At 62.1% G+C, this 41,300-nt stretch carries 44 protein-coding genes and 2 pseudogenes; 18 read left to right on the plus strand and 28 right to left on the minus strand.

Annotation, left to right across the window (positions count from 1 at the left end; all coding sequences use genetic code 11):
* Positions 1-329: 329 nt before the first annotated feature.
* Positions 330-1,526, minus strand: coding sequence for a serine hydrolase (locus K0F85_RS21105; RefSeq protein WP_219117901.1), 1,197 nt, complete (start codon positions 1,524-1,526; stop codon positions 330-332).
* Between the two features lie 101 nt (positions 1,527-1,627).
* Positions 1,628-2,808 (minus strand): annotated as a pseudogene (locus K0F85_RS21110) (IS3 family transposase).
* 223 nt (positions 2,809-3,031) lie between these two features.
* Here K0F85_RS21110 and K0F85_RS21115 point away from each other — a divergent pair.
* On the plus strand, positions 3,032-4,186 hold the full coding sequence (locus K0F85_RS21115; protein WP_219117902.1) for a sensor histidine kinase KdpD: 1,155 nt from the start codon (positions 3,032-3,034) through the stop codon (positions 4,184-4,186).
* 48 nt (positions 4,187-4,234) lie between these two features.
* Here K0F85_RS21115 and K0F85_RS21120 read toward each other — a convergent pair whose 3' ends face one another.
* The 5 genes from K0F85_RS21120 to K0F85_RS21140 form a co-directional block, all read right to left on the minus strand.
* Positions 4,235-4,480, minus strand: a complete 246-nt coding sequence (locus K0F85_RS21120; RefSeq protein ID WP_219117903.1) for a hypothetical protein — start codon at positions 4,478-4,480, stop codon at positions 4,235-4,237.
* Positions 4,481-4,607: 127 nt separating this feature from the next.
* Complete coding sequence (locus K0F85_RS21125) at positions 4,608-6,053, minus strand: ATPase domain-containing protein (protein ID WP_219117904.1); 1,446 nt, start codon at positions 6,051-6,053, stop codon at positions 4,608-4,610.
* A complete protein-coding gene (locus K0F85_RS21130) occupies positions 6,050-6,466 on the minus strand; it encodes a hypothetical protein (protein ID WP_219117905.1) in 417 nt (138 codons plus the stop codon). The genes K0F85_RS21125 and K0F85_RS21130 overlap by 4 nt, the downstream gene beginning before the upstream one ends.
* A gap of 72 nt (positions 6,467-6,538) precedes the next feature.
* A complete protein-coding gene (locus tag K0F85_RS21135) occupies positions 6,539-7,909 on the minus strand; it encodes a hybrid sensor histidine kinase/response regulator (protein ID WP_257572944.1) in 1,371 nt (456 codons plus the stop codon).
* 163 nt (positions 7,910-8,072) lie between these two features.
* The gene (locus tag K0F85_RS21140) at positions 8,073-8,309 is read right to left on the minus strand and encodes a hypothetical protein (protein ID WP_219117906.1); all 237 of its coding nucleotides are present in this window, start codon (positions 8,307-8,309) and stop codon (positions 8,073-8,075) included.
* Positions 8,310-8,524: 215 nt separating this feature from the next.
* On the opposite strand from K0F85_RS21140, the gene K0F85_RS21145 reads away from it, so the two are divergent.
* Both K0F85_RS21145 and K0F85_RS21150 read left to right on the plus strand, forming a co-directional pair.
* Complete coding sequence (locus K0F85_RS21145) at positions 8,525-8,767, plus strand: hypothetical protein (RefSeq protein ID WP_219117907.1); 243 nt, start codon at positions 8,525-8,527, stop codon at positions 8,765-8,767.
* Positions 8,768-8,856: 89 nt separating this feature from the next.
* A complete protein-coding gene (locus K0F85_RS21150; RefSeq protein WP_219117908.1) occupies positions 8,857-9,822 on the plus strand; it encodes an SMP-30/gluconolactonase/LRE family protein in 966 nt (321 codons plus the stop codon).
* Here the strand turns inward: K0F85_RS21150 and K0F85_RS21155 are convergent.
* Positions 9,809-10,876 carry an SDR family oxidoreductase gene (locus K0F85_RS21155; protein ID WP_219117909.1) on the minus strand — a complete coding sequence of 356 codons (1,068 nt, stop codon included), beginning with the start codon at positions 10,874-10,876 and terminating at the stop codon, positions 9,809-9,811. The genes K0F85_RS21150 and K0F85_RS21155 overlap by 14 nt on opposite strands.
* 98 nt (positions 10,877-10,974) lie before the next feature.
* Here K0F85_RS21155 and K0F85_RS21160 point away from each other — a divergent pair, with 98 nt between their 5' ends.
* From K0F85_RS21160 to K0F85_RS21170, 3 genes are all read left to right on the plus strand, one after another.
* Entirely contained in the window at positions 10,975-11,892 is a 918-nt protein-coding gene (locus tag K0F85_RS21160; RefSeq protein ID WP_219117910.1) for a LysR family transcriptional regulator, read from the plus strand.
* A gap of 71 nt (positions 11,893-11,963) precedes the next feature.
* Complete coding sequence (locus K0F85_RS21165) at positions 11,964-12,995, plus strand: MerR family transcriptional regulator (RefSeq protein ID WP_219118033.1); 1,032 nt, start codon at positions 11,964-11,966, stop codon at positions 12,993-12,995.
* Positions 12,996-13,064: 69 nt separating this feature from the next.
* On the plus strand, positions 13,065-14,144 hold the full coding sequence (locus K0F85_RS21170; RefSeq protein WP_219117911.1) for a hypothetical protein: 1,080 nt from the start codon (positions 13,065-13,067) through the stop codon (positions 14,142-14,144).
* On the opposite strand, the gene K0F85_RS21175 is transcribed toward K0F85_RS21170, so the two are convergent.
* Entirely contained in the window at positions 14,119-15,351 is a 1,233-nt protein-coding gene (locus tag K0F85_RS21175; protein WP_219117912.1) for a D-amino acid dehydrogenase, read from the minus strand. The genes K0F85_RS21170 and K0F85_RS21175 overlap by 26 nt on opposite strands.
* Complete coding sequence (locus K0F85_RS21180) at positions 15,348-15,800, minus strand: helix-turn-helix domain-containing protein (protein WP_219117913.1); 453 nt, start codon at positions 15,798-15,800, stop codon at positions 15,348-15,350. The genes K0F85_RS21175 and K0F85_RS21180 overlap by 4 nt, the downstream gene beginning before the upstream one ends.
* A 91-nt stretch (positions 15,801-15,891) precedes the next feature.
* On the opposite strand from K0F85_RS21180, the gene K0F85_RS21185 reads away from it, so the two are divergent.
* The gene (locus K0F85_RS21185) at positions 15,892-17,082 is read left to right on the plus strand and encodes an MFS transporter (RefSeq protein WP_219117914.1); all 1,191 of its coding nucleotides are present in this window, start codon (positions 15,892-15,894) and stop codon (positions 17,080-17,082) included.
* On the opposite strand, the gene K0F85_RS21190 is transcribed toward K0F85_RS21185, so the two are convergent.
* The 4 genes from K0F85_RS21190 to K0F85_RS21205 all read right to left on the minus strand — a co-directional run bounded on the left by K0F85_RS21190 (position 17,079) and on the right by K0F85_RS21205 (position 20,522).
* Positions 17,079-17,774: a Crp/Fnr family transcriptional regulator gene (locus K0F85_RS21190; protein ID WP_034759676.1), complete on the minus strand. Its 696-nt coding sequence runs from the start codon at positions 17,772-17,774 to the stop codon at positions 17,079-17,081. The two genes, K0F85_RS21185 and K0F85_RS21190, sit on opposite strands and share 4 nt — an antisense overlap.
* Positions 17,775-17,929: 155 nt before the next feature.
* Positions 17,930-18,619 carry a response regulator gene (locus tag K0F85_RS21195; protein ID WP_219117915.1) on the minus strand — a complete coding sequence of 230 codons (690 nt, stop codon included), beginning with the start codon at positions 18,617-18,619 and terminating at the stop codon, positions 17,930-17,932.
* A 24-nt stretch (positions 18,620-18,643) separates the two neighbouring features.
* Positions 18,644-19,876 (minus strand): GAF domain-containing protein, encoded by a 1,233-nt coding sequence (locus K0F85_RS21200; protein ID WP_219117916.1) that lies wholly within the window; start codon positions 19,874-19,876, stop codon positions 18,644-18,646.
* A gap of 64 nt (positions 19,877-19,940) precedes the next feature.
* Positions 19,941-20,522 (minus strand): DJ-1/PfpI family protein, encoded by a 582-nt coding sequence (locus tag K0F85_RS21205; RefSeq protein WP_219117917.1) that lies wholly within the window; start codon positions 20,520-20,522, stop codon positions 19,941-19,943.
* A gap of 413 nt (positions 20,523-20,935) precedes the next feature.
* On the opposite strand from K0F85_RS21205, the gene K0F85_RS21210 reads away from it, so the two are divergent.
* On the plus strand, positions 20,936-21,235 hold the full coding sequence (locus K0F85_RS21210; protein ID WP_219117918.1) for an antibiotic biosynthesis monooxygenase: 300 nt from the start codon (positions 20,936-20,938) through the stop codon (positions 21,233-21,235).
* Here K0F85_RS21210 and pncB read toward each other — a convergent pair.
* Both pncB and K0F85_RS21220 read right to left on the minus strand, forming a co-directional pair.
* On the minus strand, positions 21,232-22,434 hold the full coding sequence (gene pncB / locus K0F85_RS21215) for a nicotinate phosphoribosyltransferase (RefSeq protein WP_219117919.1): 1,203 nt from the start codon (positions 22,432-22,434) through the stop codon (positions 21,232-21,234). The genes K0F85_RS21210 and pncB overlap by 4 nt on opposite strands.
* Before the next feature lie 79 nt (positions 22,435-22,513).
* Entirely contained in the window at positions 22,514-23,377 is an 864-nt protein-coding gene (locus K0F85_RS21220) for a cysteine hydrolase (RefSeq protein ID WP_219117920.1), read from the minus strand.
* A gap of 70 nt (positions 23,378-23,447) precedes the next feature.
* Between K0F85_RS21220 and K0F85_RS21225 the strand changes: the two genes are divergently transcribed.
* Complete coding sequence (locus tag K0F85_RS21225) at positions 23,448-23,687, plus strand: TIGR02450 family Trp-rich protein (RefSeq protein ID WP_219117921.1); 240 nt, start codon at positions 23,448-23,450, stop codon at positions 23,685-23,687.
* Here K0F85_RS21225 and K0F85_RS21230 read toward each other — a convergent pair.
* Entirely contained in the window at positions 23,669-23,923 is a 255-nt protein-coding gene (locus K0F85_RS21230; RefSeq protein ID WP_034781908.1) for a hypothetical protein, read from the minus strand. The genes K0F85_RS21225 and K0F85_RS21230 overlap by 19 nt on opposite strands.
* A 138-nt stretch (positions 23,924-24,061) precedes the next feature.
* Between K0F85_RS21230 and K0F85_RS21235 the strand changes: the two genes are divergently transcribed.
* Entirely contained in the window at positions 24,062-24,361 is a 300-nt protein-coding gene (locus tag K0F85_RS21235) for a hypothetical protein (protein ID WP_219117922.1), read from the plus strand.
* Positions 24,362-24,378: 17 nt separating this feature from the next.
* Here the strand turns inward: K0F85_RS21235 and K0F85_RS21240 are convergent, their stop codons facing one another.
* Complete coding sequence (locus K0F85_RS21240; protein ID WP_219117923.1) at positions 24,379-24,924, minus strand: nuclear transport factor 2 family protein; 546 nt, start codon at positions 24,922-24,924, stop codon at positions 24,379-24,381.
* A 126-nt stretch (positions 24,925-25,050) separates the two neighbouring features.
* Positions 25,051-25,656 carry an FMN-dependent NADH-azoreductase gene (locus K0F85_RS21245; protein ID WP_219117924.1) on the minus strand — a complete coding sequence of 202 codons (606 nt, stop codon included), beginning with the start codon at positions 25,654-25,656 and terminating at the stop codon, positions 25,051-25,053.
* 132 nt (positions 25,657-25,788) lie between these two features.
* On the opposite strand from K0F85_RS21245, the gene K0F85_RS21250 reads away from it, so the two are divergent.
* Entirely contained in the window at positions 25,789-26,703 is a 915-nt protein-coding gene (locus K0F85_RS21250; protein WP_219117925.1) for a LysR family transcriptional regulator, read from the plus strand.
* 50 nt (positions 26,704-26,753) lie between these two features.
* Positions 26,754-26,981: a hypothetical protein gene (locus K0F85_RS21255; RefSeq protein ID WP_219117926.1), complete on the plus strand. Its 228-nt coding sequence runs from the start codon at positions 26,754-26,756 to the stop codon at positions 26,979-26,981.
* Between the two features lie 3 nt (positions 26,982-26,984).
* Here K0F85_RS21255 and K0F85_RS21260 read toward each other — a convergent pair whose 3' ends face one another.
* From K0F85_RS21260 to K0F85_RS21280, 5 genes are all read right to left on the minus strand, one after another.
* A complete protein-coding gene (locus tag K0F85_RS21260) occupies positions 26,985-27,296 on the minus strand; it encodes a MerR family transcriptional regulator (protein ID WP_034759737.1) in 312 nt (103 codons plus the stop codon).
* Positions 27,297-27,299: 3 nt separating this feature from the next.
* The gene (locus K0F85_RS21265) at positions 27,300-28,220 is read right to left on the minus strand and encodes a DnaJ C-terminal domain-containing protein (protein WP_219117927.1); all 921 of its coding nucleotides are present in this window, start codon (positions 28,218-28,220) and stop codon (positions 27,300-27,302) included.
* 114 nt (positions 28,221-28,334) lie between these two features.
* Complete coding sequence (locus K0F85_RS21270; protein ID WP_219117928.1) at positions 28,335-29,015, minus strand: beta/gamma crystallin-related protein; 681 nt, start codon at positions 29,013-29,015, stop codon at positions 28,335-28,337.
* Positions 29,016-29,175: 160 nt separating this feature from the next.
* Positions 29,176-30,147, minus strand: a complete 972-nt coding sequence (locus K0F85_RS21275) for a beta/gamma crystallin-related protein (protein WP_219117929.1) — start codon at positions 30,145-30,147, stop codon at positions 29,176-29,178.
* A 102-nt stretch (positions 30,148-30,249) separates the two neighbouring features.
* Positions 30,250-30,567 carry a beta/gamma crystallin-related protein gene (locus K0F85_RS21280; RefSeq protein WP_219117930.1) on the minus strand — a complete coding sequence of 106 codons (318 nt, stop codon included), beginning with the start codon at positions 30,565-30,567 and terminating at the stop codon, positions 30,250-30,252.
* 427 nt (positions 30,568-30,994) lie between these two features.
* Here K0F85_RS21280 and K0F85_RS21285 point away from each other — a divergent pair, with 427 nt between their 5' ends.
* The 3 genes from K0F85_RS21285 to K0F85_RS21295 all read left to right on the plus strand — a co-directional run bounded on the left by K0F85_RS21285 (position 30,995) and on the right by K0F85_RS21295 (position 35,614).
* Positions 30,995-32,386 carry an MATE family efflux transporter gene (locus K0F85_RS21285; RefSeq protein ID WP_219117931.1) on the plus strand — a complete coding sequence of 464 codons (1,392 nt, stop codon included), beginning with the start codon at positions 30,995-30,997 and terminating at the stop codon, positions 32,384-32,386.
* 21 nt (positions 32,387-32,407) lie between these two features.
* Positions 32,408-33,247: a PhzF family phenazine biosynthesis protein gene (locus K0F85_RS21290; RefSeq protein WP_219117932.1), complete on the plus strand. Its 840-nt coding sequence runs from the start codon at positions 32,408-32,410 to the stop codon at positions 33,245-33,247.
* A 156-nt stretch (positions 33,248-33,403) separates the two neighbouring features.
* On the plus strand, positions 33,404-35,614 hold the full coding sequence (locus K0F85_RS21295; protein ID WP_219117933.1) for a S9 family peptidase: 2,211 nt from the start codon (positions 33,404-33,406) through the stop codon (positions 35,612-35,614).
* A gap of 75 nt (positions 35,615-35,689) precedes the next feature.
* Here K0F85_RS21295 and K0F85_RS21300 read toward each other — a convergent pair whose 3' ends face one another.
* The 3 genes from K0F85_RS21300 to K0F85_RS21310 all read right to left on the minus strand — a co-directional run bounded on the left by K0F85_RS21300 (position 35,690) and on the right by K0F85_RS21310 (position 38,828).
* Positions 35,690-35,875, minus strand: coding sequence for a CsbD family protein (locus K0F85_RS21300; protein WP_102122110.1), 186 nt, complete (start codon positions 35,873-35,875; stop codon positions 35,690-35,692).
* A 165-nt stretch (positions 35,876-36,040) separates the two neighbouring features.
* Positions 36,041-36,682 (minus strand): bifunctional 2-polyprenyl-6-hydroxyphenol methylase/3-demethylubiquinol 3-O-methyltransferase UbiG, encoded by a 642-nt coding sequence (locus K0F85_RS21305; protein ID WP_219117934.1) that lies wholly within the window; start codon positions 36,680-36,682, stop codon positions 36,041-36,043.
* Between the two features lie 70 nt (positions 36,683-36,752).
* The gene (locus K0F85_RS21310; RefSeq protein ID WP_219117935.1) at positions 36,753-38,828 is read right to left on the minus strand and encodes a M13 family metallopeptidase; all 2,076 of its coding nucleotides are present in this window, start codon (positions 38,826-38,828) and stop codon (positions 36,753-36,755) included.
* Positions 38,829-38,985: 157 nt separating this feature from the next.
* Between K0F85_RS21310 and K0F85_RS21315 the strand changes: the two genes are divergently transcribed.
* The 3 genes from K0F85_RS21315 (at position 38,986) to K0F85_RS21325 (ending at position 40,723) form a co-directional block, all read left to right on the plus strand.
* Positions 38,986-39,813, plus strand: coding sequence for an HDOD domain-containing protein (locus K0F85_RS21315; protein ID WP_219117936.1), 828 nt, complete (start codon positions 38,986-38,988; stop codon positions 39,811-39,813).
* A gap of 233 nt (positions 39,814-40,046) precedes the next feature.
* Positions 40,047-40,298 (plus strand): flagellar protein FliT, encoded by a 252-nt coding sequence (locus tag K0F85_RS21320; RefSeq protein ID WP_257572946.1) that lies wholly within the window; start codon positions 40,047-40,049, stop codon positions 40,296-40,298.
* Between the two features lie 113 nt (positions 40,299-40,411).
* On the plus strand, positions 40,412-40,723 hold the full coding sequence (locus tag K0F85_RS21325) for a hypothetical protein (protein WP_219117938.1): 312 nt from the start codon (positions 40,412-40,414) through the stop codon (positions 40,721-40,723).
* On the opposite strand, the pseudogene K0F85_RS21330 reads toward K0F85_RS21325, so the two are convergent.
* Positions 40,720-41,300, minus strand: a pseudogene (locus tag K0F85_RS21330) (hypothetical protein); the annotation flags it as partial. The gene K0F85_RS21325 and the pseudogene K0F85_RS21330 overlap by 4 nt on opposite strands.

The following is a 41,300-nucleotide window of genomic DNA, read 5'->3' on the forward strand; positions in this document are numbered from 1 at the left end:
TAAGACAGCCAAGAAACCAAGCTTTACGGTAGGTTCGATTCCCGCCGTCTCCACCACTGAATAAAAAATAGAGGCCCCCGAGCGCAAGCGACGGGGCCTTTATTTTTTATTCGATGCTGCCGATAGCGGGGAATCAAATCCGCGTCCGGCACGGGCGCGGGGGTTTTGCGGGACTTCGGCGAGCGCAGCTCGGCGCCGCAAAACCGGGTTGCGCTTGCAAGCGCAACCCTCTCCGATTCTCCTGACTCGCTTTTGCGCCGTAGGCTACTTTCCCAACGACAACATCAGCCGCTCATGCCGTGTCCGAATAGCGGACCTGCCCCTTCTTGTTACGTAGGCGGCGGCGTATTTGCTACCAGATAATTGGTCCAACCATATTCGCGTGCAATGGCGCGTAGAACTTCTTCGATCAACTCTTGACCATTGTCACCATTGGTCATCACGATTGCGCCTTGGCCAGTGGACGTATAAGCAAACATCATGTTGCGAAAGCCTGCGTTACCGCCACCATGATAAAAACTTCTACGTGCATCAGATTTTTCACCGAGGAATAGGCCAAGTCCAAAATCTTCAATTCCTGGCGTCAGCATTTCATTCGTCATTTTTTGTGACAACACCTTGTTGGATTGACCTGAGGCGCTCTTCTGGATCTCGATGACGAAGCGGGCCAGATCCGAGGGCGTCGTCCACAAGGATGCTGCTGCCATCTCTGGATAACGATGCCATTTCCCGGGAACGTCACGGCCATCAACAAGGTAGGCGCTCGATGCCATAGCCTCCCATCCGGCAGGAAGGACGAAGGAACTTTCTTTCATTCCAATCTTGTCGAGCACGGCATGTTGCATGAACCGGTCAAACGGCTCGCGTGTCGTTTCGGTAATCATGAGCTGAACAATTTCATAACCACCACCAGAATATTTCCATGCGCTACCAGGTACCACCTCCGCTCGCACAGGATCTGAATTGGCTGGAGCTTTTCCATCGAGCACTTCAAGAAGAGTGGGCATTGCTTGATCGACAGCATAGCCCTGGAAACCATGCCCTCCGATGCCAGCGGTATGGCTGAGCAGGCCACGCAGTGTAACCTTGCGTTGAGCGGTAAACTCATTCGTCGGGAGCTTCCATGCTGCCAGACGCAGGTTGACGTCCTCATCAAGCGAAAGCATACCTGCCTGCACAAGGGACATAGCCGCCATTGCTGTCACTGACTTACTGATGGAGGCAGCCTGGAATCTGGTGTGTTCGTTGACATGGCGAGCGCTGGCAACATCAGCTAAACCGAATCCGCGCGCCCATTCAATCGCACCGTTATTGATGACGGCGATACTGATGCCCGGCACCTTCAGTGCAGTCATGCGTTCGGCAAGACGAGCGCCTTGAATTGGTACTCCACCCGCGCTGCTGGTAGGCAATAAGCCGTTCTCTACTTGCTCAATGCGAGCTTCAATTGCGCTGTCCCGTCGCTGGGCGTAGACGCTGTCAGAAAATGAGATAGCCAGTGTCGCGATAACGAGCAGTTTTTTCATTGGGTCTGATCCTAGCAAAAGCAAAAGAATGCGCCGAGTGTAAAGTCAAATTAATTGTTTGGCAATTGACCAAGTCTGTCACTATAGGCTGTGTGTGGTGGTCAAGTAATTTCGGACTCAACGATAGGTTCACGTGCTGCCATTTGCCGTTCGTAGACGGTGGGAGGCAGATTGCCCAATGCTGAATTGATACGCTTGCAGTTATAGAAACCGACGATGTAGTCGGTGATATCGGCTTTTGCCTCGGCATGGTTGGCATACTGTCGTTGCCAGACACGTTCCATTTTTAAGTTCAGGAAGAATCGTTCTGCGACGGCGTTATCCCAACAATTTCCCTTACGGCTCATACTGCAGACGAAGCCGTGCCGCTCAAGCATAGTCTGGTACAGCGCGCTGGCATATTGACTGCCGCGATCCGAATGGACGATCAATCCTGGGGCCGGCTGCCGCTGTCCGATCGCCATGCTCAAGGCATCGCAGACCAGCTCGGCGGGCATGCTCGGCGCCATGGCCCAGCCGACCACTTTGCGTGCATACAGATCGAGGGCTGTGGCCAGGTACAGCCATCCAGCGCCGGTCCGAATGTAAGTGATGTCGCTGACGTAAGCGAGATTCGGCGCGGCCGGATTGAACTGTCGGTTCAACACATTGGCGGCCACCGGCAAGCCGTGCTTGCTGTCTGTCGTGTGCACGAATTTACGCTTCCAGACCGGCTTCAAGGCTGCCTGGCGCATCAGTCGGCGCACTTTGAAGCGCCCAATACGTACGCCCGCGTTGGCCATGGCGGTGACCAGTCGGCGGCTTCCGTAGCTCTGATGGCTGGCCATGAACGCCACTTTCAGATGGATGCTTGCTTTACAGGCCGCCGGCTTGGCGGCACGGTGCTGTGCCGTGTAAAAGCCCTACCTGCTGACGGCCAGCAGATCGCAGCTCTGCTGCACAGGAAAGGCCTCCTTTTGCAGCTGACGAATGACCGTGTAAATCATTTCATTTCGCGGGCAAAGAAGGCCGATGCCTTTTTTAAGATGGTGACGTCCTGGCGCAGTTGCTGATTTTCCTGCTCCAATTGCCGGATCCTTTGTTGCTCGGCGGTGAGCGGTTTGCCGATGCCCGGCAGGCCGTTCTGTTCAGCACTGTATTGCGTCAACCAGCGCCGGATCGCCGTCTGGCCGATGCTCATGGTCTCGCTGACGTTTTGTACGCTCTGACCCTGCTCCTTGATCATGCGCACTACTTCCAGCTTCAAGCTGGCATCGAATACTCTTCGTTTTCTTGTTGTCATGTCTAACTCCTCAGGTGGTGTATTTTCCACCTATCGAGGTGTCCGAGCAAATTAGACCACAGCAGTGTGTGAATGCCGGACCTGCCCCTCCCCCTCACATCCTGCCCCAGGCACCGGAAGATGTCGGGTATGAGATACATGACACCCGGAGCAGGCACGCGAACTCCACTCATCGCCTCAACGGCGTACACTGGCTCCTCGTCCATCAACGCATTGGTCCACCGTGAAACTATCGCGCTTTATTACCGGCCATCTGGAGCCGATCCTGGAAGAGTGGGAACTCTTCGCCAGGTCGCTCCCCATTCCCGGAGCCGCCATCTCGAAAGCAGAATTGCGCGATCATGCAAAGCAGATGCTGCAAACCATCGTGCGCGACATGGACGTCATCGAAAACGCGGCGCAGCGAAAAAAGAAATCGACGACGGGCGTCTCGGAGATAGCGGGCAAAGAAACCGCAGCCGCGACGCATGGCTCTCTGCGCCAGCAGATTGGATTCACGCTGCCTCAGCTGACGGCGGAATTCCGCGCGATGCGGGCCAGCGTTCTGCGACTGTGGATGGCACAGGTGTCGGTGGCGTCGAAAACGGCAACGGACGACATCTTGCGCTTTAACGAAGCGATAGACCAGGCACTGCAGGAATCGGCCATACGCTATTCGCAGCAGAGCGACCGCACCCGCAATACCTTTCTCGCCATCCTCAGCCACGATCTGCGCAGTCCGCTGAGTACGATGACGATGGCAGGCGCACTGCTGAGCAGGCCGAGCGCGAGCCCTTCTTCCACGCTGCAGATCGGTGCACGGGTTGCCCGTAGCGCAGCTGCCATGACAACCATGGTGAACGATCTGCTGGAATTCGCCAGGACGCAGCTGGGGGGACGCATGCCCATGTCGCCCGCCTTGGGCGATCTGGGGGAAATCTGCAAGACGGCCGTCGAGGATGCTTCGGCCGCTCACCCGCAATGCAAGTTTGAACTGAGTACCACGGGCGAAATGATCGGCGACTTCGATGCGGCCCGCCTGGCCCAGCTGTTTTCCAATTTGCTCAACAATGCTGCACAATATCGCACCGACGACCAGCCAGTGACCATCACGGCCTGCGGCGATGCCGATACGGTGGTGGTGCAAGTGAAGAATTTCGGCCGCCAGATCCCGGATGCCTCGCTGAAGAGTATTTTCGATCCCCTGGTACAGCTGGCCGTTTCCGACGAACACAAAGCGCCCAATGCAACCAGTATCGGATTGGGTCTGTTTATTGCGCGGGAAATCGCCAGCGCGCACGGCGGCACCATCGGCGCCGAGTCGAGCCTGGAATGCGGCACGGTGTTTACCGTGCGCCTGCCCAGGCTGTCGCTGAACGAGGGAGCGACAGGCTGCTAAACGCGCCCCCTCGGAGAAGACGATTGCCCCTGCCGGGACATGCCCGCCCTACCTGCGGCTGAGCGGCACATACTCGCCCGGCAAGCTGGCCGCTTCCAGCGCATCGGCAAAGGCCAGCAAGAACTTCGCCGGACCATGCTCCGATACCAGCAGGGAGGCGCCCTTGTGGCGCAGCAGTTTCAATACTTCCTGCTGGTGCGCCTGGTATTCCTGCGCGTGGCCATAGAAGGTCTGATACATCTCCAGCGTTTCCATGGCCTTTGCGGCCAGGATGAATTCGGGTTTGTCCATCATATCTCCTCTTGATCAGCTCGGAAATCCAGAAGACGCATCAGCCGTCTCCTCCGCGTACAGCCATCCTCTTCGGCATGGCCGCACTTCCATCATACGCCTCTACTCAGCTGTCACCAACAGCGCACGCCTAGGCCCGGTAAGGCTCGCCCGACAGGATGCCCTGATACTGGCTCAGGGTGCTGCCGATCTTAAACCCATCGGCATCGATATCGTAAAAGCGGATGTCCTTGCTGTGGCCGCTGCCGCGCACCTTCACCACCGAGACCACGCGCTTGAACTGGCCTTCGAGCTCGATGTAGCGCTGCATGATAATGGCGTCGGCCAGGAAGGCGTTGCCGTAGGAACTGAAGCGCAGCATGGTGTACTGGTCTTCCAGTTCGGCCGTCATCAGCACCGACACGCCCATGTCCGTCAAGGCCGCCACCAGGCGGTACAGCGATTCGCGGAAATCCTCGCGGAACATGGAAGCGAGCGCCATTTCAAAGCCGGACAGGGAATCGATCACCACGCGCTTGGCCTTCATGCGCGTGATCATGCTCACCAGGTCATGCAGGACTTCATCGAGCGACAGGTCGAGCGTGCGCGTGTTGATCACGCCGACCTGGCCGGAACTGACGAGTGCATTCAATTGATAGCTGAGTAGCTGGTTTGGGCTTTTCTCGAAGGCGGCGATCACGCCAGGCTCGCCGCAACGCACGCCTTCCTTGAGAAATTGCGTGGCCAGCACGGTCTTGCCGGAACCGGACGGGCCCACCAGCAGCAGCGAATAGCCGGCCGGCAAGCCGCCGCCCATCATGGTATCGAGTTCCGGTACGCCCATCGACAGGCGCTCATTGCCGGAAATGCTGATCTTTCCTATGCTGCTGGCCTTGAGCACGGCGCGGGAAAAGATTTCCAGCCCATCATCATTGATACGGAAGGTGTGCACGCCCAGGCTCTGTGACTGGCCGCGCATCTTGACCACCTGGATCTTGCGCACCATGGCATCGCGGTGCACGAGCTGGGACAGCCACAGGATGCCGTCGGCCACCGTGAACACGGCGCTCGACTCGGCCTCGGGCGCCAGGTATTCGCCGATCAGGAAGGTCGTGGCCAGCCAGCTGGTCATTTGCGCACCCAGTTGCTGCACGAAATTCTGCAGGCCTGCAGCGCCCGTTTCCATGGCCTTGGCCGACTGCACCACGGAGCGGAAGGAGTCGACAAAAACGAGGCTGGGCGAGAATGCCTCCACCTCTTCGGCGATGCGCGCCAGCACGCGGTCGAAATCGCCTTCCAGCAAGTCAGCCGACAGATTGACAAATTTGATCGACTTGTTGATCTTTTCCACATCGAAAAAGGGGAACTGCTGCTGATAGCGCAGCATCTTCAGCGGTGGCTCGCCCAGGACCGTAAAAAACAGCGCCTTACGCTCCGGCGTGGCGAGGGAAAACATGATCTGGTGCGCCAGCGTCGTCTTGCCGCTGCCTGGCGTGCCCGCCACCAGGTTGAAGGAAAATTCAGGTATTCCGCCGCCCAGCAGTTCGTCCAGCCCCGGCACGCCAGTGGCCAGGCGGTGGATGGTGACTTTGTTCATTCGTTCGGCTCCGTTCCAGCATTATTCACAACGTCATCACCCCAGGCTCTGAGGAGGATGCTATTCGTTAAGAGTTCGCCAATTAATAAAATAAGGGTATTGATGAAGTGCATCAACATCGCCGTGCTTGCCGCGCAGGCGGCGGTGTCCGCCTGGCCCTGCAGGCTGGCGCGCAAGGCGGTCATGGCGGCTTCCAGCGCTTGCTGCGGATGGGGCGTCAGCCAGCTGAACTGTTTCTGACTCTGGTGCAGGCTACGGGCATACATCGACTCCACGCCCCGCTCACCAATGATCTGATTCAATTCAGTGGCCAGCTGCTCCCAAAGGCGAATACTGACGTTTACCACCGCTCCTGGTTCGCGTAACAGCGCATGCTCTATCCTTCGCTGCCGCTGTTCATGGACTGTGGCCATAATCGGATCTTTTCTCTGCGGTTTTCGGTGCATGGACCATGTTAAAAAAAAGCATCAGGGCTACTTTGCCCATCAGCGCGGAACCGTTGCCGTGATTATCTTCGACAAAGCGTCGATATTGATGGGTTTTACCAGGTAATGGTCAAACCCAGCCTCGCCAGCGCGGTCGAACTCGCCAAGCTGGCTGTAGCCGGACGTGGCGACAAAGCATGGCAGCGGCGCCGCCAGGGCCGCGCGTGCCGCACTGATGACCTGAAAGCCATCCATGCCCGGCAAGCCGATATCGCAAACGATGACATCATAGGGCGCATCGAGCGCAGCACGCAAGCCGCTGGGGCCATCGTTGCGCACGTCGACATGGTGGCCGTCCTGCGTCAGCAGCAGCGCCAGCATTTCCGCCGCATCGGCATTATCTTCGATCAGCAATATGCGGCGTGGCAAAAGCTGCGCTTCCCGTTGCAAATCCATGTCCGGAGCAGGCGGCGCCAGCGACGACAAGGGCAGTTGCAAGACAAACTGGCTGCCAAAGCCGACCCCGGCGCTGAAGACATCCACGGTTCCGCCATGCAACTGGGTAATGATGCGCACCAGCGACAGGCCGATGCCCAGGCCGCCCTGCGCCCGTTCCAGCGAACGGAAACCCTGGGTAAACAGGTCGAAGATGAAAGGCTGAATATCGAGGGCGATGCCGGCGCCATCGTCGCTGACGGCAATTTCCACCATAGTATCGTGGCGCCGGACAACGATATCGATGTGGCCAAACTCGTGCGTGAATTTGCTGGCATTGATGAGCAAGTTGGCAAACACTTGTGTCAGGCGCACCAGGTCCCCTTCGATGACCAGGGCTTCCTTCGGCAGGTTCACGCTCAGTACTTGCTGGCGCTGACTGATGCTGGCCTGGCCCACTTCCACAGCAGCGGCGACGATGTCGCTCAACAGGATGGGCGCCAGCTGCAAGGTGATCTTGCCGCTGCTGACGCGCGAGGCATCGAGCAAATCGTCGATCAGGCGCGCCATATGCGCCACCTGGCGGCCGATCACGCCATGCACGTGCGCCAGTTGGGGATCGAGGTCGACCTTCTTGGCCAGCAAGTCATTGGCCATCGCCAGCGGCTGCAAGGGATTGCGCAACTCATGCGCAAGCATGGCCAGGAATTCCGTCTGGCGCAAGGTCGTCGCCTCGGCGGACGCCTGCATATCCTGCGCACCAAACGTCGCCAGCACCAGGTTTTGATTGGCTTCGCGCAACTGGGTGACCAACAGGCCAAAGGCGTCGGATTTATCCTTTTCCTCCACCTGCATCTTGGCCATGCTCAACAGTTGATTGATCGTCTCGCGCAGCAGCTTGACTTCACGGCCATGCAAGGCATGCAGATTTTGCTCGGACGACAGTTGCTGGGCGGGCACATCCTCAGGATCCGGCGAGAGTGCTGTGTAACGCATGGTGACGGTGTACGGCCTGTGGGGGCCGGCCTCAAGGACAACTCTTCGTTACGCGGCGTTCACTCAGGCATCGCCGCGCACGCCAGCTCAATTGCTGCATACGATGTATTGCTTACTATCCGAACACGATACTCTATTTACCCTGCGAACTGAAAGCATTAGATTACTTATCGTCAACAGTGCGCAGGGGTAGCACGTAATTGGCGAGCTGCCAGCCCATGGCCAGGGCCGATTGCTCCGCTTCATGCTGCGTGTCGCGATTTTCCAGATTGGCTTGCCGGACATCCGCAAAGCCGCATTTGCTCAGCACCAATTGTCCCTGCCAGCACCCTTCGGGCAGTTCGCAGGCGTAGGCCGAAATCAGGAAACCATTGTGGGTAGTAGGGTTCGCATAAGACATGAGGCCTCCGTGGGGTTGCCAGCGTCGCCGTGAACAAAAAACACGGCTATCATTACAGTATAGTCAGACTTAGTGTAAGCGCAATACGGCTCAAATTTCAGTTAAATCAACTACATACGCATCAGGCTGCCTGTAGGGGGCCGCAAACAGGCAGCCGCGCTCACCAACCTGCCCGCGCATGCCATGCCGGGCTTTCACCTCGACAACAGACACCCATGACCCCACATTTATCGCTGCACTGCTATCTGCAAGACGCGCCGTCAGACCGGCCGCAACGCTGTTCCGACGTCACCCTCCAAGCCGACCCGGCCACCCTGCGCGCCATCGCCCATTTTCTGCTGGCCAGCGCCGACGAGTTTGATCTGGCGCAAGAACGCGCCGGCATGCACGCCCACCTGCAAGATGCATGGGAAGGCTGGCAAGACGACTTCCCCGACCTGGTCGTAGTGGCAGCCTAGGGTGGCGGCCCGGCGTGAAGCATCGCCTGGCGCCCCGGCTGGCGCGCGTCGGGTAACATACGCCACCTTTGCCATACCGAGAACACTTGATGCCCGACTCCCGAACCGCCCTGCCCTGGCTGCGCAGCGCCATGCTGGCCACCGCGCTGGCCAACCTGTCCGCCTGCGCCAGCCCGCCCGCGCACGAAGCGCTGTTCCTCGCCACCACCTTCACGCCCGCGCATTCCTTTACCAAGGGGATCGAAGGTCCGGCCGTGGATGCGGATGGCAATGTCTATGCCGTCAACTTTGCGCGCCAGCAAACCATTGGCAAGGTCAGCCCCGGCGGCATAGGCGAGGTGTACCTGACCCTGCCCGGCACCAGCATCGCCAACGGCATCCGCTTCGGCAGCCGCGGGCAAATGTATTTGGCCGACTACATGGAGCACACGATCTACCTGGTCGACCCGGCCACGCGCGCGCTGTCCATTCACGCGCGCGAGCCGCGCATGACGCAGCCGAACGATATCGCCATCACGCAGGAAGACGTGCTGTATGCGAGCGACCCGAACTGGAAGGAAAACACGGGCCGCGTGTGGCGCATCGCGCAAGACGGCACGGTGACGCTGGCGCTCGACACCATGGGCACGGCCAACGGCATCGAAGTGAGTCCCGACGGCAAGATTTTGTATGTGAATGAAAGCGTGCAGCGCAATATCTGGATGTATGACATCGCCGCAGATGGCAGCCTGAACGGCAAGCGATTGCTGATCAGGTTCGACGATTTCGGCATGGATGGCATGCGCGTGGATGTCGATGGCAACCTGTACGTGACGCGCTACGGCAAGGGCAGCGTCGTGAAATTGTCGCCACAGGGCCGCATCTTGCGCGAAATCAGCGTGCCCGGCGCCAAGCCCAGCAACATCACCTTCGGCGGCCCCGATGGCCGCACGGCGTATGTGACGGAAGTGGTGCAGGGACGCTTGTTGCAGTTCCGCGTCGACCGGCCCGGGCTGGAGTGGCAGCGGGCGCAGGAGCGCCGCAAGCCCGAGCAGTCTGCGTCTAGCGCGGAATAATGCGCTCCGCCTTCAGGCGCTCGAACAGATGGAAGAAGGCGTCGGGCGTATCCTGGTAGTCGAGGAAACCGGCCTTGCGGCTCTTGCCCATGTCCGTCATCACTTCCATCGGCCGCCCCAGGTCGGCATCCGTATGCCACCAGGAGGCGAGGCGGGTGATATCAGCCTCCACCAGGCCATGCTGCTGCGCCAGGGTACGCCACTGCGCGGGCGCGTCCTGCATGCGATGGTCCAGCGGCGCCATCGGTTCGGGCAGATCGGCCGCCTGCACGCCGAAATACGCGGCCAGGCGCGGCCACAGCCACTTCCAGCGGAATACGTCGCCGTTGACGATATTGAAGTCTTCGTTGCGCGCGGCGGGGCTATCCGCCGCCCACGCCAGGTGGCGCGCGATCTGGCCAGCGTCCGTCATGTCGGACAAACCATGCCATTGCGCGGAGGAACCGGGAAAGACGAAGGCTTGGCCGCTGGCCTTGCACAGGCTGGCATACACGGCCAGGGTCAGGCCCATGTTCATGGCATTGCCCAGCGCATAGCCGATGATGGTGTGCGGGCGGTGCACGCTCCACGTAAAGCCATGGCGCGCGGCCGCTTCGAACAGGCGGTCTTCCTGTGCATAGTAAAAGTTCTCGACGTCCTGGCGCCCCTGCTCTTCGCGGAACGGCGTGACGGGAACGCTGCCCTGTCCATACGCATCGAACGGTCCCAGGTAATGCTTGAGACCAGTGACGAGCGCCGCATGGCGCAAGTGGCCAGCAGGGCCGAGCGCGGCCAGCACGTTGGCGACCATGGCGCCATTGACGCGGATGTTTTCCTGCTCGTTGGCCTGGCGCGCCCAGGCCGTGAAAAAGACGTGGCTGGCGTCCAGGCCCGTCAGCGCGGCACTGACTGCCGCGCCATCCGTGGCGTCGAGCTGCAACGATGCGCAGCCGGCGGGGACTGGCGTGCGGCCGCGCGAGACGCCCGTCACCTGCCAGCCTTGCGCCAGTAAATGGGTGGCCAGTTTGCTGCCGATGACGCCGCTGGCGCCGATAATCAATGCGTGCTTGTTCATGGATACTCCAATGCCTGTGCAAAAAACCATGATATAGCGGACAGAAATTCTTATCCACGATAGTATTTCATCTTATTCATGAAAAAAATTCCTTAACCATGTCAGACCACTTGAAAGGCATCGCGCCTTTTCTTGCCACCGCCGACGCCGGCAGTTTTACCAAGGCGGCCGAGCGCCTGCACCTGAGCAGCTCGGCCGTGAGCAAGAGCGTGGCGCGCCTGGAAGCCCGCCTGGGCGTGATCCTGTTCGAGCGCAGCACGCGGCGTTTGCAGTTGAGCAGCGCAGGGCATGCCTATTACGCCACCTGCAAGCGCGTACTGCAGGAATTGGTCGATGCGGAAAACGTGCTGGCCGAGCAGGAAGGCGAACTGGCAGGCAAGGTACGCATCGGCGTGCCCGCCTCATATGGCCGCATGCGCGTGATGCCCGCCCTGATTGATCTGTGCGAAAAGTATCCGCAGCTGCAGCCATCGATCGCCTTCAGCGACCGCTTCGTCGACCTCTTCGAGGAGCGCATCGATATCGCCGTGCGTATCGGCGCACCCTCGCACTGGCCGGCGGCGCTGGGCCAGATGCACCTGGGCGATGAACAGCTGATCCTGTGTGCGGCGCCCGGCTATCTGGCGCGGCGCGGCACGCCCGCTTCCATCGCGGAACTGGCACAGCACGACTGCATCGCCTACGGGCGCGCCGACGGATCGCCCATGCCGTGGCTATTCGCGGACGGTGAACATGGCGGGCAGCTGGAACACCGGCTAGCGTCTCCCCGCATGACGGTAGGCGACGCAGAAGCGCGCACGGCCGCCGTGCTGGCAGGACTGGGCGTGGCGCAGCTGGCCACCTGGCTGGTGGAACAATACCTGGCCACGGGCGCCATCGTGGCAGTCCTGCCGCCACTGGCCACGCAAGGCTTGCCCCTGTACCTGGCCTGGCCGCTGGCGCGCCAGCTGACGCCGAAAACAGGCACCTTGCTGCAGGAATTGCGGCAGCGTTTGACAATCAATGGCCCCGCTTGAATATGCTGCTTGACCCTGACGTAGCGTCAGGCGCCATCGTGCTTGCACGCACTGAAGACAAGGAGAAGACCATGCTGTTGAAGATCGGTGAACTGGCCAGGCTCACGGGCCTGACTATCCGCACCCTGCACCACTACGACAGCATCGGCCTGCTCTCGCCTTCAGCGCGCACGCAAGCCGGCTACCGCCTGTACCAGCACAGCGACATGGACCGGCTGCACCGGATCATGGCGCTGCGCAAGTTCGGCTTGTCGCTGGCCGATATCGCCAACGCCCTCGCCGGCCCGGATCTGCCTTTGCATTCCATCGTGGCGCAGCAGATCGCCATGCTGGAACGCCAGATCGCGCAGGCTTCCACCCTGCGTGGTCGCCTGTGCACCCTGCAAGCGCAACTGGCGCAGGGACAGACCCCGGAACTGGCCGAGTGGCTCACCACTATGGAGTGTATGACCATGTACGACAAATACTTTAGTCACGAAGAACTGCAACAGCTGCCACTGCTGTCGGACGCGGCCGTGGAACAGGAATGGAAAGAAATGGTCGCAAGAGTGCGCGCCGCCAGGGACGCGGGCGCCGGCCCCGGTGATGCGCAAGCGCAAGCCCTGGCCACGCAATGGATGGTCAAGCTGGTGCGCGACACGGGCGCCCACCCGGGCCTGTTCGCGCGCCTGAACGACATGCACGCGCAGGAGCCTATCATGCAGGCCACCACCAGCATCGATGCGGAGTTGATGCAGTTCATCATCGCCGCCTTCAATGCCTCGCGCATGGCGCTGTATCGCCCTTTCCTCGACGAACAGGAATACGCGCATCTGGTGGCCAACTACGGCAAGCGTTCGGGCGAGTGGCCGGCCCTGATCGCCGCCGTGCGCGCCGCCATCGATGCGCGCACGCCGCCCACCGACCCGGCCGTGCTGCCACTGGCGCGGCAGTGGCTGGAGCTGTTCCGTTCGTATGCGGGCACGAACCCGGCCACGCAGCTGAAGTTCCGCCAGGCGCACCAGCAGGAGCCGCGCTTGATGGAAGGCAGCTTCGTCGATGTGGCCATGCTGCACTACCTGGGCGCGGCGATGGCCGTGGTGGCGCAGGAAAAGCAAGCATAAAAGTTGACGTGTGGCACATCCAGGCAGTGGCCCTGTAGAATCGGCCATCGCCAATCACCGGAAAACCCGATGCGCCGCTTCTTGTTTGTATGTCTGACCCTGCCCGCCCTGAATCTGGCCATGGCCGCCGAGCCGCCTGTGCAAGGGGTGTGGCAAGGCACCGTGGGCAAGGCCAGTATCGTGGCTTGCTTCAACCAGCCCAGCCCCACGCAAGGGGCTGATAGCAGCGGCAATTATTACTACACGCGCTACAAGACGCCGATCATGCTGGCCAAGCCGAACGGCAAGAGCGACTGGAGCGAATCCGACCCCAAGGGCGACACGACGGGCACGTGGAAACTCAACGCGCCGCAGGGCGGCAAGCTGGCAGGCACCTGGACGGACCCGAAAAGCGGCAAAACCCTTCCACTAGCCTTGAGCTTGCTGGAAGCGGCGGGCGACCGCGAGCATCCATCCTGCGCCAGCGACGCCTACAACCTGGCGCTGGAAGACTTTCCCAGCACCAAGGTAAGTAAACCGGTTACCGTTGAAGGCAAGCAATACCGCAACGTGCAAATCGGCGACACCATCACCGTGGAACTGATGGCACCCGGCGACGGCGTGGCAAAAATCAATGCGCAGCTGCGCGCCGTGCTGGCGAAGAATAAAGCGGACCTGGCCGACTTCTATGCCACGCGCCGCGAATACCTGGGCCGCAACGGCTTCACGACGGAAGACGAAGTGTATGCGGAGCCGACCTACTGGTCGCCGCGCTGGGTGACCGTCAAGTTTTACCGCTGGGCGGCCGGCTATGGCGCCAGCGGCACCTCCATCCGGTTCCGCACCTGGGACGTGAAAACGGGCCAGGAAACGGACGTGTGGAACTGGTTTGGCGCCAGCGCCAGCGATGGCGACGACAAGGCCGAATTGCCCGACCGCCTGCGCCAGGCCCTCTTCAAGAATGTGACAATCGACGCCGAATGCAAGGGCACGGATTACGACGGCCGTGGCCGCTTCCACCTGTCCCTGAAGCCTGCAGGCGTGTCGTTCTGGGAAGACTCCAACGGCAGCGGCTGCGAAAACGACTTCCTGCTACCCTACAACAAGGTCGGTCCCTTCCTCACCGTCAAGGGGCGCACCGCGCTCAGCGATTTGTTGCCGAAGAACTAGCCGCCACCGCCTTGCTCACCATCGTGGCCACCATCTCCGCCGTGGCCGCCGCCAGGGTCCAGCCCAGGTGGCCATGGCCCGTGTTGTAGTACACGCCCGGCGCCTTGCCCGGCCCCACTTTCGGCAGCATGGCGGGCAGCATGGGGCGCAAGCCCGCCCACGGGATCACCTTGCGCGTGTTCACGCCAGGAAAGCACTGCTCGACCCATTGCAGCAGCGGACGGATGCGGTCGGCGCGGATGTCGTGGTTGACGCCATTGAATTCGACCGTGCCCGCCACCCGCAACCGGTCTACACCCAGGCGGCTGCTGACCAGCTTGGTGGCATCGTCGAGCAGGCTGACCTTGGGCGCCGCCTCCCGGCTGGCGGCGTCATCGAGTTGCACGGTAATCGAGTAACCTTTCACGGGATACACATTCACATGCTCGCCCAACATTGCGGCCATGGCGCGGCTGGCCGTGCCCGCGCAGATGACGACGGCATCGAAGACGGTGCTGTCGTCGTCCATGGAAACGCGCAGCTTGCCTTGTTCGCGCGCCAGCGCCTTCACCTGCGTGCCATAGCGACACGCCACACCCCGGCGGGCGCAGGCGTCGGCCAGGCCGGCGGTGAATTTGTGGATGTCGCCCGTGGAATCGCTGTCCGTGAAGTAGCCGCCGTAAAAGTCGCCAGCGAGGGCAGGTTCGATGGCGCGCATCTCTTGCGGCGTGACGGTGCGCCGCTGCAAGCCGCCCTGCGCCAGCAGGCGCGAGACGCCAGCCGCCCGCTCGAAGCCGCGCTGGTCACGGTAGACGTGCAGGATGCCAGCGCGGCGGTGATCGAAATCAATATTCTCTTGCGCCGCCCAGGCAAACAAATGTTCGCGCGCGGCGATCGCCATGCGCGCCGTGGCGATGGTATTGCGCTCATAGTCCGGCATGGCGGCGAGAAACTCCGCAAACCAGCTCAGCTTGTGCCAGCTGGGCCAGGGATGCAGCAGCAGCGGTGCATCGCGCCGCGCCATCCATTTCAGGGCGTTCAGTATCGTCGCCTTGTGGTTCCACACTTCCGCGTGCGAGGCCGATAATTGCCCGCCGTTCGCATACGACGTTTCCATGGCAGCATAGCGGTGCCGCTCGATCAGGGTCACGTCCACGCCCCGCTGCACCAGCGCATACGCCGTCGTCACGCCCGTGATGCCGCCGCCGAGCACGGCCACGCGCTTCATTTGGGCGACACCTTGTGCACGACGGTATCGCCCGCCTGCAACACGCGGCCGTCGGGCGCCAGCACATCCATACGGCGCACGGGCAAGCCTGAACCGCGCTGCAGCAGGGTAGAGTGCGCCTCGCCCGCCGCGAACAATTGCTCCTCGCTCCACTGGCGCAAGCCCACGACGACGGGAAACAGGCCCAGACCCTTGGCCGTCAGCACGTATTCCTGGTAAGCCGTGCCGTCCGAGGCGGGCGCGACCGTAAAAATGCCTTCTTCCACCAGCGTGTGCAGGCGGTCAGCCAGGATGTTCTTCGCCACGCCCAGGCTTTTCTGGAATTCACCAAACCTGCGCATGCCGTCGAAGGCGTCGCGCACGATCAGCAGCGACCAGCGTTCGCCGATCACGTCGAGCGCGCGCGCCACGGGACAGGGGTCGGCTTTCAGGCTTTTGCGCTTGGCCACGGGCATGCTCCAGGATTGAGTGGTTGCATTTTAAAACTTCTCGGCGTAGACTCCAAGTGGTTTTAATTTGAAACCACTTAATTGATACCCCATGCGCGATACCAAGCTCCCCGTAACGACAGCACTTCCTCCCTCCCTCGTCTGGCTGTTTGCCTGCGCCGCCGGCCTCAGCGTGGCCAATGTGTATTACGCCCAGCCCTTGCTGGCCACCCTGGCGCACGAATTCGGCATGACGGACGCCACTAGCGGCATGGTCATCACGGCCACGCAGCTCGGCTGCGCACTGGCCCTGCTGCTGCTGGTTCCCTTGGGCGACATGCTGAACCGGCGCCGCCTGACCCTGTTTCAGCTGGGCTTGCTTGCCATCTCGCTGGCAGCGCTGGGCTGCGCCCGCTCCACGGCCGCCTTGCTGAGCGGCATGCTGCTGGTGGGCTTGCTCGGCACGGCCATGACGCAAGGCTTGATCGCCTACGCGGCCAGTGCGGCGGCCAGCCACGAGCGGGGCCGCGTGGTCGGCATGGCGCAGGGCGGCGTGGTGATCGGCTTGCTGCTGGCGCGTACCCTGTCCGGCGTGGTGGCCGATATTGCCGACTGGCGCGCCGTGTACTTTGTCTCGGCAGCCATCGCTTGCGCCCTGTTGCTGCTGCTGTGGCGCAAGCTGCCGCCGGCACAGCCATCCAATCAAAAGCTGGCTTACGGCGCCCTGCTCGCCTCCATGCTGGACATGCTGCTGCACAACAAGGTGCTGCGCGTGCGCGGCATGCTGGCCCTGCTGATGTTTGCCGTCTTCAATATCTTCTGGAGCGCCCTGGTGCTGCCCTTGACGGCACAGGGCTATAGCCATGCGGCCATCGGCGCCTTTGGCCTGGTGGGCGTGATCGGGGCGCTGGGCGCGGCGCGCGCCGGGGCGCTGGCGGACGGCGGCCGCGCGCAGTGGACGACGGGCGCGGCCCTGCTGTTGCTGCTGGCCGCATGGCTGCCGCTCAGCTTTGCGGGCGCGGCCCTGTGGCCCTTGATCATCGGCATCATCGCGCTGGACCTGGCGGGCCAGGCCATCCACGTGACCAACCAGAGCCTGATTTTCAAGCAGGACAGCGACGCGCACAGCCGGCTGGTGGCTTGCTATATGCTGTTTTATGCGGTGGGAAGCGGTCTCGGTGCGATTGCCGCCACCAGCGTGTATGCACTGGCGGGCTGGCATGGGGTATGCGCGCTGGGCGCGGCGGTCAGCTTGCTCGCCCTGCTGTTCTGGCGGCTGACCTTGCCTGCTGAAAAAGCTTAATTCAGCATGGCCGTGGCGGAGCCATGGCGGTAGGTCTTCAAGGCATCGGGCTGGATCTGGATCAGCGAACCGCTGACTTTAATCAAATGCAAGTCCGTCAACTGGTGCAGCACGCGCGACAGGGTGGCGGGCGCCAGGTTCAAAAACGATGCCAGCAGACTTTTCTTCAGGTCCAGTTTGACCTCGTTCGAACGCTGCTGGTCCGACGCTTGCAACAGGTACTCGACCACGCGCTGGGTGGCGTTCTGCACGGAACAGCGTTCCACGTTGCGGATAAAACCCATCAGGTGGTGCGACAGGCTGTTCATCATCTGGCGCGCGATACGCGGCGACTGGTCCAGCAGGCGCAACAACGCATGCGGCGGGATGCGCAGCAACAGGCAGTGTTCCAGCGCCTCAGCGCAGAACGGGTACGGTTCATCGAGAAAAATCATGGCTTCGCCAAAGCTCTGGCCCGGACGGATCAGTTCCAGTACCTTGTCGGTACCTTCCATGGAAAACACGCTGAGCTTGACGAGGCCGAAGACCACCACATAGGCGCCTTCCGCCACTTCGCCCTTGCGGAACAGCACTTTGCCTTTTTCCACTTCGACACGCACGACATCCTGGCGCAATTGTTCTAATTGCGAAGGGGAAATATGGCGGAACAGAGCCTGGCTCGATAGCAAGCCATCGACGTTGACCTTATGCATGACACTCTCTTATTAGATTAGCGAATGACTAAGAGTGTAATGCGCAGGCACGGTCAAGGCCATACGTCAAAGGAACTAGGGTTGTCTAGGCCGGAACGCCATGCAGATCAAACAATCGCGCATTGCCTGGGGTTTATTTGCGCATTGCTTGATCTTTATTTGCCGAGTTCGCGCTCGACCGCGTAGACGGCGATCTGCACGCGGCTGCTGAGCTTAAGCTTTTTGAGGATGTTTTGCACGTGGATTTTCACCGTGCTTTCGGCCACGTCCAGCTGGCGCGCGATTTCCTTGTTGCTCAATCCTTGCGCCAGGCACGCCATGGCTTCGCGTTCGCGCGGCGTCAGTTTGTCATAGTCGGCCTGGGGCGCGTTCTGTCCCGCGCGGAACTGCGACACCAGCTTGGCCGTCATGGCATCGGCAATCACCGATTCGCCGGCGGCGGCGCGGCAAATGGCCTGGCCCAGCTGCTCGGCTTCTATATTTTTCAGCAAGTAGCCGCGCGCGCCCGCGCGCAGGGCCGCGCCCAGGTCGGCCGCGTTTTCCGACACCGTCAGCATCAGCACCACCATCTGCGGCCAGTCCTGCAATATCAGCTGCAGCGCCTCGACGCCGGTCACGCCTGGCATGTTCAAGTCCATCAGCACCACGTCGGGCTGCAGTTCGCCCACCAGCCTGACGCCGTCAAGCCCGTTCGATGCCTCGCCCACCACCTGGAATTGAGGATTGCGCTGCAACAGCAGCTTGACGCCGCTGCGCAGCAAGGTGTGGTCGTCGACCAGCAGGATTTTGATTGGTGCGTTCACTATAGTTGTTTCTTCTGCCTGATAAATAGGGAATAGATTCATAGGGAATAGATTCGGGATCGTCGCTTACGCGGCCTGGCGCCGCGCTGCCGGCAAGGCCAGCGAGATCGTCGTGCCGCCACCGGGCGTGCTGTCGATGGCAAATTGCGCACCGAGCCGCTCGGCTCTTTCCTGCATGATACGCAAGCCGATCTGCAATTCCGTTTTCTTGTCGCGCAGGTTGGCGGCAAAGCCTTCGCCATCGTCGCGTACCTGCAGCGCAAAATCGCGCCCGTTTTCCACGCGCAGGGCCACGTTGCCCGCCTGCGCATGCTTGCGGATATTCGACAGCGCTTCCTGGACGATGAACAGGATCTGCAACTGCTGCTCGGGCGCCAGCGGCGCGCCATTGCCGCTCATGTCCAGGGTGCCGACGACGCCCGTCTGCAGCTCGAACTTGGCCAGCACTTCCGCCAGTTTGCTTTCGAGATCGCTGCCATGCCAGCGCGTACGGAAATTGACCAGCAATTCGCGCACATCCTGGTAGCTTTGTTCAACGCCCATGCGCATCAGCGGCAAGACTTCGGCCGCTTCGTCGAGCTGGCCCCGGCGCACGGAATCGTCGAGCATCTGCACTTGCAGACTGATGAAATTGAGGCTTTGCGCGATGCTGTCATGCAAGCCTTCGGCCAGCAGGCTGCGTTCGCGCGCCACGGCAAATTCCTTTTCGCGCGCGATCAGACGCTGGTTTTCGATGGCGATGCCGAGGCTCTGGCCCAGCGTTTCCAGCCAGCCCTGCTGCTGCGCATGCACGGCTTGCGGGCGTGCAAAGTGCAGCGAAAAGCTGCCCACCACCTGCTCTCGCGCGAGGATGGGAAAGACGGCGATGGCAATAAACCCTTCGTCCTGGCAACGGAAGCGCTGCAGCGCATCGACCTGGCGGAAATCGCGGATCTGGATCACGCCCTGCGCCACGGCCGCGCCGCACAGGCAATCGTTGTTGCGGATGCAGTGTTCCTCTTCCACCATGGCATCGGAAATACCTTCATGCACGATGATGTGCACGGTGTCCTGTTGCGGATCAAGGATACGCACGGTGCCGCCTTCGGCTTGTGCGAACTGCATCACGTGGCGCAGGAAGCCACGGCACAGCGCATCGATGGCGTGCTGTCCCGCCAGCAGGGTGGAAATCTCGTGCAGGGTGGCCAACTGGCGTTCCTGCGCGGCGCTCAGGCCCGATTCGGCTTGCGCCAGGCGGCGCTGGCGCCAGCGCGACGCGGGAAGTTGTTTGCGGGAGGGTTGACTGCGCGGCGCATGCATGAAGAACTCGAATCTGAAAAGTGGTGCGCCCGGCAAGCGCTGCGGCCTGCCGGACTGGTAAAGGTTACAAACGGATCTCGGTGCCCAGCAACTTGACGAACTGCGCCAGCCAGGCCGGATGCGCGGGCCAGGCGGGCGCCGTGACGAACTGGCCATCCGTGACGGCGTCCGTGACGGCGATGTCGGCATACGTGCCACCGGCCAGTGTCACTTCCGGCGCGCAGGCCGGATAGGCTGAAATACGCTTGCCGCGGATGACGTCGGCGGCGGCCAGCAATTGCGCGCCGTGGCAGACGGCCGCAACAGGTTTACCCGCCTCGGCGAAATGGCGCACGGCGGCAATGACTTTGTCGTTCAGGCGCAGGTATTCGGGTGCGCGGCCGCCGGCGATCATCACGGCGTCATAGTCGGCCGGATCGATCTCGTCGAAGCTGGCATTCAGTGTGAACAAATGGCCCGGTTTTTCCGTGTAAGTCTGGTCGCCCTCGAAATCGTGGATGGCCGTCTTGATCGTCTCGCCGCTTTTCTTGCCGGGACAAACGGCATGCACGGTATGGCCCAGCATCAGCAGGGCCTGGAACGGCACCATCGTTTCATAATCTTCTGCAAAATCGCCGGTCAAGAACAGAATTTTCTTCGCTGCCATTTAGTTCTCCTATGAAAGATTGATCCCGCATCCCCACCTGCAGGATGCACCGCAAGGCGTATCTTAGCGCGACTTGGCAGCCATACTGGATATTTATCAAACTTTTGCGCCTTGATCGAAGATTTTACAGGCTGAGGCAGAATTTTTTACAGGCTGGCAGGTCAAAATCGGATGCCCCTACTTGAACGCCTGGCCATGCGCACTTCCAGCAGCGACCATGTTGCGCCTGCCCTGATCCGTATCGTCGAGCAGCTTGCCGATGCGCAGCATCTTGCGCCGCGTCGTCGCCATCGACAATCCACAGGAGCGGGCGAGCAACGCGCTGGCGTGCAGTCACTCACAGGCTGGCGCCGCCCTCGCGCGGCGAAATTATGGCAAGATCAGCATTCTTTTATTCGACAGTGGAACTTGCCATGATTTTTGAAATTGCCCATATCCAGATCAAATCGGCCACGCATGATGCCTTCGAGGCGGCCGTGACGAAAGCCGTGCCCCTGTTCCAGCGCGCGCGCGGCTGCGTATCGATGCGCCTGGAGCGCTCGATCGAAAATGGCGATGCCTACCGCCTGGTGGTCGGCTGGACGACCCTGGAAGACCATACCGTGCATTTCCGCGGCAGCGACGACTTCCAGGCCTGGCGCGGCCTGGTCGGTGAGTTCTTCGCCGCCCCGCCCCAGGTCGAGCACATGAACACGGTGGTCACGGGTTTCTAGACCGGCGCTTGGACGGCAGGGTGGTGAAACACCTGCCGCAAATACGCGAGGAAGGTTTCATCCTTGCACAGGGTCTTGCCCGGCGAATCGGACAGTTTCGCCACTGACTGGCCATTGCAGCGCACCAGTTTCATGACGATGTTGAGCGGCGTCAAACCGACGTCGTTGGTGAGATTGGTGCCGATGCCAAAGCCCGTCATGATGCGGTCGGCGAAGTGCTGGTACAGGGCGAAGGCCTTGTCCAGGTCCAGGCCGTCGGAAAACACGAGGCGCTTGGTATTGGCGTCGATGCGCAAGGCCGTGTAGTGGGCCAGCGCCTTCTCGCCCCATTCGACAGGGTCGCCCGAATCGTGGCGCAAGCCGTCGAACAGCTTGGCGAAATACAGGTCGAAGTCGGCCAAAAAGGCATCCATGCCCACCACGTCCGTCAGAGCAATGCCGAGGTCGCCCCGGTATTCCTGTACCCAGTCTTCCAGAGCCGCCTTTTGAAAGTCGCGCAGGCGCACGCCGAAGGACTGGAATGACTGCATGTATTCATGTGCCATGGTGCCGATGGGCACGATGCCGAGCTTTTTCGCCAGGTACACATTCGACGTGCCTTTGAAATAGTCGGGCACTTCATGCGCCAGGCGCTGCACCACTTCATCATGCCAGGCGCCTGAAAAACGCCGACGCACGCCGAAATCGGAAAATTCGAACGGATGCTTGCGCCGCGGCAGCTTGCCGAATTCCTTCACGGCCGCCACTTTCAAGCCCAGGCGGTGGCGCCCTTCGCGCATGGCCGCATCGAGGTCGAAGCGGCGGAAATACAGTTCATTGATGATGTACAGCACGAAAATCTCGAAACCCATCACATGTACTTGCGGCCCGGCCGCGTGCACCAGCAAGGTGTCGCCATCCGTGCTGACGTCGATGAATTTGCGCTGGAAGCGGAACACCGTCAAGAAGTCGACGAAATCGCTCTTCATGAAGCGCAGGGTGCGCAAATAGGCCAGCTCGTCATCGGCAAATGACATCGAGCACAGGTGGTCGAGCTGTTCTTCCAGCTCGCCCTTCAGTTCGGACAGGGGAAAGGCCGTGGCATTGCGGCAGACAAACTCGTATTCGGTATGGGTATTCGGATGACCGTGCAGCAATGCTTGCCACATTGTAAATTTATACAGATCGGTTTCCAGCAAACTGCGCACTATCGGGGTCATGTGTGTTTTCTCCAACTTCCTGAAGCCAGAATAGTACGCCACTGCAAGCATTTCAGCAGAGTCTGCTTGCAGGAAAGCATCAAGCGCCTGCGTTGGCCAACAAGTCGGGCAAGACGTCGGCGGACGTGGCCAGCCGCGCGCCGCGCTCGTGCATGGCGGCAAGGAAGTCGCGCTGCTGCGCTGCAAAGCCCGTGACGGGGCTCATGCAGTCCGTCAGCAAGACCAGGCGCGACAGGGCCGGCTTGCCTTGCTGCGCTTCGAGATAATCGGCAATGTGCTCCGTGCTGGCTTTCACGCAATGGCTGCCTGCCTCGCCGGTGACATAAATCTGCTGTGCCGGCAGCAAGGTGGCGAGGAAATCCAGGTTCAGCTGGGTAGCCGCATCCTGCGCATCGGGCACTTCCGCCATGACGGCCGAATAATGCTCGGTCCACGGATTGGAACCCTTGCTCAGCTTGGCGACCACCTGCAACTGATCCACCTCCCAGGCGTTGTAGGCGGCGCGCACGGCCGCATGGATATTCTGGCCCCAGCTGCCGATCTCGCAATGCACGGGCCACACCATCAATTGATAGCGCCCCGCTTGCTGCAAGGCATCGAGGTAGGCCAGCGCGCGCGGCAAGGCGCCGCTGGCGGCGGGCAGGAACAGGCGGTCGCGCACCTGCTGTGCGCTGATCTGCGTAAACGGCGGCACGGCGCCGCCATCGCCCGTGCGCCAGAAGGCGGGGTGGGCGATGTCGTAGCGGTGGTGGGCGTCGAGCGTCACGCTGATCTGCGTCAGGCCGCCGCCCCCTTCGCGGATCAGCTGCGCCACGCGCAGCATGTCGGCGTGGGCGCCGGGCACGGCCAGGGCCGGTGCGGCGCCCGCAGGCAGCCATTCGGCGGGCAAGTCGCAAAAATCGTTTTGCGGGTCGATGACAAGCAAGTGCAGCTGGCGTTTCATGGCGGTCCTCGTGCGTGGCGGTATTGCATGATAATGGCAACATCGCCATCACGCCAATCCGGAGCCCACCATGCACCTTGCAAATCGCAATAACTTGCGTCCGAACAAATTACTCAACAGCAAATGGACGGCCGTAACACCCGTCAACAAGGAAAAACACTTCCTCGTCATCAAACTGTGCGCAACGGCCACCCCGGATGAACCCGTCACGCACGTGGAACTGGAAGCCGTGCATTCGGGCCGCGTGCAGATTCTGCCCTGGCGCGCGCTGCAGGATGCAGCGCAGTGGCATCAGGGGTGGAAGACATAACGGCGCTGGCGCCGCTCGACCAGCTTGACGGCCACCTCGCCCGCTTCAGCCATGGCGTCCGCTTCCGTTGTAAACTGATGGTCGGCCGACACCCGGCGCTTGCGAACCAGATTCATCCGGTGCATGGGGTTGGGCGAAGGGGCATAGATGGCAACGTAGGCGCCCCACAGCTTGCAGCCCGGCAAGCGCTCTGCCGTGTAATTCACCTCATAAAAATCAACATACTTTATCGGCACGATGTTCGCTCCAAAAATGACATGGCCGGACAGCTTGTCTCTACGGACTGACGCGGAAAAAGGGTAAAACCATGCACTCGCGATTGCTCAGGATACTCAATTCAGCTCTCTTTTTATAACGCGGCGCAGGAGAAAAAGATGAATGACTACATTATCTTCATGCACGACGACACGGAAACACCGGTGGACATCGCCACGCTCGCCTGGGAAGACTACTTCGCCATGCTCAGGGCCAGTGGCCGCTTCTGCGGTGGCAGCTCCATCGGGCCCGGTATCTGCGTGCACCGTTCTGGCCAGGCCAGGCCGGTCACGCCACACTTGTCAGGCTATATACGTGTGCAAGCTGAAAGTATAGACGATGCAAAAAAATTGTTAATCGGAAACCCCGTACTGAACGCAGGGGGGACGGTGGAAATTCGCGAACTGCCGCGCGACTGACGCGGTCTGGCTGCCCCCTATTTTTCCGCCTCGGCGGCGGGATGCATGGACCAGACGACGCTGAGGATTTTCCATGCGCCGTCGCGCTTGACCATCTGCCACGCTTCCACGCCATAGTTGGACAATTTGTCGCCGACGAGCAATTCGTAGTCGAAGTTGACCCACGCCACATGGCGGTCCTGGGTGATCTTGACGTTGTAGAATTTTTCTTCCGTGCGCTGCGGTTCGCGCTGGATGAAGTTGGCGAAACCGACATAGCCGGCCGCCCCGACGCCGTCGTAGTGGACGTCCGTCGTGTCGCGCATTTTCTTGATGAAACCGTCGTCGGCGGGCCCGGCGAACAGAATGTTTGTGTGCAGCATCAGCGAAGACAGCAGCTTGACATCCTTGGCGAGCAGCGCCGCCTGGAAGTCGGCGACGACTTTTTCAATGGCGCGGATATCTTCTGGCGTGGAGGCGTGGCGTCCCACGTGGAGTGGCGCAGGTGGCGCAGTCTGCGCCAGCGCCATGCCCGCAGAAAACAGGGAACAGCCGAACAAGATTGCGCTGACCAACTTGTGCATGGGGGACTTTCATGGCGAACGGCTCGCCGGGCTGGCACGGGAAGTGCCGCCGGCAAGCTTATGTCAACCATGGCAGATTGGCAATACGTCTTTGGAACTAGATCAGGGACAAACTCAAGATCGAACTCAGGCAGCCAGGGCCTCGATCGAGGCGCGGCCCCTGGCGATCGCGCTGGTGACGGCGTCCTCGCCCATGGCCACGCCTTCGGCTTGCACGAACTCGATGTCAGTGATGCCGATGAAGCCCAGCGCCGTGCGCAGATAAGTGCTCAGGTAATCATACGCGGCGCCCGGACCTTCGCTGTAGACGCCGCCACTGGCTGTGAAAATAACCGCTTTCTTGCCCGTGGCCAGACCGACCGGGCCCGTGGCCGTGTACTGGAAAGTGCGGCCGGCGCGCGCCACGTGATCGATCCACGCCTTCAGGGTCGAGGGCACGGAAAAGTTGTACATGGGCGCAGCCAGCACCAGCACGTCGGCGGCCAGCAATTCATCGACCAGCGTATCGGACAATTGCACGGCCGCTGCTGCCTGCGCGCTGCGCTGTTCGGCCGGCGTGAAGAAGGCGCCCATGACCTCTTCCGTCAGGTGCGGCACGGGCTGCGCCGCCAGATCGCGTTCGACCACGCTGGCGCCTTGTGCTGCCAGTTTGGCGACGAATTCGCCGGACAATTGGCGCGACAGGGAACCGCTGTTGCGCACGCTGCTATTGATGTGTAAGACCTTGCTCATAAAGTACTCCTGTGAGTTGGGTGACGGGATGGCCCCGTCGCAGCCCTTGCACATAGCATAGCTCGGGTCTATCATCGATAAAACCGTTTAAATATCAATGATTAGCATCGAATTTTTAGATATGGAGTTGCCATGAGAGAACCGGGCCAGCCTTCGCTCGACCAGTTGCGCGTGTTCGTCGCCGTCATCGATGCGGGCGGTTTCGCCCATGCGGCGCGCCAGTTGCACCGCACGCAGTCGGTGATCAGCTACACCATCGCCAACCTGGAAGAACAACTGAATGTGGTGCTGCTCGACCGCGGCAAGCGCAAGCCGACCCTGACGGATGCGGGCAAGGCCCTGCTGGCCGACGCACGCGCCGTGGCCCTGAAGGTGGACGGCATGCGCGCGCGCGCCAAGGCGCTGGCCGGTGGCTTGGAGGCGGAAGTGTCGGTGGTGGTCGACGTGATGTTTCCCACCTGCGTGCTGGTCCGCGTTTTAGAGGCGTTTCAGGCGCAGTTCCCTACCGTCGCCCTGCGCCTGCGCATCGAAGCCATGGGCGCCGTGGCGCAGCTGGTAATGGATGGCAGCTGCCACATTGGCCTCGGTGGCTGGATGACGGCCACGGCCAGCGTCTTCGAGCGTCTGGCGGTGGGCCATGTGCGGCTGATTCCCGTGGCCGCGCCCAGCCACGCACTGGCGCAGCTGGCAGGCCCGATCGCCTCCAACGTGGCGCGCGAACACGTGCAACTGGTGCTCAGCGACCGCAGCGACCTGACGCAAGGCCAGGATTTCGGTGTGCTGGGATTGCGCAACTGGCGCCTGGGCGACCTCGGTTCCAAGCACGCGCTGCTGCGCGCGGGCCTGGGCTGGGGCAACATGCCCGAAGCGATGGTGCGCGACGACCTGGCGGCAGGCCGCCTGGTGCACCTGGCGCTGGCCGTCGACAAGGGAGAAAATTATCCGATTTACCTGATCCAGCGCGCCGACACGCCGCCCGGCCAGGCCGGCAAATGGCTGACGGAGCGCTTTGCGGAGCAGCTGCCGCTGCTGGAACAGGGGTTTTAGATGCGCGCACGGGCAGGTATCATGCGCGCATACATTGATAAGGAATCACCATGGCCGGCATCGACGACTTCGTCAACAAGCAAAAACCTGGCGCGCGCTTCGTCATCACGGCGCAGATGCTGCGCATGACGCCGCAGCAGTTCGATTCCGTGGCGCAGGAATGGATGGAAGACGGCGGTCCCGGCTTCGACGTGGCCGGTATCCCGCACCGGGTGGTCGTCAACGGGCAGTTTTATATTGCCAGGCTCACCGTGCAACGGCACGGCGAACCTGCCTGAGGACTACTCGACGCCCAGCACGTGCAGGCGGCGGCGCAGGCGCGCCACCTCCTCCGACAAGTCGACCACCAGCGCGGCCAGTTCGGCGTTCGCATCGAACACGGATTCGATTTCATGCAAACGGCGCGCGCGCACCAGGTCCAGGCTGGTAAAGCGCCAGGCCGTCAGCTGTCCCGCCGGCGGGCCATCCTGCAGCAGCACGCCCGTCTGCACGTGCTGCACCACCCAGTCAGGCTCCACGGCGCAGGCACGCGCCAGTTCTTCCAGGCTCAGGGCACGGTCTTCGAGCAATTCGCCAATTACCTTGTTGGTCATGATTTACCCTCCCAGCTTCTGGCGCGGATTGAAAGCCATCTCGCGCGCCATGGTTGCATACAGTTCGCGCGCCTTGTCATCGTTCGCCGGCGGCAGCACCACGTCCAGCAGCAGATACAGGTCGCCCGGCTGGGAGGCGGGAATACCGCGCCCCTTCAGGCGCAGCTTGCGCCCCGTCTGCGAGTTGGGCGGCACGCTGACGGACACCGTGCCCGATGGCGTGGGCACGTCGATTTCGCCGCCCAGCGCCGCCTCCCACGGCGTGACAGGCACCGTTTCGAACACGTCGCGCCCTTCCAGCTTGTAGCGCGCATCGGGCCGGAAGCGGATCTCCAGGTACAAATCACCGGCGGGCGCGCCGCCGCTGCCCGGGTTCCCCTGCCCCTTCATGCGCAACTGCTGGCCTTCCGTGACGCCTTTCGGTATCGTCACCTCCAGGGTGCGCTCGCGCGTCACCACGTGGCCCTGGCCATCCGCTTCGGGCACGCGCATGACGATGTGGCGCTTGGCACCGTGATAGCTGTCCTGCAAATCGATGCTGATGGCGGCGTGGCTGTCCTCGCCCTGCATCTGGAAACTGCCGCCGGCGCGGCGCCGCCCGCCCACGTGGGCGAACAGGTCGGCAAAGAAGTCGCTATCGTCGGCGCCCGACGATTCGTAGCCCGCACCCCAGTCCGGCGGTGGGCGGAAGGGTTGACCCTGTGCCCCCTGATTGCGGCCCAGCTCATCGTAGGCGGCGCGCTTTTCCACATCGCCCAGCACGCCGTAGGCTTCATTCAGTGCCTTGGTGCGCTGGTCGGCGTCCGCTTCCTTGCTCACGTCAGGGTGGTATTTGCGTACCAGCTTGCGGTAGGCCTTCTTGATCTCGGCCTCGGTCGCCGTTTTCTCGACGCCAAGCTCCTTGTAGTAGTCCTTGTATTCCACCGTGCTTGCTCCCCATGGTTGAACTGCCTATGGGAAGGGTACACGAATTGGCTGCGACATAGCGTGCGCACAATACAACACCGCCTGCGGGCGGTGGCAGCGCAGTGAAACTGCCTAGCGCACGCGGCGCAGCGAGGAAATGCGGCGCTCGAGGCCACCATGCAGGCGACCGTAGCTGCCTGGCCCCATCACCACGCAACGGCCGCGGAAGTTGGCATCGACGCAGAATTCCCAGCGGCCGTAGTTGACGACGATCGATACGGCGCGGTCATTGAAGCCATAGCGGCTCAAATCACGCACTTCGCGGTCCAGGCGCACGGGCCGGCCGCGCATGCCGGCGTCAGGAAACATCAGCACGGCGCCATGCATGTCGGGACGGTGTCCACCGCCGTGGCCAGGATAAGCGGGATACGGACGCTCCGGCTCAGGACGCGGAGGGCGCGGCGGGTAGGGACGGTGATCGCCACCGCCATGACCTGGGCGTCCCACTTCGCGCACGGAGGAAACGGCGTCGTTCATGCCCGGCATGCTGTCGTAGCGGCCAGGCTGCAGCACGCGGCAGTTGCCCCGGTAATTGGCGTCCTTGCACACTTCCCAGGTGCCCGAGCGCACGATGATGCTGGAGGTCTTGTCGTTAAATCCCATGCGCGACAAATCGCCCGTGTCGGAACGCAGGGTAACGGGCCGGCCACGGAAGCCGGCGTCCTGAAACAGGGTGATTTCGCCTGCGGACGCGGCAAGGGGGGCAAAGAGGGTGGCGGCGCACAGCAGCGCGGGGCGTAAAGTTCGAACCATGACAACTCCAATACTGATGACATTTTCGCCAGTGTAGTCGAGGCGACAGGCGGCGTGTGTAACAAAGGGCAAGCAAATGTCAGCACACGGCAACGTATGTAAAAACCGCCCGGCGGGATCAACCCGGCGGGCGGCCTGTCTGCATGCGTGCTGGAGAAAATCAGCGCACGCGACGCAGCGAAGAAATCTGGTTTTCCATGCCGTTCAGGCGGCCATATTCGCCCGGCCCGATCACTTCGCAGCGGCCATGGAAGTTCGAATCGCTGCATACTTCCCACTGTCCCTCGTTGACGACGATGGACGAGGCGCGGTCGTTGAAGTTGTAGCGCACCAGGTCTTCGGCATTGCGGTCCAGCGCCAGCGGCTCGCCACGCATGCCCGCTTCAGGGAACAGCAGGACGGCGCCACGCGGCTGGTATTGCGGCTGCTGATATTGCGGCGGCTGGTAAGGCTGCTCGTAGCGCTGCTGGCGGCGCGCTTCGCGCTCGTCGACCATGCGCGCCGACGAGACGCGCCCATCAAGGCCGCGTCCCAGGTCATCGTGACGGCCGGGGCCGAAGATGCGGCACACGCCGTTGTAGTTCGAATCGCTGCACAACTGCCAATAGCCGTTATAGATGACGATGCTGGTAGTGCGGTCATTGAAGCCGATAGTGACAAAATCGTCCGTATCGCGGTTCAGGCGCGCCGAACCGCCATTCTGGCCCGCGCCCGAATACACTTCCAGGCTGCCGCCACGGCCATAGCCGCCGCCATGCCCCCGGTCGGGATCGCGGCCAGGGCGCCCCGGATTGTTGCCATCGCCGCGGCCCGACTCGCGCACCGAACTGATGGCGTCATTCATGCCCGGCATCGAACTGTACTCCCCCGGCCCCAATGTCTTGCATCGGCCGCGGAAGCCGGCATCCGTACACACATCCCAGGTGCCCGAACGCACCACAATGCTCGACGTCTTGTCGTTGAAACCCATGCGTGACAGGTCGTCCGTCGTCTCGCGCAGGTTGACTGCGCGGCCACGGAAATCAACGTCTTCGAACAAGGTGATATCGCCTGCATGGGCGGCCGCATGGGCCCCCAGCGAAAGCAGCAAGGTGGCCGTGCATGCCAACGCGTGTTTGAAAGGGCCCGTCATGATTTACTCCATTCTTCATTCTTTGGTGATGATTTTCCTGGCTGTTGCGCCAGGATGCTAGTGTAACAAATACAAGGCCGGCGGGGAGGTCCGATCACACGTTCAATACAGGCGGCGCAGCGAGGAAATGCGTTTCTCGAACACCGTGTTCAGCACTTCATACCTCCCCGGCCCCATGCGTTCGCAACTGCCGTTGAACTGCGAGTCCGTGCACACTTCCCAGCTGCCAGAATCGACCTGGATGCTCGAGACGGTGTCATTGAAATTGACGCGCGACAGGTCGTCCGTCGTATCGCGCAAGACCACCACCCTGCCCTTGAAATTGTCATCGGTGTACAGGCGGATCTCGCCGGCCTGCGCCGCAAGGTGGACAAACAGCGAACTGGCGCACAGCAGGGCGTAAGTGAACGGGCGATTCATGGGGCGGTCTCCGGTGGCGGCAAAGGCGAGTGATCGACATGGCAATTGTTATCAGTGTAGCCATCCGTAGAAAAAACGGTGTAACAAAGTATGGGAACTACACAAGAAATTGTTACCAAAAGCAATAACAGGCTCCTGCGGGAGCCGCTTATTGCCATTTGGCGTACCACCTGGCCCGCGTCAGCGCACTTCGCGCACCGACGAGATGCGGTTGTTCAGGCGTTCCAGGTTCGCGTATTCACCGGGTTCCAAGGTCAGGATAGTGCGGTTTGACTATGTGCTCATTTTGCCAGAGAGCGCGCAGTCTATCCGCAACTGACCGTCATCGCTGTAACAAATGATTACCGCCTTCGGGCGCCACGGGCGCCGTGTCGGACAAGCACGGCGAATGCCGGTAGAATCTTGTGTTTAGTCAAGCTTGCCGCCCATGCCACACACTACCGCGTTCACCCTGCCCGCCGTCCGTACTGAAATTTCTTCGCTGTGGAAGCTGGCCTGGCCCATCCTGATCGGCCAACTGGCGACCGTTGGCATGGGCGCGGCCGACGTGGCGATGACGGGGCATACGAACCCCGAGGAACTGGCGGCCGTGTCGCTGGGTGCGGCCATCTGGTCCATCGTGCTGGTCACCGTGAGCGGCATCATGATGGCGATCAATACCCTGGTGGCGCATGAAATCGGCGCCGCGCGCCACGACCAGGTGCCGCACATCGTGCGCCAGTCGCTGTGGAAGGCGCTGCTCGTGGGCCTGGTGGCTTGCCTGCTGACAAACATGGCGGCCCTGGTGTTCGACCACCTGATGCTCGAACCCTTTGTCGCGGCCAAGGCCAAGCTGTTCGTGCACATCATCAGTTGCGCACTGCCGCCATTCGCCGCCTACCGCGCCCTGTACGGCTACAGCACCAGCATCAACCAGACCAAGCCCGTGATGGTCATCGCGCTGGCCGCGCTGGGCCTCAACATCTTCGTCAACTACCTGCTGATCTACGGCCACTGGGGCATGCCGAAGATGGGTGGCGTGGGCTGCGCCGTGGCCACCACCTGCTGCGTGTGGATGATGTTGCTGGCCATGCTGGCCTGGATCAGGATCGCGCCCGCCTACCGCGCCACGTATCCGTTCACGCATTGGGAGTGGCCGCAGCTGTCGTCGATCGGCCCCATGCTGCGCCTGGGCCTGCCCATCGGCGTGACCTACTTTGCCGAAGTGAGCGCCTTTGGCGTCATCAGTCTGCTGGTGGCGCGCTTCGGCGTGATCCAGGTGTCGGCGCACCAGATCGCCCTGAATTTCTCGTCCGTCGTCTTCATGGTGCCGCTCACTTTCGGCATCGCGCTGGTCACGCGCGTGGGCCATGCCGTGGGCGAAGCCAATCTGCGCCGCGCCCGCTTCATTTCGTGGGTGGGCGTGGCCATGTCGCTGACGGCGGCCATCGTCTCGGCCACCGTCATTACCGTCTTCCGCCACCAGATCGCACAGGCCTACACGTCCGACCCGCAGGTGCAAGCGCTGTGCGCCCAGCTGCTGCTGTTTGCCGCCCTGTTCCAGCTGTCCGACGCCACCCAGGTAGCCACGTCCTGCGCCATTCGCGGATACAAGGTGACGCGCCAGCCGATGCTGATCCAGCTGCTGGCCTTCTGGGGCTTCTCGCTGCCGATCGGCTATGTGCTGGGCCTCGCGCCGCAAGGCTTCATCTGGTCGCCGGACCAGCCGATGGCCGCCGCCGGTTTCTGGATCGGCCTCGTCACGGGCTTGACGGTGGCCGCCGTGCTGCTGACCTGGTATCTGAACCGCCTGTCGCTGCAGCGCCTGCGCGCGGCCTGACCCTTCTACTCGGAATCCGCCATGCCAAAGCTGCGCCCCTTCAAGCAAGTCGATGTCTTCAGCAGCGTGCCCTTCCTCGGCAATCCGCTGGCGGTGGTACTCGACGCGAATGGCCTCGATGAAGCGCAGATGCAGGCGATCGCGCGCTGGACGGGCCTGTCGGAAACCACCTTCGTGCTGGCGCCGCGCGACCCGGCAGCCGATTACCGCGTGCGTATCTTTTCGCCCGAGACGGAATTCCCGTTTGCCGGCCACCCGACCCTGGGCACGGCCCACGCCCTGGTCGAGGCGGGCATGCAGCCGAAAGGCGCGCACCTGGTGCAGGAATGCGGCGTCGGCCTGGTGCAGGTGGAACGTGGCGCGGGCGGCGTGCTGGCGTTCCAGGCGCCGCCCTGCACCGTGCGCGCGCTTGCCCCCGCCCTGCTGCCGCTGCTGCACGCGGCGCTGGGCGGCGCTGCGGCCGCTGGCGGCAGCGTCGTCGAGATGGGCATCCGCTGGCTGTGCGTGCCGCTGACCAGCGCCGCCGCCTGCCTGGATGTGCGCGCCGATATCGCGGCGCTGACGCCATTGCTGGCCGCGTCAATGGCCGACGGCCTGGCGCTGTATGGCCCGCATGACCCCGGCGGGCCGGCCGATTACGAAGTGCGCGCGCTGCTCAGCGAACAGGGCGCGCTGGTAGAAGACCCCGTCACGGGCAGCGCCAACGCCTGCATCGCGCACCTGCTGGCGGGTGCCGCCTACCGCGTGCGCCAGGGCAGCTGTTTGCAACGCGACGGGCGCGTGTCCGTCAGTTTCCGCGATGGTCACGCCTGGATAGGCGGCGCCTGCCTGACCGTGATCACAGGGTCGATATTGGCCTGAATTGGGAAAAGTGCCATGCAATGGGCGGCGATTGGGTATTTTTTACGAAGGAAATACGGCTACGATGATCTTATTCCGTGGCCGGGGCTATCGCATAAACAGGCACGCTCTGGTATCGTCTTACGCTTGGCAATTCTTCCAACTACCGAGACATCCATGCGTTTTATTCTTTGTTTTCTGGCCGCGATGGCCAGCGTTCCCGCATCGGCTGAAAAGCTGACCCTGGATCGCATCCACGCCGATCCGGCGCTGGCCGGCCCCGGCGTGCGCAACCTGAAGGTCTCGCCCGATGGCGAGCGCGTCACATTCCTGCGCGGCCGCGCCGACAACCAGTTCCAGCTCGACCTGTGGGAATTCAAGCTGAAGGACAAGAGCACGCACCGCCTGGTCGACTCCAAGGCGCTGGTGCCGAATGAAACGATTTCGCCGGAAGAGCAGGCGCGCCGCGAACGCGAGCGTACTGCCAGCCTGAACGGCATTCTCAGCTACAGCTGGTCACCCGATGGCAAGCAGCTGCTGGTGCCGCTGGCCGGCAATCTGTACCTGGTCGATGCGGCCCACCCGGAGCAGGCGCGCCTGGTCGCCAAGGGGAATGTGCTGGATCCAAAAATCTCGCCAAAAGGCCGCTACGTGTCGTTCGTGCGCGACCAGAACATCTATGTGATCGACCTGAAGTCCGGCAAGGAACGCCAGCTCACCACCGATGGCAAGGGCACCATCCACAACGGCGAAGCCGAATTCGTGGCGCAGGAAGAAATGGGCCAGCGCACCGGCTACTACTGGGCCCCCGACGATTCCGCCATCGCCTATAAGCGCTATGACGAAGCGCCCGTGCCCGTCGTGCGCCGCTTCGAAATTTTCGCCGACCGCACCGACGTCGTGGAACAGCGCTACCCTGCCGCTGGCGACCCGAACGTGCTGGTGCAACTGCTGATCGTCTCGCCGGAAACGGGCGTGCAGCGCCAGGTGGACCTGGGCACGAACCCGGACATCTATCTGGTGCGCGCCGACTGGAGCTTTGATGGCAAGTCGCTGGTGTACCAGCGCCAGTCGCGCGACCAGAAGACCCTCGACCTGATCGCCGTCGATGCCGCCACGCTGGCGCAGCGCACCCTGCTGACGGAAACGTCGACAACCTGGGTCAGCATCCATGACGACCTGCGCTTCCTGTCGAACGGCAGCTTCCTCTGGTCGTCCGAGCGCACGGGCCGCAACCATCTGTATTTGTACGACATGAGCGGCAAGCTGCTGCACCCGGTCACTTCGGGTGCATGGGGCATCGACAGCGTGCTGGCCGTGAACCAGAAAAGCGGCAAGGTCTTCGTTTCGTCGAACCGCGACGCCGTCATCGACAAGCAGACCTACGCCCTGGCGCTGGACGGCAGCACTGCCGACAAGCCACAGCGCGTGACGCAGGCCGATGGCTGGCATGACACGACGTTCTCGCGCAATGGCGAAGTGTTTGTCGATACGTATTCCGACCCGGCCACGCCGCCGCAGGTGAGCATCCGCCGCCCGGATGGCGCCATGGTGGGCTGGCTGGAAGAAAACGCGCTCAACGCCAGCCACCCGTACGCCAAATACAAGGCGGACCACCTGCCGACGCAGTATGGCACCCTGAAGGCCAACGATGGCCAGACGCTGTATTACTCCATCGTCAAGCCGTCGAACTTCGACGCCAGCAAACGCTATCCGGTCTACCTGTCGACGTATGGCGGCCCGCACTCGCAGCATGTGGCGCGCCGCTGGGGCAACAACTTTGACCAGTACATGGCGCAGCAGGGCTTTGTCGTCTTCCGCCTCGATAACCGGGGCTCGTCGCGCCGCGAGCGCGCGTTCACGGACGCCATCTATCACCAGCTGGGCGCAGCCGAAGTGGCCGATCAACTGGTCGGCATCGACTGGCTGGGCAAGCAAAGCTTCGTCGATCCGAAACGCATCGGCGTGTTCGGCTGGAGCTACGGCGGCTTCATGACCTTGCGTTTGCTGTCCGCAGCATCCGACAAGATCGCCATGGGCGTTTCCGTGGCGCCCGTCACCGACTGGTCGCTGTACGACACCCACTACACGGAACAATTCCTCGGCATGCCGAAGGAAAACGTGGAGGGCTACAAGGCCAGCACCGTGTTCGCCCACCTCGACGGCTTGACGTCGCCGCTGCTGCTGGTGCACGGCATGGCCGACGATAACGTCCTGTTCAGCAACAGCACGCGCCTGATCGACGCCCTCGTGAATCGCGGCGTGCAATTCGACCTGATGACGTATCCAGGCGCCAAGCACGGCATCTCGTCGCGCGCGGGCCAGCGCCACGTGTACAGGAAAATTGAAATGTTCTTCAAACAGAAGCTGGGCCATCCACCGCAATAAGTCTGACCAGCCGCAAATAAAAAACCGCCGCCTGTCTTGCAACAGGCGGCGGTTTTTACATTCTTGCTGCCAGAATCAAGGCTTGCGCGTCACGGTCTCGACCGCATCCTTGACGTCGCCAACCTTCTTCTGCACTTTGCCTTCGACCTGGTTTGCCAGGCCCTTGGCTTGCTGTTCTTCGCTGCCGACGACTTTCCCAGCCTGTTCCTGGATTTTACCGCCGACTTCCTTCAGTTTACCTTCGACTTGATCTTTGTTCATGATGGATCCTCACTGTAGTTGGTACATCTGTTGTCCGGCCCCCTGAGGGCCGGTACCGCGGCTCACACGCTGTTGCAAACTGCTTGTTGCGTGTCGATGTATCAATAGTACGCAGTGGGGATCAAAAGCTCTGTACGGTTCCTAACACAGCAGCAACATCGCCGATCAAGCCCCCATGTCCTTGCGCCAGACGGTGGCCAGCCATGGCTGCTGCGCGCGCGGCAAGCCCGGCGGACGGTAGTACTGCTCGACCAGGGTAAAACCGGCCGCCTGCACAAACGCGGCCCACGTCGCTTCGTCGTGGTAGCTGCCGTAGCGCTCGCCATTCCAGCCTTCCTGGTTTTGCCCGCGCGGATTCGAACTGAACAATACGCCGCCCGGCTTCAGGCAAGCGTACAGCGCGCGCAACACGCCGGGCAGGACGGCGCTGGGCACATGGAACAGCACGGCATTCGCGAACACGCCGTCGAAGTGCGCGGCGGGCAGGTCGAGGTCGACGAAATCCTGTTGCCATACGGGGCAGCCGCTGTAGGCGCGCGCCATCTCGACGAAACGGGGGCAACCATCAACGCCCGTGGCCTGGTGGCCCATGGCGGTGAACGCTTTCAGATCGCGACCAGGGCCGCAACCAAGGTCGAGGATCGCCAAAGGCGCGGGCCGGTTGATGGCATTCACCAGCGCGCTGATGTTCTGGCTGACGTCGTGGTCGCGCGTGCCTTCGAAAAACTGCTCGGCGCTGGCATCGTAATGGGCCAGGGTGCGCTCGGTGATGGCGTGGATGGGGTCTTGCTGTGGGGTCGGCTTCATGGCGGTCCTATCGATATGTTCCGCCATTTTACGGTGCCGGCGCGCTGGGCGCCGGCACCGTCAACAGCGTCTACCAGACGCGCACACGCTGTTCCGGCGCAAGGTACAGCTGCTGCCCCGGCTGGACGTCGAAGGCGGGGTACCAGGCGTCGAGGTTGCGCACGGTAGCGGCGCGGTATTGCGCCGGTGCATGGCCATCCGTGAGGATTTGCTGGCGCGCCGCCGCTTCGCGCGCCTTGCTGCGCCAGCTGACGCCGTAACCGGTAAAGAAATCGCGGTCCGCACCCGCCTGTACCGGCTTGCCCTGCTGCGTCACGCTGAACGCGTCATGCGCGACCGCGACGCCAGCCAGGTCGGCCAGGTTTTCACTCAGGGTCAGCTGGCCATTCACTGCCAGGTCGGGAAATGGTTTATAGGCAGCGAACTGCGCCACCAATTGCTTCGATGCCGCCTGGAAATGCGCCAGGTCGGCTGGCGTCCACCAGTCGCGCAACTTGCCCTGGGCATCGAACTGCGCGCCCTGGTCATCGAAGCTGTGGCTGATCTCGTGGCCGATGGTGGCGCCGATGCCGCCATAGTTGGCCGCATCGGAGGCTTGCGGATCAAAGAATGGCGGCTGCAGTATGGCGGCCGGAAAGTTCAGCGCATTTTGCAGCGGCAAGTTGACGGCATTGACCAGCTGCGCCGGCATGGCCCAGGCCTTGCGGTCGGGAGACTGGCCCAGCTTGGCCAGTTGCTGGCGATAGTGAAACTGTTCCGCCCGCTGCACATTGCCCAGCGCGTCACCGCGCACCACGCGCAAGCCCGCATAGCTGGCCCAGCGTTCCGGATAGCCCACGCCCACGTACAGGGTCTTGAGCTTTTCCTGCGCCTGCGCCTTGGTGGCCGGCGCCATCCAGTCGAGCTGGTCGATGCGGCGCGAGAAGGCGGCGACGATATGCGTCACCATGTCCTGCACGCGGGCTTTCGATTCAGGCGGGAAATAGCGTTCCACGTACAGCTTGCCGACGGCGTCGCTGAGGGCCGCATTCGTCGCGGCCAGCGCCCGCTTGCTGCGCGGCGACTGCTGCGGCGTGCCGCTCAGGGCACTGCCATAGAAGGCGAAGCGCTGGTCGGCAGCCGCCTTCGGCAAGGTCGTGCTGAAATGGTTGATCGCGTGGAAGGCAAGAAAATCCTTCCACGTGGCCAGCGGCACGCTGGCCACCAGTGCGGCGCTGCCCGTCATGGCCGTCGGGTGCCAGACGATAAAATCGGCCTGCTGGCCCAGGCCTGCCGCCTGGAAGTAGGCTTTCCAGTCCAGGCCCGGCGCCTTGCTGGCGAAGTCGGCGGCGCGCCACGCGTTGTTGCCCTTGGCGACATCGGCAGAATCCTCGCGGCTGGCGTGACTCGCGGCAATTTGCTGCTCCAGCGCAAACACGCGCGCGGCGCGGGCCGGCGCATCGCTGTAGCCAGCCTGCTTGAGCATGGCGGCGATATGCGCCTGGTAGCCGGCGCGCAAGCCCTGCATGCGGGTGCTGTCGCCCTGGTAGAAGGCACGGTCGGGCAAACCCAGCCCGCCCTGCAGCAGATAGGCCACATTGCGCGTAGTGTCGTTCAAGTCTTGCGCCACCCACAGGCCGAACAGGTTTTCCGTATAAAAATTGGTGGAATTGAGCGGATCGACATCGGCGCGCAGGCTCTTGCCCAGCGCACGGGCCAGTCCCGCCTTGTCACGTATGCCATCGATCTTTGTCAGCAAGGGCTTGATCGGCGCCCAGCCTTTCGCTTCGATAGCGGCTTCATCCATCCAGGAACGGTAAAAATCGCTGACCTGGCGCGCGGAGGCATCCACCTGCGGCGCCGCCGCCAGGCCGTCAACGAGGGCGATGATGCGCTCGTTGGTCGCGTTGGCGAGGATGGCGAAAGAACCCCAGCTGCTGCGGTCGGCTGGTATCTCCGTGCTGCGCAGCCAGTCGCCATTCACGTAATCATAGAAGTCGTCGCCGGGCAAGGTCGTGGCGGCAGCGGGAACAGCCGCGCTGGCCACCGCTTGCTGGCCATGCGCCTGGGCCGGTAGATAGGCCAGGGTGGCGCCGGCCAGGGCGAGGGCGATGGCGATGGCAGCCTGGACTGGCGTCCGGGGGCAGGAAAAAAGCAAAGCGTGCATGGCGATCCTTTCGATGAAAATAGTCAAAATCATAGCCTGAAATCATCACTGTCCCGGGCACAAAAAACCGTCCCCCAACTTTTTTGCATGCGGACAAAAAATCGGCATATAGTTGCACAACCGCACACCGTCACGCGCGAACACCAAGGAGATTGCCATGCAATTGGAAGCGCTGTTCCAGCAACCCCATGCCCTGCCCACCGCGCCAAAGGTCGTCGACGAACTGGTACGCAGTTTCGACAATCCCGCCATTGCCACCGAAGACATCGCGCGCCAGCTGGGTACGGACCCGGCCTTGAGCGCCAAGCTGCTGCGGCTGGCCAACTCCGCTTATTACCACGTGTCGCGCAGCATCGGCACGGTGGAAGACGCCGTGCTGATGCTCGGTTTTGTCACCGTGCGCACGCTTGTCATCAGCTCGGGCCTGGTCGACGGTTTCAAGGCCGTGCCCGGCCTGAACCTGCCGCAGTTCTGGCGCTACAGCCTGCACAGCGCCGTGTCGGCCCGGTGGATCGCCAGGCAGACGGGCGACAACCAGGATCTGGCGTTCACCATCGGCATGATGCATGCGATAGGACAACTGGTGATTCATGCCGCCATGCCCGAGCAAGCCATGCAGCTCGACAAGATCGCCCCGCCGCTCGACGCACGCCGGCTCGACGCGGAGCGGGTGTCGCTGGGCTATGACTATGCGCAGGTGGGCGCCGAACTGGCGCGCCGCTGGAAATTCCCCGCCGCCTTTGCCGACGCCATCGCCGCCTTTCCCGATCCGCTGGCCCAGGCGCCCGTGAACCGCCTGGCCGCCATCATCCACCTGGCCGCCTGGCGCGCCCGCATCGATGAAAATCAGTTGAGCAATGAAGAAATCATCGCCTGCTACCCCAGCAAGGTGGCCGAAACGCTCGGTTTGCCACCTTCGATACTGGTCGACAAGATGCCGCCGCCAGCCGAACTGAGCGCGGGACTGGAAGAACTCGTCAAATAAATCCCACGCCGCCGGCATCGTCACAGCTTGAAAGCCCGGCATCCATGGGACCTGGCGGGCGATTCCGGCGGCCCGCCAGGCATCTTGCAAATTATTTTCACTTTTTTTTAAAAACACCCTCAAGTTCCGCTCAAGCACGCCGTTAATCTAGACAAGCGGTAATCCATTCACTAGTTACGGGTGTGCTCATGACTTCCAACGACGTTCTCTCGATGTATGAAAATATTGCAGGAATGACCAATAAAATGGTCACGGCCGCACGTTCGAGCGACTGGAATGGCTTGAATGCCCTGGAAAACCAGTGCGCCAGCGCCGCCAGCGCGGTCATCACGGGCAAGGTGCCCGCCCAGGCCGGCGCCTCGCGCCTGCGCAAGATCGACTTGCTCAAGCAAATCCTCGCAAACGACCGCGAAATCCGCAACATCACGGAACCGTGGATGACGCAGCTGTCGAACGCGATGCCGAGCCAGCGCGCCCGCATGTAAGAACGAACATCGCCGTACCAGTAACGACAAAAGCACCCGCGGGTGCTTTTTTTACGTCGACTTCCTGGCAGTAAGCGCGGCATCTGCAGCGCTCCGGAAGCAAGAAGGGGAATTTGGAAGGCGAACCCCAGGTATCTCCTGGCGTCGCCTCGCTGCCGGTTGCATCCGGCGTTCGCGAGCACATCGTCGGCATCGCAAACCGCTTCCAGACCCAGGCATTTATGCAACGCTACACCTGTTTGCCGCGCCACACTATCGTTGGTGACTGCGCCAGGCTGGGGCTGTTTTTTGTCGCAGAGCAAGTCTACCAGGTAATCATATCACCATCTTTGAAAAATAGGCAACACGATAGCCCCGCATTTTTCTTTATTTTTTCAATATCTTTTTTTACATCAAATCCAGGTGCGGCCTTGCAGCATCATTAACGCGAGAACGGCTCCGCCTGCGGCTCGGCCGCGTCCTCGTGCGGCGCTTCCGTCAGCACCGGCGCATCCTTCTTCTTGCGGCCAAACGGCTTGCGCAGCAAGACCCAGTATTTCGACGGCCCACCCGGCCCCGCCGCCTGCCTGCGCTTGCGCACGACATACACGATGAGCGCCGTCAGCAGCAGGAAGAGCAGAGTGCCGACACCGAGCCATAGCAAGCCGTTGCCAGCCGGCTTCTGTTCCTTCTCGACCGCTGGTGCCGCGTGCAAGGGCTTGGGTTTAACGTGCGGCGCTTCTGCCACGGCTGGCGCGCTGGCGGGCGCCACGGTGCTGGCGGGCTGAACCAGCGCCTTTTGCAAGGCGCCGATCTTGCCTTCCAATTCACCGAGCTTTTCATTCAGGGCCGCGTTTTTCTCGTCCAGCGCCACGCACGCAGCCGCCTGCCCAGTATCTGCCTGCGGCGCACAAGCGGCCACGGGCGCCGCAGCGCGGCGCAATGGCGGCGGACGCAGTACGGGGGCAGCCGGCCTGGGCGCGGCGGGCGGCGGCACGAACACGCGTGCCGGTCGCACGAGGC

Origin of the sequence: Janthinobacterium sp. UMAB-56, assembly GCF_900095265.1 — a bacterium.
Taxonomy (GTDB): Bacteria; Pseudomonadota; Gammaproteobacteria; order Burkholderiales; family Burkholderiaceae_D; genus Janthinobacterium.

Excerpts from the sequence above, each read along its gene's own strand:
- K0F85_RS21210 (WP_219117918.1), top strand. The coding sequence starts at position 20,936 with ATGATTTTTGAAATTGCCCATATCCAGATCAAATCGGCCACGCATGAT.
- pncB (WP_219117919.1), bottom strand. The coding sequence starts at position 22,434 with ATGACCCCGATAGTGCGCAGTTTGCTGGAAACCGATCTGTATAAATTT.
- K0F85_RS21270 (WP_219117928.1), bottom strand. The coding sequence starts at position 29,015 with ATGGTTCGAACTTTACGCCCCGCGCTGCTGTGCGCCGCCACCCTCTTT.
- K0F85_RS21160 (WP_219117910.1), top strand. The coding sequence starts at position 10,975 with ATGTCAGACCACTTGAAAGGCATCGCGCCTTTTCTTGCCACCGCCGAC.
- K0F85_RS21195 (WP_219117915.1), bottom strand. The coding sequence starts at position 18,619 with ATGAATCTATTCCCTATTTATCAGGCAGAAGAAACAACTATAGTGAAC.
- K0F85_RS21105 (WP_219117901.1), bottom strand. The coding sequence starts at position 1,526 with ATGAAAAAACTGCTCGTTATCGCGACACTGGCTATCTCATTTTCTGAC.
- K0F85_RS21280 (WP_219117930.1), bottom strand. The coding sequence starts at position 30,567 with ATGAATCGCCCGTTCACTTACGCCCTGCTGTGCGCCAGTTCGCTGTTT.
- K0F85_RS21140 (WP_219117906.1), bottom strand. The coding sequence starts at position 8,309 with ATGTCTTATGCGAACCCTACTACCCACAATGGTTTCCTGATTTCGGCC.
- K0F85_RS21290 (WP_219117932.1), top strand. The coding sequence starts at position 32,408 with ATGCCAAAGCTGCGCCCCTTCAAGCAAGTCGATGTCTTCAGCAGCGTG.
- K0F85_RS21145 (WP_219117907.1), top strand. The coding sequence starts at position 8,525 with ATGACCCCACATTTATCGCTGCACTGCTATCTGCAAGACGCGCCGTCA.
- K0F85_RS21150 (WP_219117908.1), top strand. The coding sequence starts at position 8,857 with ATGCCCGACTCCCGAACCGCCCTGCCCTGGCTGCGCAGCGCCATGCTG.
- K0F85_RS21200 (WP_219117916.1), bottom strand. The coding sequence starts at position 19,876 with ATGCATGCGCCGCGCAGTCAACCCTCCCGCAAACAACTTCCCGCGTCG.
- K0F85_RS21120 (WP_219117903.1), bottom strand. The coding sequence starts at position 4,480 with ATGATGGACAAACCCGAATTCATCCTGGCCGCAAAGGCCATGGAAACG.
- K0F85_RS21250 (WP_219117925.1), top strand. The coding sequence starts at position 25,789 with ATGAGAGAACCGGGCCAGCCTTCGCTCGACCAGTTGCGCGTGTTCGTC.
- K0F85_RS21185 (WP_219117914.1), top strand. The coding sequence starts at position 15,892 with ATGCGCGATACCAAGCTCCCCGTAACGACAGCACTTCCTCCCTCCCTC.
- K0F85_RS21295 (WP_219117933.1), top strand. The coding sequence starts at position 33,404 with ATGCGTTTTATTCTTTGTTTTCTGGCCGCGATGGCCAGCGTTCCCGCA.
- K0F85_RS21125 (WP_219117904.1), bottom strand. The coding sequence starts at position 6,053 with ATGAACAAAGTCACCATCCACCGCCTGGCCACTGGCGTGCCGGGGCTG.
- K0F85_RS21235 (WP_219117922.1), top strand. The coding sequence starts at position 24,062 with ATGAATGACTACATTATCTTCATGCACGACGACACGGAAACACCGGTG.
- K0F85_RS21300 (WP_102122110.1), bottom strand. The coding sequence starts at position 35,875 with ATGAACAAAGATCAAGTCGAAGGTAAACTGAAGGAAGTCGGCGGTAAA.
- K0F85_RS21245 (WP_219117924.1), bottom strand. The coding sequence starts at position 25,656 with ATGAGCAAGGTCTTACACATCAATAGCAGCGTGCGCAACAGCGGTTCC.
- K0F85_RS21320 (WP_257572946.1), top strand. The coding sequence starts at position 40,047 with ATGACCAATAAAATGGTCACGGCCGCACGTTCGAGCGACTGGAATGGC.
- K0F85_RS21315 (WP_219117936.1), top strand. The coding sequence starts at position 38,986 with ATGCAATTGGAAGCGCTGTTCCAGCAACCCCATGCCCTGCCCACCGCG.
- K0F85_RS21135 (WP_257572944.1), bottom strand. The coding sequence starts at position 7,909 with ATGCGTTACACAGCACTCTCGCCGGATCCTGAGGATGTGCCCGCCCAG.
- K0F85_RS21190 (WP_034759676.1), bottom strand. The coding sequence starts at position 17,774 with ATGCATAAGGTCAACGTCGATGGCTTGCTATCGAGCCAGGCTCTGTTC.
- K0F85_RS21220 (WP_219117920.1), bottom strand. The coding sequence starts at position 23,377 with ATGAAACGCCAGCTGCACTTGCTTGTCATCGACCCGCAAAACGATTTT.
- K0F85_RS21165 (WP_219118033.1), top strand. The coding sequence starts at position 11,964 with ATGCTGTTGAAGATCGGTGAACTGGCCAGGCTCACGGGCCTGACTATC.
- K0F85_RS21285 (WP_219117931.1), top strand. The coding sequence starts at position 30,995 with ATGCCACACACTACCGCGTTCACCCTGCCCGCCGTCCGTACTGAAATT.
- K0F85_RS21225 (WP_219117921.1), top strand. The coding sequence starts at position 23,448 with ATGCACCTTGCAAATCGCAATAACTTGCGTCCGAACAAATTACTCAAC.
- K0F85_RS21175 (WP_219117912.1), bottom strand. The coding sequence starts at position 15,351 with ATGAAGCGCGTGGCCGTGCTCGGCGGCGGCATCACGGGCGTGACGACG.
- K0F85_RS21240 (WP_219117923.1), bottom strand. The coding sequence starts at position 24,924 with ATGCACAAGTTGGTCAGCGCAATCTTGTTCGGCTGTTCCCTGTTTTCT.
- K0F85_RS21130 (WP_219117905.1), bottom strand. The coding sequence starts at position 6,466 with ATGGCCACAGTCCATGAACAGCGGCAGCGAAGGATAGAGCATGCGCTG.
- K0F85_RS21260 (WP_034759737.1), bottom strand. The coding sequence starts at position 27,296 with ATGACCAACAAGGTAATTGGCGAATTGCTCGAAGACCGTGCCCTGAGC.
- K0F85_RS21275 (WP_219117929.1), bottom strand. The coding sequence starts at position 30,147 with ATGACGGGCCCTTTCAAACACGCGTTGGCATGCACGGCCACCTTGCTG.
- K0F85_RS21155 (WP_219117909.1), bottom strand. The coding sequence starts at position 10,876 with ATGAACAAGCACGCATTGATTATCGGCGCCAGCGGCGTCATCGGCAGC.
- K0F85_RS21310 (WP_219117935.1), bottom strand. The coding sequence starts at position 38,828 with ATGCACGCTTTGCTTTTTTCCTGCCCCCGGACGCCAGTCCAGGCTGCC.
- K0F85_RS21205 (WP_219117917.1), bottom strand. The coding sequence starts at position 20,522 with ATGGCAGCGAAGAAAATTCTGTTCTTGACCGGCGATTTTGCAGAAGAT.
- K0F85_RS21255 (WP_219117926.1), top strand. The coding sequence starts at position 26,754 with ATGGCCGGCATCGACGACTTCGTCAACAAGCAAAAACCTGGCGCGCGC.
- K0F85_RS21170 (WP_219117911.1), top strand. The coding sequence starts at position 13,065 with ATGCGCCGCTTCTTGTTTGTATGTCTGACCCTGCCCGCCCTGAATCTG.
- K0F85_RS21305 (WP_219117934.1), bottom strand. The coding sequence starts at position 36,682 with ATGAAGCCGACCCCACAGCAAGACCCCATCCACGCCATCACCGAGCGC.